We start from the raw sequence: 45,835 nt of genomic DNA, 5'->3' as shown, positions 1-45,835 counted from the left end.
CACTAACAAACTCGCCCCCCCCTTCTTTTCGCCACCCCCCGACTCCGTCTAGCGCCCCTGTTTCTCCTCCGTGTTCCTTTCCCCTCCCCCCCTCCCCCTCCCCCCCCCCCCCCCCCCCCAGGCCAGGATGATCCCCATGCCACGTCCCACCCGAAGAACCCTCAACCCAACGAAACCTCTGGTCAGAACACCGAATCGGATCGGTCACCTCGATGCTGCGGCACTTGTCGGCCGACTGCGCCAGCTGCACGAAGATGCCGAGGACAAAGACGTTGAGCGGATGCCGGACGATGACGAACTGTTTCAGGCCTTGCTCTATCTCGAGTCGCATACAGGTGCCCTCAAGGACACCAAGGCCCGGAAGGCCGCGGCGATCGAACGCGTGCGGCTATGGGAGTACCTCCGGGAACAGGTCGATCTACATCAATCGCGGGCCATCGCTGACGCTCGGGCGGCCGACGTCCAATGGAGGGAGCTGGCACCGGCTCTCGCGGTCATCACCTCCAGCGCGGCGTACAACAAGGCATCGCGACTGAAGGCCGCTTCCCTCACCGACGCCTCGCTCGGCGAGCGACCGGTGCGACGAACTCCGGAGGCTGTCGCCGAAGCTGAGCGGAAACTTGCTGCCCGTGCTGCTGCCGAACGTCAGGCGCAGCATGAAGCCACCCGTCGGCATAGCCTGCTCGCCGCCGTAGCTCAACGCCTCCTCGACCACCGTGATGGCCTGAGCGACGACGAGGAGGTCACCTACTGGCTGGGCGAAGTCGCAGAGGTACTCCCCCACTGTGAGACCCCCACGCGGAAAGTTGCCCTCAGCACCTACCTGGGGGCTGCCGTCCGAGAGCTGAAGCGTGTGGAGGAGCGCACAGCAAAGCCCGCCGCGACCAACGCTGATGCCCGCCTCGCGTACGCAGCAGCCATGGAGCTGTTCCCCTGACAACCGTGGCCCGGCTTTCGGCCCGAAGTAACTGACCTGAGGCAGGGGCGGCCTACCGGGAACGCACCGTCAACCGTGGTGCCACCGTCCGGCTGCCGGCCATAGGCCCTCGTCGTGTTGGCCGGCCGCCTGGCTCCCCCGGCCTACCCGGACTTGATCCCACATTGCCGCTGACATCACCGCCATCGCCGTCCACTTCGGCCGCCTGGGTGACCGGCCAACCGTGCCGTCGACGCGGCTTCCTTCGCGTACCGGTACCTCATCAGGCAGGCGACGATCTGTTCAAAACGCTCGGCCTCCGCCCAGGCCCGGCATCTCCCCGGCCCCGCGGTGTCCTCTCCGAAGTTGAAGCACAAGCTGAGTTGGACGGCTCCCTGCCTCAACCACCTCCGCGGTAGGCAACTGGGCTGAGGCTTGACGCGCCCGGGCGGCCGCCTGCCTCATCCTCGACGCGAACAGCCTCGCCCACGAGTCCTTGGCCGTGGGAAGGCTGAGCCTCAGCGCCCGAGTTCCTCCACGCCACCCAGATCCTGGGCGTGGCCACAGAAGTCGGCACCGACACCGGCCCCTGGATGAAGCACCGCGAGACGGAACGCCTACGCCCGTGAGGACCATGAGCTTTCCCCGGGGGTTCGCCCCGAACACCGAGGCCCGCAGGCTCTGGGCGTCACGGTTCGAGCACTACCAGCCGACGCGGCTGCCCTGCCGACTACCTCAGTGAACCGCCATCCACCTGGCAGGACGACGTGTTCACTTCGACTCCCCCGTCGGCCGCGACTGGGGGCGCCGGCCGGCCGGATGGGAAGTCGACGGCCGCCCCGCGCGTCATGCGGTGACGGAGGTGCCGATGGTCGGCGGCTGCGGTCGGCGTGTGGCGGGACGGGGCGGCCTTCGGTGTCGTGGGGCGGGTGGACCCCCTGCAAGCAGGAGCACGCCTGCATCCGTTGCCCGGTCCTCCAGATGGATCCTCGCCAGCTGCCCCGCCTCCTGTACATCATCCAGAACCTCCGCGAGCGCATCCGAGAGGCCCGCGCAAACGGCTGGCTTGGCGAGGTCACTTCAAGTCAGCTTTGACGCCGCGATGGCCAAGCTCAACAGCCTTAAACGGGCTCCGACCGATGGCCGGCCCGCAGCTGGTCGTCCTTGGCATGCCGGTCTTCACCGACCACGCACCACCGCTTCAGCCAGGATCGGGAGAGTCCGGATACCGGCCCTGATCCTGTCACCGAGCGAGTTCGGCTTGGCGAAGACTGCGGAACACCTCCGCGGTCGTCCATCCGCGCAGCGTGGCGTGAATCGACGAGCGGAATGCGGCCTCGGCCGTGGTGGCGTCGAGGGCCCCGGCCAGTTCGAGGGTCACAAGCCCATGCAGGGTTGCCCAGATCGACAGGGCGATCACCGTTGCGTCGCCAGCGAGGACGGACGCCGTCAAGGCGCGATCGATTGCCGCGAGGAGCGGACGGATCGGGTCACTGGCACCGACCTCTCCCGACGGGTCGAAGGACTGCACACCACCGAAGAGCACCGTGTACAGGTGGCTGTGTCCGCACCCCCAACGACGGTAGGCGACGGCCAGCGCGTAGAGGTCGGCGAGAGGATCCGCGGACGTCTGCACCGCCGACACGTCCCGGAACAGGCCGGCGACGGCTCTGTCGCGCACCGCACCGATCAGCCCGTCCTTGCCACCGAACAACGAGTACACCGCCGTCGTCGACGCCTCGGCAGCAGCGGCCACGGCGCGGACCGTGACCGACTCCCGCGGACGGGTGGCGAGCATCTCGGTCGCGCACTCCACAAGCCGCTCTTTGACGGCCTCGTCGTTCGTTCTGGGCCTACCCACGGTCAGCAGCCTACCTCCTTTGATAACGTCGTTTTGAAACGATGTTCTGAAACTGTTGGAGGTCCGCTGTGCCCACGTCCGCCATACGTCTCGTCCGCTTCACCGGACGCCTACTGCTGGCCCTGGCCGCCGTCGCGACGCTGGTCGTCGTCTTTCTCGCACTGATCGCCTTCACCGGCGGGTCAGGTTCGGGGCTCGCCGCGTGGTTGACGACCCTCGGGACCGGGACTTTCCTCGCGCTGTGGTGGGGCCGGCACCGCACCTGGCCGACGAGGCTCGTGCCGTTCCTGCCGGTGATCGTCGCGGCGGCGTTGACGGCGACGGTCTGCATCCCGACCGTGCCGACGGCCCGGCGGTACCCGCCCGCGCTGCCGTTCGTGTCCACTCAGCACTGGAACCTGGCCACGGGCAGCCGGGTCGCGGTGTATCACTACCCGCCCGCGAACCCCGGCCCCCGGCATCCCGTCCCGTTCGTGTACCTCCACGGAGGACCCGTCCGCGGCATCTCGATGCAAGACCACCGGTTTCTGCGACTCCTGGCACGCCAGGGCTACGACGTCTACGCCTACGAACAGGCCGGTGGCGGACGAAGCGACCTGCTCTCCATGGACCAGTACACGATCTCCAGGTCCGTCCGTGACCTCGCCGCCTTCGTCGACCGCCTGGACAAGGGCAAGGTCGACATCCTCGGATTCTCCAGCGGCGGAGTCGTGCTCACCTGAGCCTTGGCCGACCCTGGCGTCGCCGCACGTCTGCACCGGGCGATCATCGCCGAGCCCGGGCCCATGGACGGCCCCACCGCACACATCAACGGGCACAAGGGCCGGGCATCCGCACGGGGCCTCGCGCCGGCCCCGACCGGACCGCGATCGACGCACGTCCCCCGGTACGCCGTGGCATTCGGCCTCATGCGACTTGGACTCCTCACCCCGGACACCGGACTGATCGGACAGGCCGAAGGCGACAACGCCTTCACCGCCGCCGACCTCGGCAGCGACACCGCATCCGCCTACTGCGCGCGCGACGCGCACCGCATCCCCACCGAGGACACCGCACAGAACTTCTCCTTCAGCCCCGCCGCCAGCCTCCGCATCCAGCAGACGGTCAAGGACTCACCCTCCATCGCCCCGCAACTGAGGCGCTCCCGGACCCCCGCGATGCTGATGATCGCCGAGTGCTCCTCCCAGGTCCGCCAATGGGCGACCGCCGCGCTTGCCAATGACCCCGCCATCCAGCGCACGCAGTACATGCCTGGAGTCGGACACCACATGTGGAACGGCCTTGAGGACAACAACGACCGGGCTGTCGCCGTCATCACTGCGTTCCTTCAGGACAAGCCAGCCCCCCTGCCGAACTACCCGACCCGCGACGAGATCCCTACCTTCCTGCGCGACCACAAATAAAGACGTTGCCGCCCGGCACCGGCAAAGGAGGGCGAAACCTCGAAGCCGCCTGGACCCTGCGCGAACTACAGCCAAGGACGTGCTCTTAGTCCGGAAAAGTGCCTTTGGCCTCACCGAACTCCTGGCCCGCGCACTGCGCGATCGCAGCCGCCAGGTGGAAGTCCAGCACCGTCACCGCCACTTGCCACGCGTCCTCACCACCCACACCACCAACCCCGAGCAGGAGCCCACCCGATGAAGCACCGTCTCTTCCGCCGCTGCAGCAACGCCCCCGGCACCCTCTCCCCCGAGGACCAGGCCCCCGTCGACGCCTTTCGCGCACTGCTCGACGCCCGCAAGAATCCGCAGCTCTGGACACCGGGCTGCAACCGGGACGTCGCCGTCCAGGTCGGCCCGTTCCTCGAGCGCGCCCAGCCCCGCCCCGGCGACGACCGAGGCCCCGACCTGATCGCCATCTCTCTGGTCCACCCGGACACCCCGCACGCCGCGGCCTACCACCACGGCCACAAGCTCGGCTACAACCGCAAGGGCTGGCTCCGCTGCGAGACTGCCGCGATCGTCGGCATCTGGCTGTCGGCCTACGCGATACTTACCCACGCTGCGGCGAACCTGCCGCTTCCCGACGACGTCGGCATGGCCCCCGCCCACTACGGCGTCCACGTCGAGGCCCGCCGCGGCGATGACACCGGCTACACGCTGCTCCGCCTCGGCCCCTACACCCAGACCCGGCTCGCCTCCCTCGACGCCGACCGCCTCAACACCGAACTGCAGGACTGGGCGACCCCGGTCATCCCCGACTTCATCGTGACCGCGAAGGCCGCGCCCTTCCACGTCAGCGACCACGCCTCCTACCACGATCCGTACGAGTCCGACGTCGCCGCGCTCCTGGTAGACAGCATCGCGGGGGTGCTCACGTGATCACAGGCCGGTACGGGATACCGGCCAGCGAGGTCGAGGACGGCACCATGGTTTCCTCCGAAGGCATCTGGACGCCCGGAGGCGAGAGACACCAGCTGTGGGCCGACATCATCGAGGCCGCCGCGTAGTCCGTGTCCGCTGCTGGCGCATCCCGCCCGGTTGCTGTTCCGATGGCAGGCATGCGGCACCCGCACCGTGGGGGAGCCGCTGGCATCCCCGACCTCGATGACACGGAGGCACTCGCGACCAGGGTGCCCTGACTCACCAACCCGACTGCGAACCACACCAGGCCCGTGCACCGTGTGAAACGTGCGGAGAGCACGGGCCTGTCTGCCTTCATGCCCTTTCAGGCGACCGCGTCCTGGCTGTGGCATCACATGGTGCACTCGCTGGGATGTGACCCGCCCCAAGCCTCCAGTGCCGTACACGGCAGCCAGTACCGCCATGTGGCCACGGACAGCGCTGGCCTATTACGGCGTAATAGCTCGCCCTCTTCTCAGGCCCACCTGGAGGCAGCTATTACGGCGTAATAGCCCTGACGCCCCAACAGGTGATGCCGACCCGACCCGCTGAAGGTGAACCGCCTCGGGGGTGTGACCAGCGGTGGTTCAGATTGAGCGAGACGGAGGCGCGCCCGACGTCCCGCTCAATCTGAGTTCCGAGCGCCAGGACTTGCCTCGCGTTCGGCGGCGAACTCGTCGAGAAGCTGGAACAGGACCTTGATCGCGTGCCTCTCGTCTTCGGGCGGCAGGTCGGCGATGTTGTCCCAGCCCTCTGGGAGCGCGATGTGTAGGACCTGTCCGGGCCAGGCATGGTTGCAGCTGCGGCCGCGGCGGACGACGAGCCACTCGTGCCAGCCTGTGAGCCCCTGTCCGCCGTGGCGCATCGCGTGCTGGTCGTAGCCGGTGAGGAAGGCAGTCAGCTGGTGGAACGAGGCTGTGCCGACGAACATGCCGGGACGGCGGCCGACGCAGGCGAAGTACTCACGTTCGCTCATTTCCCTGACCTGTCTCATCGGTCTCCGTCGCAGGTCTGGCGCGGATCCGGCTCTGCACCGTGCGGATGTCGACGGTCGTTCCAGAGTCGTCTGAGGGCTTCGAGTTCGGTGCAGGGGAAGTGCTCGCCCCATTTGCTCCGGTAGCCGCTCTCGCCGTAGGTGCGCGCGACGTCGTCGAAGCAGCGGATCACGGCGCGGGCCAGCTCGTCGATGGCGTATTGGCTCGACCAGATTTCGGTGCCCTTGTTGTCGTGGTCGCTTCCGTCCCGGAGCTCCAGGATCCGGATCCAGACGCGCTCGTCTTCCCGATAAAAGATCCATCGATAGGCGGTCGGCTCGGCCTCGAACTGCGCTCGTGTTTCCCTCTCGCCGGCGATCAGCCGGGTCAGGGCGGTCAGGAAGTCTTCCGGCGCGCTCGTGATGTAGGAGGCGGTGAGCACGATGGCCGCCTGCCGGTCTGTGATCGTGCAGTCAGCCCAGCCGTGTCCGTCGAGGCGCCAGGCAAGGCGCAGGCCGATCGTCACGACGGATTCCCTTCCAGGAAATGCCGGATGTCCGATGCCGCGGCAGCGAGCTGTTCGCCGGCCTCGAGCCAGATGGTGACCGAAGCGTTCCAACTCCCGGGAAAGGTGCGCCAAGGACGGAGCGTCCAGGTCAGCCCGACGTGTCCGCCTGAGCGGAACATGGCCGATAGGGCCAGGTCCTGGTCGATGGTGTGCCAGGGCCGTGCACCGTCCCAATCATCGAAGTCCGCGACGAGGCGGTCCAGGAATGACGCGAGGTCGGCGTCCCGAGTCCAGGCCACGACCCCGTCGACGCGCGAGCTCAGGCCGGGCGCCCAGAGCTCGACGGCGTAGTGTGCGCAGTCGGCATCGACGAGAGATCGATCGCTGAACCGGATTCCGACAGCGCGGTTGTCCAGGCAGCGGAGAGTCACGCCGCTTTCTTCGGCGCCGTCCAGATAGGTCATGCGGGTCAAGCTAGGCCAAGGCCAAGATTGCCGTCACCGCGATTCCCAGGGGCTGCCGCGGCCTCGATGGTGTTCCCGATCATGCGGAGTTGATGGATGAACCACGGCGTGGTGGTGGTGCGGTCCGTGGCCGCGAACTTCACAGCGTCCTCGGGCTCGATCCGGTCATCAGGGCGCACATCCAGCACCACGGCGGTAGGCCGTCCCGACAGCGCGCGAAGTAGTCCGACGTATGTGACCCGACGGGCCTGGTCACCCGGCCGCCATGAGAGCCGGAACAGCTGTGACGCGCCGGCCACCACGTCCGGCTCCGAGTCCAGCTGCATCAGATGAGCGAGCTCCACCCACGACTCGAAGCCCACCAACTCGCCACTGGCAGCAGCCCACTACCAGCCGGGAAGTTGCGCTGCCCCCGGTACGACGGGAACGTCCGCACCTGCCCGGCAGCCTTGAAACGCGTCGACCACATCGCCTCAAACGCCCGCTGTGCAGCTCACCACGACCGTCGACGTACTCCAGCGAGGAGCCCTCAGCCTCCACCAGCCACCCTCACATGGCGCTGACCACGTACGACGAGCGTAGGGGGGCCGGGCACGGCAATGGTTCACAAGGAGCGAGACGGATGGGTGATGCCCAGGCCGACTGGGACGCAAGACGGGATCACTCAGATAGATCGCGACTGGGTCACCTTCAGCGAGACGGGCCAGCGGCATCTCGCGCCCGCCATGAGGCAGCTATTACGGCGTAATAGCTCTGACGGCCCAACAGGTGTTGGAAACTAACGTGTCGATGCAGCAAAGGATCATCGACGTTAGTAAGGTGTCCTGCATGAGTTCGCCAGCCACTTCCAGCGACCGCGAGAAGGTCGTCTCCAAACTGCCGGGATGGCTCCGGCAGAACCTCAAGATCAGAGCCGCCCAGCACGGCATCGAGATTCAGGCCGCCGTCGAACAGGGCATCCGCGACTGGTGCAGCCTCGCGTCCGCGACGGCAACCGTCGACACCGCGGGCGCCGACTCCTTCTCCACCTTCCTCCCGCCCGGCCAGTGGGAGCAATTCCGTCAAGTCGTCACAGACCGCGGTATCTCCCTCATCCAAGGCCTGGCCCAGTCCGTCCAGCTGTGGCTCGACGCCAACCCCGCACCCGACGTCGCCCGCCCCGAAGTCACCCGCCGCATCATCGTGTGCAACCAGAAGGGCGGCGTCGGCAAGACCGCGATCACCGCCGGCCTCGGTGAGGCACTCGCCGAAGACCCCAACGCCCTGCACGCTGTTCGAGTTGCCAAGGCCCTCGCCAAGGCCCTGCGCGCCAGCTACGTCCACTCCGATGACGCACCCACGAACGACCCACTCGACATCGAGAATCTGCCAGGCCTCGGCTTGCGCGTCCTGCTCGTCGACTTCGACCCGCAGTGCCACCTCACCAACCAACTCGGCGCCACACCGCTGCCGATGAACGGCGACAGCCTCACCAACCACATGGCCGGGGACCCGAAGGGCGACCTCCGGGACCTCATCGTCTCTATCGGCGACGCCCCCTTCGGCGGTCGCCTCCACCTGCTGCCCGCCTGCAACGACGCCTTCCTCCTCGACGTGCGCCTGTCCGCTGTGCGAGCCCGTGAAGCCGCCCTGGAACGCGCACTCGCCCCGCTCGAAGCCGACTACGACGTCATCCTCGTGGACTGCCCACCCAGCCTCGGCCTCAGCATGGACGCCGCCGCCTACTACGGCCGCCGCCGCGACGGCGAAAAGCCGGGACAGTCCGGCGCCCTGATCGTCGTGCAGGCAGAGGACAGCTCCGCCGACGCCTACGAACTGCTCACCACACAGATCGACGACCTGCGCGGAGACCTGCAGATCGACATCGACTACCTCGGCATCGTCGTCAACCTCTACGACTCCCGCCGCGGCTTCATCGCCACCTCCTCACTACAAGGGTGGGTCGACATAAAGGATCCACGGGTCGTCGGCCTCATCGGCGATCTCAAGGAACAGAAGGAAGCAGTACGGATGAAGCAACCCCTGCTGTCATACGCCCCCAAGTCACAGCAGGCGATCGGCATGCGCGCACTGGCCCGGGAGATCGCATGAGCAAGGCCGACCAACTGGGAGCCGGCCGATTCGGCGGGGGAGTACGCCCCATCAGCGCGCGCCGGCAGGCGGTCGCTGCCGCCACCGGGGTCCCCACCGACGGCGCCGCCGCCCCTACCGAACTCCCCCCACACCGCATCAGCCTCAACCCCGACAACCCCCGCTCCGCCCTCGGCGATCTCACCGACCTCGCAGGCAGCCTGAAGACACACGGCCAGAAGCAGGCGATCACGGTCATGAACCGCGACACCTACATCAAGGCCAACCCCGAGCGCGAAGCCGACCTCGAACCCGACACCACCCACGTCGTCATCGACGGCAGCAGCCGCCTCGCAGCTGCCCGCGAAGCACACCTCACGACCATCAAAATCATGGTCAGCGACGACCAGGGCACCACCTCCGAGGAAATCCTCGAATCCGCCCTCGTCGCCAACATCCACCGCCAGGACCTCGAAGAACTCGATGAAGCCCGAGCCCTTCAGCGTCTCCTCGCCATCCACGGCAGCCAGACCGCCCTCGCCAAGCGGCTCCACCGCTCGCAGGGCTGGGTCTCACAACGCCTGGCCCTCCTCAACCTCACCCCTGAACTCCAGGCACGCATCGGCACAGAGCCCATCGACCTGCTCCGCGCCGTCGGCAACAAGCCCGCCACGGAACAGGAAGCCGCACTCACAGAGCTGAAGCAGGAACGGGCCCGTAAGGAAGAGGCCAAGCGAGACCGTTCCAAGAAGCGACAGACAGCCGAGACGCCTGCCGCGCACGACACCAAGACAACCGACGGCTATTACGGCGTAATAGACGAGGACGTCGTGAACGGATCGTCCGCCGGAGTCCAGAGCGAATACCCTGCAGACGACGCAGACAATGAAGGGCCTCGCCGTGAAGCTCCTTCGACAGCGCATGATGCGCAGAGCGCCCCAGAACAGGGAGCCACAAACGGGCAGTCCGTCCCAGAACCACGCCCTCACAACGAAGCTCCCTCCGGCGAGTCCCAGCCTGCTGGGAAGCAGCTGAAGCGATTCCCGTATGAAGACGGCCAGTCGGCAGCGATGTACCTGATCCGCAGGATGCCGCAGGAGGAGTTCGACAAGATGCTGCAGCTGCTACTCCAGCACAGAGACAGCCAGGGCGCGGCCGCCACGTGATCCTGCGCCGCTAGTCCGCCAAGTAGCGGCATACACCGTCGGGGCTCGTCACCAAAGGTGACGAGCCCCAACGGGTGCCAAGGCGCAACTCGCAGGACCTTTTCCAGGCGTGGCGGCCCAGGACCCGCACCGCCTCCTTCGCTGCCGTCCAGGCCGCCGAGGCAGCAGTTGTGGACGCCTGCTCAGCCATGGGGGAGGAGCCGGTGCCCCAACGGATGCCGATGGCTACCGGAACCGGTCGCGCTTGGCCGCCTGCAAGATCGCCAGTACCTCTGAAGGCATCTCGCATCTCCTATCTGAACGATCAGCACCTGGTCCGAAGACCTCTGATGGGGGAAGCACAAAATCTGCCGACTCGCCGCCATGGCCCGCGAGGAGTCTGATCCGTCGCGGCGGGCGTTTTTGGAGGAGTTCCCGGACGGCTTCGGACTGGCGGAGGAAGCGGTCTGACGGCAGCCTCAGGAGAGCAGGACCCGCTTGCGCAGGAGGCCGAAGCCGGCGCGGCCGAACATCTGCCGTTTCAGCGTCTTGATCCGGTTAACTGCTCCTTCACAGTCCGGAGTTCCAGTCGGTGGTCAGACCGGCGGTCACTGCAGTGAAGTCGCTATTCAGGCCGGTGGCGAAGCTGCTGATGCCGGGTGTCTTGGCGTCGGCGGCCTCGTTGATCCACTCGGGCAGTCGGTCGCTGCTGAAGGTGGTGAGTTCTCGGCGAAAGAGCTGGTCAGCTCTGCGGCGGACGCGACTTCCGGACAGCGGTCGAGCACGGCCTTGCGGTGCCGTTTTTCTTCTCGGTCCGGGTGGCGGGATGTCGGGTGAACCCGGTTCCTCGTCACTCTCACATTCCCCCTCAACGCCCCCTGGAATGCGGGGACATCATGCGCACGACGGCACGCCGCTGCGGTCCGGCCGTACGCGAGAGACCTGATCTACCCGGGGCCGGCTGGCGTCAATCCACACGGCCCTACGGTGACGAGGACTGCGTGCCGCTGCCCCGGGGCAGCACCCGTCGTCTCTGAGCAGGCCCGCGCCAAGCTGAACCGGATCGCGGCGAAGATGACCCGCCCGCCCAAGCAGCAGACCCGGCCGCTCGCGCAACTGCGCGCATGGTGGAAGACGAGCGCGATCCTGACCTCCGGGGTAGCCGTCGACGTCATCGACTGAGCGCGCCCGTGCCGCAGCAGGGCACGAAGCGGGGGCGGAGCTACGCGGATACGGGTTTCGCTACATGCCTCGCATCTCGGCATGTGCATGCCAGACAGGCTGGGCTGGGGGATGATCAGTACCACGAACGAGTGATCATGAAACGGGAGAGAAGGGACGCAACGCCCTCTCGTGCGGCGGTCATTCAGCGAGCGTCTATTGACATGATCCGACCATTGGCGGATACGGTGCCCCGGCTTTGATCTTTTTGTGACTCGCGGGTGACGGCCTCGTGGAGTAGCGGGGGAAGGCGGGGTAATGGGCGTGCCCAGGCTGCGTGACGGCATCGGCAGAGCAACGATGACAGGGCTTGTTGTCGCGGTCGTCGGCGGTCTGCTGCCACTGGGAAGCGGTGGTGCGGCACATGCCTCCACCGGGGCGGTCACCGCAACAACATCTCAAGCCGCGGACGCGACTCCGCCGGCCGCGCTGTCCGCCGAGGCCCGCGCTGCGGAGACCGGCGAGCCGGTCGAGGTACTGGCGGAACGCACCGAGTACTCCCAGGTGTTCGCCCAACCCGATGGCGGATTCACACTGACTCAGTCGACCACCCCCCAACACGTCAGGGATGCCGACGGCTCGTGGAAGCCGGTCGATGTGACGCTGGTGAAGCGGGCGGACGGTCGCATCGCGCCCAAGGGCGCCGTGGTGGACCTTTCTTTCTCCGGTAAGGGCTCCGGTTCCGACATGATCCGGATCGGTGACCGCGATGGCCACGCACTCACCTTGGGATGGGGCAACGAGCTGCCGGAGCCGGTGCTGGAAGGAGACACGGCCACCTATCGGGAGGTGCTTCCCGGAGTCGATCTGCTGCTGACCGCGACGCCCGAGTCTTACCGTGAGGTGCTCGTCGTCAAGACGCGGGAAGCGGCGGCGAGTCCCGCGCTGGACAAGGTGGTCCTCGAGATTGAGGGTGACGGGCTGGAGGTGAGGCCCACTGCCAACGGCGGCCTGGTGGCGGAGAACAGTGACGGTGTGGAGGTGTTCACGGGCCCACCGGGACGGATGTGGGACTCCGCGGGTGAAACCCAGGCCGAGGCCGGGGGAGTCAGCACCATGATGGGCGTAGCCGCGGCCGAGGGCGCAGAGGACGATCTGGCCGACCCGGCTGCCGGGCCGGGAGACGGCAGTGCCTCCGCCGTCATGCCTGTGCAGGTCGGAGACGACACGATTGCCGTGGTGCCCGACGACGAGGTGCTGAAGGGCGAGCAGACCGTCTATCCCGTCTACATCGACCCTGCGGTTGGCGTGGGGCACACGTACCGCACGGTCCTGTCGTCCGACGGTGACGACTTCTGGATGTTCGATGGGGCGGGCCATGGCATCGGCCGGTGCGGTTACAACTCCGAGGGCGCGTGCACAACCGGCGCCTGGTACACGAACCGGATGTACTTCCAGTTCAACTCGGCGAGCGCGCTGCGCGGCAAGTACGTGGTCGATGCCACCTTCCGGGCGTATGAGACGTGGTCGTTCGACTGCAACCCGGCCTGGGTGGACCTGGAGCGCACGGACGGCATCTCCTCCGGCAGCAGCTGGCCTGGGCCGGGCGGGCCCAAATCGGACAACAGCTGGGACCAGGTGGGTGACAAGTACGTCTCGGCCGGCCGCGGGACTGCTTGCTCTCCGGAGCAGCCGAACAAGTGGATCGAGTTCAACGACAACCCGCAGGAGCCCGACGAGAACCTGAAGTCCACGGTGCGGAACTTCGCCGACGGCAAGATCGACAATCTGACGCTCATGCTGAAGGCGAAGGACGAGTCGGACGTCACCGCATGGAAGCGGTTCGACGACAACGCGGAACTGGAGGTGGAGTTCGCCTACCAGCCGGGTGTGCCCACCCGGTACGGAGTGTGGCCGGGCAACCCCGGTGGCGATCCGGATGACGTGCAGTGCTCCACCACCTCGAGCAATCCGGTGATCGTGACTCGGGCCACTCCCTACGTGCAGGCAGCGGTTCAGACGAAGGTCGAACACAACGCGGGCAGCTCGGAGGGTGATCTGCAGGCCGAGTGGGTGATGGAACGCAAGCAGGCCGACGGTACGTGGGTGAAGAACTGGAGTGCCTACAGGCCTTCTTCCGGCTGGGACTCCGACGGCACAGTCGAAACGGCGCAGGTCTCGTCGTTGAGCGGGGCGCTGTACCGGCTCAAGGCGCGTACTCAGTCGCACTGGTACTACTCCGCGACGGGCGCGTCCGGGGACCTGTTCTCCTCGTACACACCCTGGTGTTACTTCAAGGTCGACCCGGACAGACCGAAGACGCCCGTGGTGTCCGCGGTGCAGAACGGTGTCTACACCCTGTGCTCGACGGAGGACTGCGCCGCACAGGGCGGCCCGGGCGTCCGGGGCAAGCTGCACTTCGCTCAGAACTCCGCGGACACCGACGTTGTGAAGTTCGAGTGGCGACTGCCCGGTATGACCAAGACCGACTTCATCACCGGTGCCAGCGTGGACGAAGAGATCGTTCCCTTGCTGGCAGGCAGACAGACTCTTCAGGTGCGCGGCTGGGATGCCGGAGGCTCGGGGGAATGGGCCTACGTCAAGATCAAGGTGGCGGCCGGCCAGAGTGCGGTCGGGCGCTGGCACTTCGACGACTACCCGCCCGGTTCTCCTGAGAAGCTCGCCAAGGACACGGCCACCGAAGGCAGCGTCCGGCACAACGCGACGATGTATACCGACGGGACGGGATTCTCGTCGCTGGCCCGCCGCGGGGACGCCGACCAGTCGCTCTGGCTGGACAGCGCAGACCCCGCTAAGCAGCAGGGTTATGCCGCAACGTCCACGCCAGCGATCAACACCACCGACTCCTTCACGGTTTCGACCTGGGCGTACCTCACCGACGCCTCGGTGAACAGAGTGGTGCTCGCTCAGCCCGGCAGCGCGGCGAACGCGTTCGCGCTGTACTACTCGTCGGCTTACAAGGCATGGGTGTTCAACCGCGCCGACCAGGACAAGACGAGTCCGGTGTTCATCCGTTCCCTCGCGGAGAAGCAGAACCCCCAGCTGAAGGTGTGGACGCACCTCGCCGGCGTGTTCAAGACCGAGGGCGACGACGGCCTGCCCGACACCGATCCGACGAACGACACCATTCAGCTCTTCGTCAACGGTGAGCCGCAGGGCGAGCCGGTCAAGTTGGCCGCTGCGGCATCCACCTACCAGCCCTGGTCGGCGACCGGCGGACTGCAGTGGGCACGCTCGGTCAAGTCCGGTGTCGGTGGCGAGTTCTTCCGTGGCCGTCTGGATGAGACCGCCGTGTGGCAGCGCGCACTGACCGAGGCCGAAGTACGCGGGGAGGGCCAGCTGCGTGAGAACGAGGCTGCGGCGACCGAGCTGATGGCCAACTGGGACGCCTCCGCCTCCACCGGAACGACGCTGGCGGAGCAGTCGGGCTACCCGTTCGCGGGAATGACGCTCGCCGGCAACGCCCAACTCGCCGGGGCCCCGCAGTTGCTGACCTTGGACGGCACCAACAGCTACGCCTCCACGACCGGGCCGGTGGTCGACGAAACGGGTGCGTTCACCGTCAGTGCGCTCGCCCGGGTGGACTCGGCGAAGTTGGTCGGCAAGGCGGACGGTTACACCGTCACTGTCGCCAAACAGAAGATCGGCCACGAGGCCTCCTGGGCACTGAAGCTGGTCAAGCTGGCCGACGACATCGACGGCGACGGCAAGCCGGAATGCGTATGGCGCTTCGAACGGGCCACCGTGGACGCCACCGGAGCGAAGGCATCCTCGACTCAAGTGTCGTCCACCGCCCTGGCCGTGCTGGACGAACTGGTGCACATCACCGGGGTGTACAACGCGGCCGAGGAATTCCCCGACGGCGATGCGACCCGTTTCGGCAAGCTGCACCTGTTCGTCGGCGCCGACGAACAGGTCGACGAGGCCACCCTGGCGAACTTCCCCCAGCCCCAGCAGGGCACCGGAGAGCTCGCGATCGGCCGCGGCCACACCAATAACGCACCCGGTGAGTACCTGCCCGGTGCGGTGCAGGAACTGCGGATCTGGGCCGGGGCCATGGAGAGCCGCCAGATTGCCGAGCGGGTGCTCGGTGAGCCGGCGCCAACCACCGGCTAGCCGCGCCATCGAGGCGGAACGCCTCAGGCGCTGACGCCCGAGGCACCACATGAGCAGGGACGCACATCCACGCACCCACACCGGTGCGGGTCGGACGACGACGACAGGGCTGGAGAAGGTCGTGAAGGCTGCACACCGGGCGGGGCGCCGGCGCTGGACAGGGCGCGCGGCAGCGATTCTGGCCTTGGCCATGCTGCCGAGCATGCTGGCACAGTCCCAGTTCCAGGCCGAGGCACAGGACAAGCCGCTCGGCCGTCCCAAACTGCCCGCCCCGCGCCAGGCCGACCTGCACACTGTCAAGCCCAAGCCGGACAAGAAGAGCGCCGCCGCCCTGAAGAAGGCGGAAGCCGCTGACAAGGCCGCGGCCAAGCGCGCACGCGAAGAACAGTCCGCGAGCCCGGTGTGGCCGAAACCCGGCACCGTGACGGTGAAAGTGCCGACCACCGGAGCCACCCGCGCCAAGGCAGGATCACTGCCGGTCAGCATCGCAGCCCCGAAAACCAAGCGTTCACCAGCCGCCGACGAGGTGACCGTCACGGTCCTGAGCCGCAAAGCAGCGAGAGCGGCCGGAATCAATGGGGTGCTGCTCACCGTCACGGGCAACGAAAAGGGCGCTGCCCGACTGGCCGTGAACTACGACAAGTTCGCGGTCGGAGGCGGCGACTTCGGCGGCCGACTCCGTCTGGTCCAGCTGCCCTCCTGTGCCCTGACCAAACCTGACAAGCGCGCCTGCCGCGTTCAGAAGGAACTGCCCTCCGTCAACAGCCGCCGGACGGCCCGGGTGGCCGGCGACGTCAGCCTTCCGCAGCCGACGGCCGACGCCTCGAAGACCGCCGCACCCGGAACGGCTTCACAGACGAGCCAGATGACCGTGCTGGCCGTCACCGCGGGCGCCGCCTCAGGTCTCGGCAGCTACAAGGCCACCCCGCTGTCGGCTTCCTCCACATGGGAAGCGGGCGGCTCCTCCGGCTCATTCACCTGGAGTTACCCGCTGGGCGTCCCCTCCCCGGCGGCCGGACCGAGACCTGATCTCGCCTTCTCCTACGACTCCAGCAGCGTCGACGGGCGCACCGCGAACACCAACAACCAGGGATCCCTGGTGGGAGAGGGGTTCGACCTCACCTCCTCCTACATCGAGCGCAAGTACGGCTCGTGCGACGACGACGGCCAGACCGACAAGTTCGACCTGTGCTGGAAGTACACCAACGCCTCCCTCGTGCTCAACGGCCGAGCCTCCGAGCTGGTCAAGGACGACACCAGCGGTGAGTGGCGGCTGAAGAACGACGACGCCTCCAAGGTCGAGCACCTGACCGACACCGCCCTCGGTAACGGCGACAGCAGCGGCGAGTACTGGCGCGTGACCACCGGCGACGGCACCCGGTACACCTTCGGCCTGCACAAGCTGCCCGGCGCACCGACCGGCGAGCGCACCAACTCCGTGTGGACCGTGCCGGTCTTCGGCGACGACGAGGGCGAGCCGGGTTACGCCGGCGGCACCAGCTTCGCCGGACGGTGGGACATCCAGGCCTGGCGGTGGAACCTCGACATGGTCGAGGACACCTACGGCAACGCCATGACCTACTGGTACGCCGCAGAGAAGAACTTCTACGCCAAGAACGGCGTCGACTCCCCGGGCACCGAATACGTGCGCGGCGGCTACCTCAAGGAGATCCGCTACGGACAGCGCGCCGACGCCCTCTTCAGCGCCGTGCCGGCCGCCTCCAACAAGGTGACCTTCTCCGTAGCCGAGCGCTGCCTAGCCGCCTCTCCCGGCTGCGACACCCTGGACGAGGCGCACCGCACCAACTGGCCCGACGTGCCCTACGACGCGATCTGCAAGGAGGGGGATGCCTGCACCGGCCTGAGCAGTCCCAGCTTCTTCACCCGCAAGCGGCTGACCGCTGTGGAGACGTACTTCTGGAACACGAAGCTCACCACACCGGCCTTCGACCAGGTCGACTCCTGGAAGCTCAAGCACCTCTACCTGGATCCCGGTGAGGTCGGCGACTCGTCGGACCAGTCGCTGTGGCTCGACGAACTCCAGCGCACCGGGACGTACGGCACCGACATCTCGCTCCCGGCCATCAAGTTCGGCCACCAGATGTTCAAGAACCGTGTCGACGGCACGGCCGACAACATCCTTGGACTGGGCAAGCCCCGTCTGTCCACGGTCGTCTCCGAGACCGGGCAGCAGACCACGGTCGACTACATGCCCGCCGAGTGCACAGCGGGCATGACCAAGCCGGCCGAGGACAACAACACCAAGCGCTGTTACCCGGTCTACTGGTCGCCCAACGGCGGTTCCGTCCCCCAGCTCGACTGGTTCCAGAAGTACCCCGTGTCCGACGTACGCCTCGCCTCCGCCTACGGAGGCACCCTGGCCGTCAACCACCACTACGACTACTCGGGCGGCGGCGCGTGGCACTACAACGACGACCCCATGACGCCCGAGAAGGAGCGCACGTGGTCGGTCTGGCGGGGCTTCGAGAAGGTCACGCACACCGTAGGTGACGACACCGGGCCGAAGTCCAAGGACGTCACCGTGTACCTGCGCGGTATGCACGGCGACAAACAGAAGGACGGCTCCACGCGCACCGTGAAGGTCACCGGTATCAAGGCCCCGGAGATCACCGACCTGGACCAGTACGCTGGCCAGACCCGTGAGCAGGTCACCTACGACGGCGCCGACGAGATCTCCGGGAAGATCAACGACCCCTGGTCGAAGAAGACCGCCACGCAGCACAAGTCGTACGCCGACATCGAGGCCTACTACGTACGCACGCAGGCCACACACTCCCGTACCAGAGTGACGTCCGGCGTCAGCGCCACGGACAAGACGCGCACCACGCAGACGACCTTCGACGACTACGGCATGCCGGTCACGGTTCAGGACTCCGGCAAGGAAGCCTCGGGCGACGAGGTCTGCACCCGGACCTGGTACGCCCGCAACACTTCCGCCGGGCTCACCGCGCTGGTCTCCCGTGAACAGACGGTCGCCAAGGCGTGCAGCGTGTCCACGCTCGACCTGCCGGTCGACGCCTCCCGTCCCGGCGATGTCATCGCCGACACCGCCACCTCGTACGACAGCACCACGTGGTCGGCAACACAGGTACCCACCAAGGGAGCGGTCCGCTGGATCGGTCGTGTCGACCGCTATGACGCGTCGGGCAATCCGGTCTGGGAGAAGGTGACCGAGACGGCGTACGACACTCTCGGGCGCGCGACCACGGTCACGAACAACCTCGGGAACCGGACCCTCACCACCTATACCCCGGCCACGACCGGCCCGCTGACCCAGACGGAGGTCCTCAACGCCAAGGACCACAAGACCGTCACGGTCATGGACGCCGCCCGCAGCCTCCCGTTGAAGACCACGGACCCCAACAGCCGAGTCACCGAGCAGGCCTACGACAGCCTGGGCCGGCTGACCGAGGTGTGGCTGCCCAACCGGTCCCGCGTCCTTGCCCAGGGCGGCAACTACAAGTTCGGCTACAGCATCTCCAGCACGGCTCCGTCGTGGCTGTCCACGTCGATTCTCGGCAGGACCCAGTACAACACCAGCTACGAGATCTTCGACGCGCTCCAGCGTCCGCGTCAGACCCAGGCCCCCTCACCCCGCGGCGGCAGGGTCGTCGGCGAGACCCTGTATGACGACCGCGGCCTGGCGGTCGAGACCAACGCCGACCTGTGGGACACCACCGCCCCCTCCGGCACGCTCGTCGGCACGGCGGGCGGCTCCGCTCCGCTGCACACCGAAACCAGCCACGACGGGACCGGCCGGCCGACCCAGGCGGTGACCAAGACCTACAACACCACCCGCTGGACCACGACGACCAGCTACACCGGAGACTCCGTCACCACCACCGCACCCGACGGCGGCAACGCCGTGACCGTGGTGAGCAACCTGCTCGGGCAGGTCACCGAGCGACGCGAGTACCCCAACCCCACAGCCACCGGCACACCGGCCACCACCACGTTCACCTACACTCCCGGCGGCCAGACCCAGACCATCACCGGCCCGGACCAGAAGCAGTGGTCCTACGGATACGACCTCAAGGGACGCCGCACCACGGCGACTGACCCGGACAGCGGCACCACGACGTCGACGTACACGAGCGTCGATCAGCTGGAGACCAGCAAGGACGCGGAGGACAAGAAGCTGGTCTACGGCTATGACGTACTCGGCCGCAAGACGGACCTGTGGCAGACCGACAAGACGGACGCCAACAAGCTCGCCACCTGGACCTTCGACACAGTCACGAACGGCAAGGGCTACCTGGCCGCCGCCACCCGCCACGTCGGCGGAGCCGGGGGCAAGGCCTACACCCAGAAGATCACCGCCTACAACAGCCTGTACCAGCCGCTGTCCTCGGAAGTACAGCTGCCCGCAGCAGCCGATGAGCCCCTCGTCGCTGCGGGAGTTCCGCAGACCCTGAAGTTCGCGACGGCGTACAACGTCGACGGCACCGCCCAGTACTCCCGCGAGCCCGTCGTGGCAGGTCTGCCCGCCACCGGCACACAGACCTACGAGCAGATCGACTTCACGTACAACACCCTCGGCATGCTCAACACCGCCAAGGGCGTCACCGGCTATCTGCTCGGTACGACCTACACGCCGCTCGGCATGCTGGAGCAGCAGACCCTGGGCAGCGACTCGGCGGGCAAGAAGGTCTACGTCGCCAACCAGTACGAGGACGGCACCCGCCGCCTGAAGGAGTCGGACGTCACCACCGACACCCACAGCTACATGGTGCAGGACCTCAAGTACTCCTACGACGACGCCGGCAACATCACCGCCATCTCCGACACCGCGACCTGGCAGGGGACCTCGCAGGCGGACCACCAGTGCTTCGCCTACGACGGCCACCGGCGTCTCACCGAGGCATGGACCCCGAAGACCGCGGACTGCGCCGCCTCGGGTCGCGCGACCTCGAACCTGGGCGGGGTCGCCCCGTACTGGTTCAGCTACACCTACAACGAAGCCGGTCAGCGCAAGACCGAGACCCAGCACGGCCTCTCGGGCAACACCACGGTCAACTACGGGTACGGCACCACCACCGGACAGCCGCACCCGATGACGACGACCGAGACCACGGTCCCGGGAAGCTCGACTCCCACCACGAAGACCTACACGTACGACAAGACCGGTAACACCACCACCAGGCCCGGCACCCAGGCGAAGCAGACCCTGCTGTGGAACAGCGAGGGCAAACTCACCGACGCCAGTGAGCCCGCTGCCGAAGGCAAGCCCGCCACCAACACCAAGTACGTCTACGACGCCGACGGAGAACTCCTCATCCGCCGCGCCGGCACCACGGACGGGGAAACCGTGCTCTACCTCGGCGGCACCGAGGTGAAGCTCACGGTCTCCAACAGCGGTGCAAACAAGGTCCTCTCCGGCACCCGCTACTACGCCGGAGGCGCCGTACGAACCGCCAGCCCCAGCAAGAGCGAACTCACCTTCCAGGCGGGCGACCACCACGGCACCATGAGCCTGAGCGTCAAGAACGACGCGACCCAGACCGCCACCCGCCGCTACCTCACCCCCTTCGGAACCCCCCGCGGCGACGAGCCCAGCACCTGGCCGGACGACAAGGCCTTCCTCGGCAAGCCCGCTGACGAGACAACCGGGCTGACCCATGTCGGAGCCCGCCAATACGACCCGTCCCTTGGCCAGTTCATCAGCGTCGACCCCGTGCTCGACACCAACAACCCCTGGTCCCTCAACGGCTACGGCTACGCGAACAACAGCCCCGTCACGCACTCGGACCCGACCGGCCTCTTCTGTGACGGTTGCAGTACGGACAACCCGGACACGGTGTGGACACCGGAGCACGGCCCTGGCTGCACGCACAGCAACTGCTACGACAAGGACGGGAACGTCGAGTACGCGATCGACCACAGTGGGGGCACGGCGAGCAGCAACACCGGCAGCGGTCAGACAGCGAAACAGCCCGAGATCATCCCCGGCACGCCCGTCCCCACCGAGGAATACCTCCGCAACATCGGGTACGACCCCTTCAAAAACCAGACGTACAGCCAACTCCTCGTTCAATGGTCCGACAGCAAGTGCCAGTCGGATCCGGGAAGTGACCTCTGCGGTGCCCTCAACGCACTGGGATGGATCAGCCCGACGCAGGACTTCCTGGAAGTCATCGGCGTACGCGACGCAATCCGCTGCGCTCAGGGAAGCGTCAGTGCCTGTGTCTGGACGGCGGTCGGGCTGCTTCCGGTGGGGAAGCTCGCGAAGGCGGCGAAGCTCGTCAAGGCAGGCGACAACGCAGCCGCGGCGGCGCTGGCCTGCGTGAGGAAGAGCTTCCTCCCCGGCACCCAGGTGCTCATGGCCGACGGCACCACCAAGGCGATCGAGGACCTGCGGGTCGGTGACGAAGTCCTGGCGACAGACCCTGAGACGGGCAGAACCTCACCACAGAAGGTCACCGCCGAACTTTTGAGCGAGGGCGTTAAGAACCTCGTCAAACTCACGGTGGAGGATGAACAAGGAGCTCGCCAAACGGTAACCGCTACCGACAACCATCCATTCTGGGTACCCGCCCTGCTCCTGTGGGTGAAAGCCGGCGAACTTGAGCCCGGGCAGTGGCTCCGCACATCCGCCGGGACCCTGGTCCAGATCAAGGCGATCAAACGCTGGACCCAGACCGCCCGCGTACACAACCTGAGCGTCGCCGAACTGCACACGTACTATGTACTGGCGGGCGAGACTCCGGTGCTCGTACACAACTGCGGCGGATCCATCGACCGTCACAGGTCGATATGCAACTGCGCTAATGGCGATAAGCCTGCACTGATGCGTGGCCCCAAGCCAAAGGGTACGGGGCTGCACAATCTGAAGATTAGCGAAGTTGCCGACCAGGTAACGGACGGTCAGGTGATCGCGGGAGGTGGCATGTTTCCTGAACGAGAGTTTGCTACACCCGGAGGATTCAAGAGTTCTCGTAGACCCGACATTCTTGTGCAGAGGCCGGACGGTAGCCTGTATGGGATCAACGTGGGCAAGCGGACGATGCGATCTGGTGCCCCCATCAAGCGGGAAGCCGAGGCGTTGCAGGATCTTGAGGACATCGGGATCCCGATGCACTTCGTTCCCTACAACTAGCGAGTCACGATGAAAGTAACGCTTCAGTTCCACGGTGATCGCCAAGAAATCTGTGCGATGGCTTGGGAGTGGGCCCGAGAGTCGGGGATGCTCATGGTCTCGGAGCGCTTCCACCCCGCCTACCAGGTGCAACTGATAGGCGGGGTGGAGGGAGTGAGCGGTAAGGTGGGGTGTGGTGACGGCATTGACCGTATTTCTCTGAATCCCTCTCCCCCCGACCTGAGCGCCACTTCATCCCTTGATTACGCGAAGAGGAATCCGGATTCTCTGTTCATTAGTCTTGGTGAGCAATCCGACACCATTCTGAAAGAGTCGTTCCTGGCGGCTATGACCGATGACGCGTCACTTGCGGCAGTTTGGAAAAGGCTGCGAGAGCGTGCTAGGAGATCCATGCATAAGGGTGCTTGGGTGGAGAACACCATGTCGAGCGCACGGTCGAGGGTGGCCGGTCATTACTACACGGAAGAGGCCAAGCGACTTGCGCAAGCAGGCGTGGTTCCGATAGGTGGAACGGGCTGGATTAAGTATCAGTTCGAATAGCCCGTTCCGTCTGACCGGCAGAATATCTCTGATGCAAGCCAGAAGCCCCACCGGATTTCGTTTCGGTGGGGCTTCTGGGGTCGCCCGCGGCCGCCGCGATCCGAGCCCGGGTCATGGCCGTGGTCGACGTCGCTCATTGGACCAGCTTCGGCTGGAGGGGGCGTACACCCGCTGCCGTGCCCTCGTGGTCCGCTCGAGGACGCGGGTCCACCGACTGGCACGGCGGCCGCCTGCACTCCGGCCGCTCCGGATTCTAGGTGATGGGGCGGGCGAGCCGTCGCCAGCGTCGGCGAGGCGGCAGACTTCCGTCATGAGCAGCCCCCGACGCCGTCGACTGAGCACCGGCCCGAGCACGACCAGGACCACGCAGGCGCCGGGGCCAGCAGCCGTATGGGAGGGGCCGGCTGACGCGGCGCCGCGCGTCGGGGTGTGGGCACGGGCCATGGCCGATGCCGCTTTCGAGCTGCACGACATCGCGCGGCCCGGCGGCTGGGACCAGGACTCCGCCGAGGACGCCGTTGCCGCGTTCGAGATCCACGTGCAGACCCTCGCGACCCTCCACCCCGATGCGACGGACGTCCTCGACGTGGCGGTGCGGATCGCGGCGGAGCTCCGGCGTCTGTTCCGCCTTCCCGCCGACACCACACCAGGGGCAGAGCAGGCAAAGCCGTGAGACAGGCCCTGCTCGCTCCTGCGAGTGATCGCGGCCCCGGCCCTGTGCCCGCCCGACTCCTCGCGGGTTAGCCGCTTCCCGTGCCGAAACTTCCGGTTGACCTTTCGCGCGGTGGTGGTGTCGCACCCGATGCGCACCGACCGCCGCGCGCCGCGCGCTGCGCCGGTTCGGTGAGAGTGCGCGGTGGTGGTGGAGCCTGACCGGAGAGCGTTGACACTCGCGCGCCGGCCGGAGCCGCTTCCCGCCTGACGGGCACCTGAGAAGAAAGTTCGGCCGCTGCTCCCGCCTGGCGGGAGGGAACGCTGATCGGCCTTTTCTCGCAGGTCAGGGCCGTGTGGCGTGTCTGCATGACGATGGATATCACGCTGATCACCGCCGGGCAGATGTACCGCTACTTCCTGCGCCAGGTCCTCGTCGGCGACGGCCGCCGACGGGGCCGCACGCCGCTGAAGAAGGCGCAGCAGGACGCCGGAGTGCCGGTCGGCAGATGGATGGGCCGGGGCCTGCCCGCTCTCGGTCTCGTGCTCGGTGCGGAGGTGACCGAGGCGCAGCTGCGCTCCCTGTTCGGCGAGGGCCGGCACCCGGACGCCGACCGGCTCGTAGCCGAGCAGCTGGCGACGGGGAAGAAGCCCGCGGCCGCGCGCCGGGCCGGTGCGCTCGGACGCAAGGTGAAGGTCACCGGAGCCCATCTCGTCTTCCGCCCGCAGCCGACCCTGCAACTGCTGTGGGCGCTTGGGGATGAGGAGACGCGCAAGGCGATCGAGGCCGCACACGAGCGGGCCATCGCCCTCGTGCTCGCATGGATCGAGGACGACGTCGCCGTCATCCGCTACGGCCCGCAGGGCATCCACCGCACCCGTCCCGCGCACGGCCTGGTCGCCGCCCTCTTCCGCCACTACGAGGCCAGGTCGGGCATGCCGCTGCTCCACGACCACCTCCTTCTGTCCCTCAAGGGCCTGCGCCCGAAGGACGGTGTCTGGGGTGCGGTGCACTCCACGGCGTTGCTGGAGTCGGCAGTCGCCGCGTCCGCGCTCTACAACGAAGTCGTCATGGCTGAGGCGTGCGAGGCGCTGGGACTGGCCTCCGAGCCGCGCACCGTCACGCCGGGCCGCCGACCAGTCATGGAAGTCGCCGGCGTTCCGCACGAGCTGATCCGCTGGACTTCCCGCCGCAGCGCGCAGATCGCCGCCTGCCTCACCGACCTGGAGCGCGAGTACGTCACCGCCACCGACAACGACGGCAACCTCAAGTTCGGGCCCGAGGTCTCCGAGCGGACCCGGGCGAAGCTGAACCGGATCGCCGCCCTCAAGACCCGCCCCACGAAACCGCGGCCCCGCTCCCTGACGCAGCTGCGCCAGGACTGGCGAGACAGCGCGCGAGCCTTCCTCGCCGCTGGCGCCGACCTCATCGACTCCCTCCTCGAGCGCGCCCGCGCCGCGGCCGCCGCGATCCGGGCCCGGGTCGCCGTCGTCGTCGACGTCGGCCTGGCGGCCGTCGCCGTCACTGCCACCGTGTTCGTCATGAACACCGGCGGCTGCTTCCACCGCCGCCACCTGCTCGCCGAAGCCCGCCGCCACCTCGCCCTCGTCCAGCGCGGCCGCCGCCGCGAACCCGGCCTGGACGAGACGATCGTGAAGACCGCGCTCGCCGCCCACTGCACCGACATCACCGAGGCCCGCACCGAGCGCGGTGAGGAAGCCGACTACCGCCTCTACACCGCCCGATGGGCAGCCGCCGCCCCGCCGCGCTCCCGAACACAGGCAGCCGTCTCCGGCCGGGACCGGTGGCCGGCCGCCGACCCGGCCGCGCCCTTCCTGCCGCTTCAGCCGGGGGAGTGGGACATCCCGCGCGTGCCACTGCGCCACGACCGCGCCGTCATCGCCACCGCCGTGCTCACCGCCCGGCTGCGCACCGCACGCCGCACCGGCCGCCCCCAGTACGGCCCGGCCACGCACCAACCGTCCATGCCAGCCGAGCAGCTGCTCCTCTTCGCCCAGGAGCAGCCGCCTGTGGCGGGCCGCCCGGCGGTCGACGTCGCGGTCCTGCGCACCGACCTCGAGGCTCTGGGGCTGACCGCTGAACAGCTCGGCTACCTCAACCGCGCCGGGCAGCACCTCAGCAAGCTGCGCAAGGACGCCAACCGGCGTGCGCACCAGGCCGCCACCGGCAGCGCACCGGATGCGCAGAAGGCTGCCGATGCGCACCGCCAGGACGACCAGCGCGCGCACCAACCGCACCAGCCCGGCCCCGGCCAGAGTCCCGGTGCGCACCGGTAACCGCATCCGGTGCGGAGGACGATTCGCCGTATCGCGCCGGGGGCGATTCGCCGAATCCCCCTGGGATACGGCGTATCCACCACCATGCGCACCGCGCGCGTTTTCCCTTGACCACGAACCTGGTCAAGGGAAAACGCACCGCACCGATGCGCACCAGCCGCGCGCCGACCACCGCGCGATGCGCATCAGCTGCGCACCGAGGCGCGGTTACCGGCGCGTTCGATGCGCACCGGCTCAGGCGGCGGTGCGCACTACACGGTGGTGGTGCGCACCCGATGCGCACCGGCCGCCGCGCGGCGCGCATCAGCTGCGCACCGCGGCGCGCTACCGGTGCGCACCGCCCGAGGGACACGCCGCGTGGGCCCGTTCCAGGTGCTCGGTGCGCATCGTCTTCAGGGTGTCGACGATGTCCTCGCCCTCCTGCCTCAGGACGTTCTCGGTGAACCGGATGATGGTGTTGGCGACGCCCCAGATCGCACTGGGGACGCACTCTTGTGTCCACTCCTGGAGCGCGGCCAGCAGGACGCCGCCGACCTCGTCCAGAGCGAAGGAGTCCGCGCACGGATCGGCATCGGCCGCCAGGTCCGTGACGGGCAGGATGATGTCCTCAGCCAGCCGCAACAAGAGGTAGGACGGCGCCGGAACGGCCCTCGTCCGATCGACGACGGCGGCAAGGCCGTGCTCGCTCTGGTCCTGGATCGCCAGGACGTACTCGAAGGCGAGCTCCACCTCTTCGGGCGTCAGCGGCGTGCGGGACTGCTCCAGGTGCGGCATGCGGATCTCCTCAACAGGTTGCCGCCGTGCCGATCACGGCGACTGACCCGATGCTCACGCCGGGCCCCTGTGGATAAGGGCCGGAGATCTCTCCCCCTCTCCAAACCGGGGTGAACTGGTGCGTCAAGGGTCGAAGCGGGCCCTCTTGTCGAGTGTGGTCGGGCCGACCATGACCCCTTGTCGAGTCGTGGTCGGCCCGACCACGGACCCCTTGTCCGATGCGGCGCGGGCCGCCAGGAGCGCACGTTTCTCCTTGACAGACTCCGCTACCGGCCGCCGTCAGGTCGCGGACAAGGGGTGGGTGTTCACGATGGCCGCCACGCGCCCGCAGGAGGGGCATGCAGCGGCCACCGAGCCATCGGGGCGGCTTCTCCCTCGCGCGGGCGTGCCACCGGCCGTCACAGGGCCGGTGGAGGACGCCACGACGCAAGGAGAGACGGGGATGATGACCCAACACAGGTGCCCGCCGTACCCTGACCACGCCGCCGACCGGCGAGCCGCGCGCCCCGCACTGACAGGGCTGGTCGGCCGGACAGGCCGCCGCAGTCTCCTGCCGCCGGCGCTTGCGATCCCACTGCCGTTCCCACTTCCGTGCCCGGCGCGAGCGCGGACCGTATTTCCCCTGGCCACCACGGCTTTCCGGGGCTTTGGTGCGTCGTCACAACCCTCTTCTCTCCTCCTCTCACTGACCAAGCCCTGGGACATAGGTGGGGGTGGGGTGTCAGTGGTGGAGGCGATCATCGGGTTCAGGGCGCGCCTGGTGCCCTCTGCGGCCGGGGGCCGGCGCCCGGCCGGTGGCCGGACGCGACGCATGGGAGGGCGGGGCTGATGGCGAAGCGCAAGGAGAACGAGGCGGGATCGTCGACCGGGCTGCGCGCCGATGTGCTGCGCGTGCTCGGGGTGCTCAAGGCTGCGACGGCGGACCAGATCCAGCGCTTGTCCTCTCCGCACCTGACGTACCGGCACACCCTCAAGAAGACGGCAGCCGAGCGGAAGGAGGCGCGCACCGCCTCCCATCGCGGCGCGCTCAACGATCTGCGACGGCACGGTCTGTCCGTCGACGGCGGCCGCACCCGAGGCGGGAGGAGGTGCGGCTGCTCACGAAGGACGGGCTGGCCGCCGCCGGCCTCGAGTTGGACCGGGGGCCGGAGGAGATGGGCGGCATGCCCAAGAGCGCGGGCCGCTCGGGTGCCTCGCACGCGATGACGGTCAACGAGACGGTCATCGCGATGATCCGCCCGAAGCCCGACCTCGCCCTGGTGGCCGGTGAGCCGGCCGAAGCCATCGCGGCCGCCCAGGCATGGGTCGACGCGCCCGACGGGATCGGCACCCTCACCTCCTACGCCACCGAGGTCGCCCTCCCGGCGACCGGCACCTGGAGGAACCCCGGCGTCGGGTCCGCGTGGGCCGACATCGTCCTCACCGCCCCGGAGGTGGGACTGCCGCTGTTGTTCATCGAGGCCGACAACTGCACCGAGGAAGCCCCGATCATCGCTGCCAAGTTCGACAAGTACATGCGCCACTTCCACCGGAAGGTGAAGGACACCGACGGCAGGGACAAGCCGATGTGGCGCACCCGCTGGTCCGCTCCCGATCCTCAGTGGGGCGACGCGACGCACCCGCCGGTCCTGCTCGTGTTCCACCAGGTCGGCAAGCGGCCCGCGCTGCAGCAGATGAAGAACGTCGCCGAACTCACCCGCGAGCACTGGCAGGGCCAGTGGGCCGAAGGCGGCTTCCGCATCTACAACCAGAAGATGCCGATCGTGGCGACCACGCTGGAGCTGCTGCGCGAGCACGGCCCGGCCGGGCCCGCGTTCTGGCGTTTCGGCCGCGAGGACCGACAGAACCTGTGCGAGGCGATCGGCAACCCCCGCCGGGACGCCGCCCTCGCCCGCCGCGCCGAAGAAGGGCGGCGCCGTCTCGCGCAGCAAGCAGTAGAACGCGAGGCTCAGCGACCCGTGTGCGCCGACTGCGGGACCAAGTTCACCGACGATCGGTGGAAGGCCAGCGTCGCGGTCGACTGGGGCCGCGGGGACAGCCACCCGCACCTGTGCGACGACTGCAAGGCCCGGGCAGTCGAAGCGGAGCGGCAGGCGGAGCAGGCAGAACACGAGCGCCAGGAGCAGGAGCGCCAGGAGGTGGAGGAGGTGCAGGCCTCGAAGGCCAGCGGCTGGCTCGGACGCTGGCGCAGCTTATTCGAGCACGCCACCCCCGGCAGCGCGAGGGCTTGCCCAGGGTCGCCTGGGCAAGCCCTCGTTGTCGGTGGCGGCTGCGAGGCTGGAGGGCATGGACAGCGACGATGAGCAGCTGCTGCGCGGCCGGATCTACGGAGCCGATCACGACCATCCGGGCCCGAAGCCGGGCCGCAGCTATGCCGAACTGGTGGGCGGGCCGCTGGACGGACTGCTGCTCGACATCACCGGCTGGAGGCCGGAGGAAATCGACGACGGTGTCTCCCTCGCCACGGAGCTCGGGCAGTTCGGGCCCGGCGGGAGGGCGCTGTACGACCCACGACCCGGCCCGCTGGGACTGGGGCGGCGACAGCCCCTGATCACCCGCCACCGGGCGGTCATCACGGCACGAGAAGTGGCCACCGTGTTGCACTGATGCGGCCACTGTTCGGTGAAACGGCTCATGGGGTCCCGAGCCTCTGCCAGTTTCGAATGCGTGGATCAAGGATGGGCAGCGGTTATCGCAGGTGGCGTCGGTCTTGTTGGCGCGGTCGTTGGTGCTCTCGTCGGCGGGCTTGCCGCGGTCCGGGGCGCTCGGATCGGTGCGGAGATGAACGCGGCCGCCGTACGGGAACAGGTTCGAGACCAGGCTGCTCTGGAGCTGCAGCATTGGGTCCGCCAGGAACGGCAGAAGGCCTGTCTGGCTGGAGATGCTGGCTGAGGACGGGCAGGAGATGAAGCTCGCCTACCTGGAATTCATGCGCGTCAGTCAGGCCGCCCTGCTGCCTGGCTGATCGTCGTGGGGCTTGGCCAAGCTACTCGGTCGGGTGAAGACGCCGGATCGCCGGAACCCTCCGGAAGGCTCGGGCGTAGTGCCGTACATGAACCCGATCAACGAGGTGCACGTGAGCGAGCCCGGCCTCCTGGTCGTCGACGTCGCGGCCGCCGACGACGCCACCGCCCTGGCATTCCAGCAGCTGCTCGCCGACCGGTGGGCGACAGCGACAGCGGAGCACACGACCCGGGACGCGGGCGAGCCCGGCGTACGGCTGCGCTGCTACCTGGACCTGCGTCAGCCCACCGACCTGGTCACTGCGTCGGCCGACGCCGCGCCGGTCAGCGCAGCCGCATCACAGTGACGACCGCGTGCCGGGTCGTGCCCGCCACGACCTCTACCACGGCACCGCCCCCGGCGGGCGTGTAGGAGTCGCCGGCCTTCGTGAACGCCCGCCCGGCCTGGGGGACCAGCCGCGGGGCCACGCCCGAGGACAGGGCCGTGGTCAGCCTTTGGGACAGCGCCACCCGTCCGTCGGGCAGTCGTACGGCGAGCGCCTTCGGGTGCCGGGCGCTGCCGGTGAACCCGACCACGGCCGCGTCGACGGTGTCCGCGTGCCTGATCTTCGCCCAGACCCGGCCCGCTTTGTAGGCCCCTCGCAGCGGCTTCGCCACGATCCCCTCAACGCCGGTGCCTTCGAGCGCCGCGTACCAGAGCAGGGCCTCGTCCAGGTCGGTGGTCGACCACACCGGCACGATCGACGGACCGGCGTCGGCGAGCACGTCCAGGAGGACCTGGCGGCGCTCCACGTACGGACGCGGGCGCAGGTCAGGAAAGCCCGCCGCAGGATGGGCCAGGACGTCGAACGCCACGTACGTCGCGGGGTGCCGGTCGGCGAGTTCCCGTGCCCGGCGCGGCCTGGAGAGTGCGCGCGACTGCGCTGCCTCGAAGCTGATCCGCGCGTTGCCGTCCGCGTCGGAGAGGTACACCACTGCCTCGCCGTCCAGGATCACGCCGGGCGGCAGGCGCATGGCGGCCACGGCCAGATCCATCCAGAGCGCGGTGACGTCGCGGCCGGAACGCGACTGCAGCCGGACACTGTCCTCGGTCCGCCACAGCACGGTCCGGTGGCCGTCGACCTTGATCTCATAAGCCCACGGTCCCGTCGGAAGCTGCGTCACCGGGCGGGCCAGGGCGACGTCTACGGGCCACTCCACCCCCTCAGCCTGCGCCCCTGGGACACCGGCCGCCTGCTGGCTACTCCCGCGCTGCCAGCAGGCGGCCCGGGCGGCGAGGCCGCTGCGGTACAGCCGCGCCGCCGCACGGCGCGAGCCCGGCCGCGCTACGCGACCGGGCCCTGAAGTGGTCTGTGGTTTTCGAGCTTTCTGCTGAGCGTCTCGCCGAACCGCCCGCCTGTCATCACCCACACGGGTGGCGCCCGCTCACACCACGGCGGCCTCCTTCTCCTGCCGCCTGGCCTTCACCAGAGCGGCGAGCGGGGACCGCCGGCCCTTTCCGACGTTGCGCAGCTTAAGGGCTGTCCCGTAATCGATCTTCGGGTGGCGAGTGACCTGGCAGGAGCGCTGGTGCTTCGGTCGGTCAGCGCGTCGTGGGTAGCACCTACCATGCCCTCGTGACGCGACCGTGGACGGTACGAAGGATGGCCGAGCAGTTTGTTGAGCTGCTCGGGATGGCTCCTACCAGCATCGATGGCGGCGAGCTGAAGTTCGTCCGGGGAAGCCTGTGCACCACGCTTTCGATCTGGAAGGACCGTTACGACCGGTCGCTCTTCGGCTGGATGGTACACACGGACTACTGCGGTCTCGGTGACCGGATGGACGGCTTTGGTGGAGTGGGCATCCGGATCGACCACCACTCGCCGTCCGGCGACGCAGGTCCGACTGACATCCCTCCCGCTGCCTGCTACCCCTGGCCGGCGGGCAGTGCTCCGCTCGCCTCTGCAGTCTCCGCCGGCGTCACTTACTACGGGCCGCCGTCCCTGCGCTTCGTCCGCGACTCCCACGACCTGGGACTGCTGCTCCTGGCGGACACCCATGTTCACCGGGACGGGGTCTGGTCGTTCGCGTCGGCCAACAACGAGCCGGGACGACTTGCGAAGGCCATCCTTCTGGCTCGTCAGTGCGGTGATCAGGATCTGGAGCGGGCCGCTGTCGCTAAGTTGCGGAACCGCGGCGAGGAACCGGTGGCTCGTCGCCCCGACTACCTGATCCGGCAGGCCGTCGCCGACTGGTCCAGGCAGTATGCCAAGGCCACGGGCATCGATCTCAGTGACCTGGCCAAGCTCAAGCGGAAGCGCCCTCAGTACCCCGACATCCCGTAGCTCAGTACGGCTCCTCGGAGCCGGGAGATGATCTCGCCGTGATCACGGCATCGGAGCCCCGCTGGATAAGCCCGTTCACCGGGCTCAGCCCGCAGCAGTTCGGCACGCTCATCACCGCTCTGCGCAAGGAAGGCGCGGTCCCGGTACGCAGGGGACGGCCGTGGGGTCTCCCGCTGGAGGACCGCGTGCTACTGGTCATCGCGTACTGGCGGACCAACATGACACTGCGACAGCTCGCGCTCCTGTTCGGGATATCGAAGTCGGCCGCCGACCGCATCATCGACCACCTCGGGCCTGCCCTCGCTCTGCGCCAGCGCCGGCGGTTTCGCAAGGATGCCGTGCTGATCGTGGACGGCACCTTGGTCCCCACCCGCGACCACAGCATCGCCGAGCGTTCGAAGAACTACCGATACTCCACCAACCATCAGGTCGTCATCGACGCCGACACCCGGCGCGTCGTCGCCGTCGGTCGGCCCCTGCCGGGCAATTGCAACGACTGCAAGGCATGGGAACTGTCCGGCGCGAAGGCCGCCGTCGGCAGGACAACCGTGATCGCTGACGGCGGCTACCGCGGCACCGGCTTGGTCATCCCTCACCGCCGGGAACGCGACCAGGCCGAACTACCGACCTGGAAAGAAGAGCACAACGCCTCCCACCGCAAGGTCCGCGCCCGCGTCGAGCACGTCTTCGCACGCATGAAGACGTGGAAGATCCTCCGCGACTGCCGCCTCAAGGACGAGGGCGTCTACCACGCCATGCTCGGCATCGCCCGCCTCCACAACCTCACCCTCACAGCGTGAGGGGCAGCGTCGCTGGTCAGTCGGCATGCCATAGATCATTTACGGGACAGCCCTTAGGAACAGTTCATCTGTCTCAGCCGCCAATCTGTCTCATCAGCTCACTGGAGGCGATCAAAGGAAGGCTCCTGCGGTAAACGTCGGCCTGTCTCAAAGACTTTGCCGTTCCGTAACCGCCTTGCCGCTCATCAGGTGCCGCAAGCGCCTCCAGCGCGCAGATTGCCAACGAGGGCGCCGTTGCGAACGGCACACCAAGCGGCATGTGGCTCAGCGGATGAACCGTGTCATCCCTTGAGGAGCACTAGATAGCCCGGTTGAACGCCGTCGATCGTTTCGATGGCCGTACCAGCGGTGACCCAGACACTGGTGGGCTGTTGTCCGGCAGGGATCTGGAAGACCCCGTGCACCGGTCCGTGGCTGCCGGGGTTCAGCCCAAAGGCCGGGGCGACTTGTCCCTTGCTGTTGAAGTACTGCTCGTAATCCGAGGCGTAGTCGGCGTCCTTCTGCGACTGGGTGTAACGAGTGTCACCAACGTTCAGGCTCACCCTGTTGTCGGAGTTCCAGACCGCCATGCTCTTGCCGACGTTGAGCGCGTCCATGGTCAGGACGCAGAACTGTTTGCCAGCCTCGGGGGTAGGGGTCGGGGTTGGTTCACCGACCGACTCGGCTGCAAATGCCATGACGGCGCTGTCCAGCGGCTTGCCGCAGGACACGCTGCGTACGGTGAACTGCCAACGGTGTGGATCGTCGGCGGTGTCCTTGGCCAAGACCGTGACGGTAAACGGCTCGCCCGTCCGCACTGTGCCGAGCACCTCCGCGCCCGGCGGCGCTCCATCCGTGGGGGCGCTGGGGGTGCTGGGGGGCGCGGTCCCTCCTATGGGAGCTTCTTCGGAGTTGTCGGAGCAGGCGGCCATGGCCACGAGCAATACAGCCGCAACGACGGTGTGGGACACCCTGAGGCGCGCGTCCATACTCCTCATGCTCACCCTGCTGCCACCAGTGCGCACACCCACAGCAGGATGGGGACGGCCAAGAGGCTGCCTGACCGGCGTGTGACCGGACGGGTCAGCCTGCGACCGGGCTGGCGGGGTGAGGAGGATCCAGTGCGGTGCCAGGAAAATCGGCGAGCCGCGAAGATGCGCAGATTCTGCAGCCGTGATGAGCTGGATGATGCTCATTTCTTCCTTCGGTGCCAAGTTGAAAAGGATGCGTTGATGATGGAGCTGTGGTGACCTGGAGGAGGCTGCACCGCCTCGCCCCTCAGAGGGCCTTAGCTAGGACGCAATCACTAGCCTTCAGGGATACGACGCCATGAACAGAACCTGGCCACTGATCCCATTGCTGGTTATCGGGACCTCATCCTTTGCTATGGCCTCGTGCGGTAGCGAAGATGGGACTGCGGAAGCGCCGTCTACCGTCACCAAAACCACGACTGCGACGAGTACGGCTACGGTAACGGAGACTCCGCCAGAAGAGACGACGTCATCACCGTCACCTTCGTTTTCAACCGTAGATGAGTTCACTACGGCAGTGCGGACCGATGTCGGAGAAGACTGGGATGACCAAGCCATCTTCGTTTGGTCGAACGATATATGCGACAAATACAACAATAAGGGTGCCGCCTGGCAGGAGCTGCTCGATGAATGGACGGATCCGGACACATATGGGTTGACACAGGCGCAAGCTGAAGTCTTCATAACGTATGCACTAGCCGCATGTTCTTTTCCGGAAGTATCTAATGCCTCCCCAGGTTCCTAAGCTGAACTCGGGAAGATTAATTGCAGGCACGCCGGTGGGTAAGTATCGCAGGCACCTGTGTCCAAAACCTAATCTTTCCACTTGTCGGAGTGTACCCAGAGCAACAAATGCTTGCGGGATCGTCACCGTAATAGGTGTCGGAGTCAACTGATGGTGGAGCGAACAGGCTATTTTCCTTGACTCGTCCGGGACCGGATTACGCCACGGGTGTCGTGAACCTCCTGGGAGGACGCATGACGATCTCAGCTCGCCGCCCCCGCTACTCGCTGCGCTGGAAGGCGTCACGCGACTGGCCTCTGGCCGCAGCCGCAGGCTCGGCGCTTCTAAGCTTCATCATGCTTTTCCCACCCTGGCTGACGGGTGGAGGCGACAGCGAGAACGCCTTCGGGGAGGACCTTCAGTCCGCAGGGCCGGCCCTAATAGTCGTCATGGCGCTCGCCACCATCGCCTTCCTAGCCATGGCCGTGGCAACGACCAACAGACGGTACCTAAAGGCGGCACTGGTGCCATCTTCAATCCTCCTAGCTATTTACGTGGTGAAGGTTGCGGATGTGTCCGACCTGGCAGACCTGTACAGCCGGCTGGCGGCGTCGTTCACTGGTGCGAGCGTCGGCACCGGCGCCGGACTGTGGCTGGGCTTTGTCTTCGCTCTCCTGACCATGTTGTTCGTCCTTTTCGCCCTGGCCTTTAAGTGGGGGACAGGAGACGCCCTTGTGTACCCCGAGTTCAGCGCGCCACAGCAACGTCGTCACGGCGCACCGCCGGATGACTCACCTGATCCCACTGATGAACCTCACAACAGAGGCGACCGATGAGGACGAGGCGACAGCCAGGGCGCTCGGCCACACGCTGGTTCCGGGCGGTGACCATGTGTGCTACGACCACTGCGGCGGTGGTGGGGAAGCCGGCCCCGCCCAGAGCACGCGCACTGTCACCACAACGCCGCCTACCGTGACCGTGACGGCAAGCGAGCCGTCGAGGCAGCCTGAGCCCGAGTCCACGAGCCCAGCCTCACAGACTCAATACCTGAGTGAGTTGGAGCCGCTTACCTCCACGCAAGGGGGTGGACACCAGCGCAGCCGAGGTAAACGGCAAAGGGTTCGCCCGAAGCGTGACGCTCACTGCCAATGCTGCAGGCCGCTGAATACAACCTTGGCCGTCATTGGGGCACCTTCACCGCCACGGTCGGACTGCGAGACGATTCACCCACTGGGGGAATTCTTACGTTCGAGGCAACGGTAGATGGAATGGAGAAATACGAGAAGAGGATCCGCCTCGGTGAATCACAGAAGGTCAAGCTTGACCTAAAAAATGCGCTGCGCCTCAAGCTGGCCATCACGTACACCGGCCAAGACGCTGGAAACTACTACTACGGAAGCTGGGGCGACGCGCAACTGGGACGATAGTCGATCCGAATGCGAGGGCTAACTCAGTTGCCACACGCGCAATGTTCCCCAGTGCCCAATACTGGCCAGCAGGGTTCCATGGGGGTTGTTTGTCGTCGCCCCCGCTGGCGAGCAGGGTGCCCTCGGGGTTGAATTCCAGTGGACCCACCGAGTCGGTGTGGCCGGTGAGAGTGGCGACGGTCTTGCGTTCGGTGACATCCCACAGGCGTCTGGTCTTGTCGCTGCTTCCGCTAGCGAGAAGGGAATCCTTGGGATCGAAAGTTACCCCATACACAAAGTCGGTGTGGCCGGTGAGAGTAGCGACGTTTTTTCGCTTGGCTACATCCCATACGGAGACCGTCCTAGAGCTGCCGCCTGCGCTGGCGAGTAGGGCACCATCAGGACTGAAAGCCACCTCGGAGTCGGCAGGGCCTGTGAGGGTGGCGGCAATGGCTTGATCGCCGATGTCCCAAATGCGTACGGCGTCTTCCTTTGCGCTTGCTAGCAGAGCGCCGTCAGGGCTGAAAGCGATGCACCAGACGGGTCTGTTGTCGGTGAGGGTGGCAGTGCCGCTCTCGTTTTCCACATCCCATAGGGTGATTGTTCCGTCGTGGTTTCCGCTGGCAAGCGTGGTGCCGTCGGGAGAGTATGCAAGTGACTCGACTGCATTATTCGTTGGGGCGCTATCAAGAAATGTGGGATTGGCGAATACTTCCTTGGTGGAAACGTTCCAAAGATCGATAGTGTCGCGCTCCCCTCCGGTAGCGATTGTTTTACCGTCAGGGCTAAACGCAACGGCATAATCCGGTCCGCTGTCAGGAGTCTCATGTTTCAGCGTCGCCCAGAGCTGTGCAGTCGGAATGCTGGGACTTTTTGGCGGTGGTGAGGTGGCCTGCCGTGAGCTATTGCTGCTACATGCAGTGTAAAGGGTCGTCAGCCCGCCCAGGATGAAGGCCCTGCGGCCAAGCTCCCAGTAGGCAGGGCGGGAGGTCCCGCTGTCGCGCAAACTGCGTTCTTTAGGTCCTCCAGGCATGTCCGCTTTACCCATGGAAATGAAGCTAGCAGCGCCCGATTGAGCCTGCATGCCTGCTCCGCCAATGGGGCTATGCTGCCCTTCCTTTATAGAGCCACCGGTGCATAAGGAGCGACCTAAGGTGGCCCTGATGCTTGTATCTGCTGTCGTATCGAGGGTGGGCCTGCCGCGGTGAGTCCGGCAGCGGGCCTGGCAGCTTCTGTCGAGCTGCGACGATGTCCCGCCGCCTGATGTACGGATGATGTGCTCAGTTGGCGGACGGCAGAGGTGCGAGTCTGCGGTCGCTGTCGCGCTTCCTCAATGCCTGGTTCTCGTGACCGTCGCGAGGGCGTCGAGCTTGCCGTTCAACAGGGTGATCTCGGCTCTCGCCTCACGAAGCTGTTTGCGGAGTTCGGTGATCGTCTCGTCCCGGGCGACCTCGCCGGGGGTGCGGAGGACGGGTCGGGTGACCTGGGCGTTCCACTCGGCGAGGATGTCGTTGGCGCGGTGTACGGTCGCGTGGCTGACCTGGGCTTCTCGGGCGAGGTTCTCCTTGGTGAGGGCGCCGTCGGTGTGCAGAGGTTCGCCGGCCAGCAGCCGGGCCATAGCCTCGCGGAGCTTGGTGGCGGTCTTGGCGGACACCGGCATCAGGGGGTGACTCCTTCGTGGCGAAGAGCGCGGGTGATGCGCTGGACGTCGGCGAGCCGGATCAGGACGGCTTCGCGGCTGGGTGGTGACAGGGTGGGGTCCTGGGCTCTGGCTGTGAGGTCGTTTTCCTCGGCGGTCCAGATGGGAGCATGTCGTGGGGTGATCACGGAATTGCGGCAGTGGTCGGGTTGGCAGGCGCCGATCAGAGGGGCTGTGCCGCGCTGATCGGCGGGCAGTTCGTTCTGGCACTCGGCCTGCGGGGCGTCGAACATGCAGTGGTTGATAGTCCCCAGGTGGAGGTTGGTGAACTGGGTGGCCAGCAGTGCTGCCTCGGCCTGTTCATCGGCGATCTGCGCCCGTAGGGCGGGGTCCTCGTTCATGGTTGCGATGACCTGGTCAAGGCCGGCGTGCAGCCGGTCGGCGCCGGGCCCGACTGCGACCTTCTCGCCTGTCCGGCGGGCCCTGAGCAGGTCGACCAACCGGAGTGCGGCGGCGTACTCGAGTTGCTGGTCGAACTCCTTGGCCCACGTGGTGTCACTCGTCGCAGTGACGAAGACGTAGCAGGCTGCCCTGAGCATGCGCAGCTCGACAGTCAGTTCCGCCTGGGTGATGTGCGTGCGCCAGGGACGTGTCGTGCTGTCCTTGCAGGTGATGAGGGCGGCGTCAGGGCAGGGCTGGGGGATTGACCAGTAGCGGTTGGCGGCCATCACCACGGTTCGCCCTGCGACGACGGCATCCGCGACACGTTGGCGCCGGGCCCGTCCCGACGCCGCATGCGAGGTGAAGCGATCGCCGGTCGGGATGCCCCAGATCAGGCGGGCGAGGGTGCTCCAGATCACCGTTCCCGCCTGGCCGACGCCGTCGTCGGCCGACCGGATGGGAACGCGGTTGTCCGGGTTGGCCAGCCACTGCCGGAGCTCCTCGTCGATCACGGCTGCGGACGGGCGGGCGCCGGCGGGGGCATGGCGGGGAGCATTCATGACGGCTGCGGCGACTTTTCCCCGGACCGAGTGCGTGCGGCCCAGGGCGACCACGGCGAGGACGGACGCCCGGCGGGCCAGGGCACGTGCACGTGGCGAACGGCTGTGAGTGGCAAAGATGCTGTCCCGCTGTCCTTCGGTGATCAGCTCACTGAGAACTGTCCAGATGGGGTCGCCTGCCTTGGTGCCGTGCCGGTTGACGGCGTGAACCGGCACGCAGTGGCCTGGGTCGGCCAGCCAGGCGGCGATCTGGGCATCGGTGTCGTCGGCGGTCCTGGCGACGTGCCGACGAGGTGGTGCCCCTTGGCCGAGCTCCACGGCCAGGTGCTCGAAGTGCTCTTTCCAGCGCAGGATGTCGGGGGCGAAGGTGTGGACGTACGTCCAGGCGGCGCGGATCAAGGGCCACCAGGTCTGCGGTGGGATGGTCGGGGTGGCCAGCGAAGCGTCGTCCGTGGTGGCGTTGAGCACTGCCTGCCGTCCGAGCTCGGCGGCGGAGCATTCGTCCCACGGGTCGTCGAACGGCGTGACGCCGGTGACCACCGCAGCGAGTTCCCGCAGCGTACGGACGGCGCCCACGTGGTTGGCCACCGTCGTGTCGCCGACCGTCGCGGCCAGCTCGTCCAGGAAGGACTGCCAGTCTGCCGCAGCCCAGCGGCCCGGGTCCGCCGGAAGGCCCTGCCGCCGTCCCCACCTCAAGATCACCCGCAGCTTCTGGCAGCACATCTTGACCGTCGGGAAGGCTGCTGGCTCGGCCGAACGGTAGATGGCCGCCTGCCGCAGGACTCGGTGAGTGGGGTTGAACTGGGCAAACGCGATCTCCCGCAGCTGCAGGGTGATCAGCGGGTCCTCCGGCGCGAAATGGATCTTGTACCGGGTGGGAGGCTGGTTGGCGGGGCGGCCGATGCAGTCGCCGGACCAGAAGCCGGTGTCGCCGAAGCGCGGGACGACAATGCCAGCGACGAGCCGGTAACCGGGGCCGAAGACCGGCTCGTCGTCGCGGAAGCGGGCCGAGACGGCGGCTCGGAGCGCCGGCTGAGGGGTCATCGGTCGAACTCCGTTCGCTGGCCCAGCGGCAGGTCAAGACGAAGGCCCAGGTCAAGGACCTGCTGACGGGCGGCGGGCAGCAGGTCGGCGCATTCGGTGAAGACTTCCTGCAGCGCGGCTGCCTGGCGTCCCCAGACGGCCTGCCACTGGGGCGGAGGTAGCGCGGCCCGCATCCGCTCGATGTGATCGGACAGCATCAGCAGCCGCGGCAGCTGAGACGTGAAGATCACCGCGTTGCGGCAGAGCATGCACATCGTCGGCGCAACATGGCATACCTTGCCGTCACTTCGGTGGGGAGAGTCGTAGGGGTCGCGGCAGTGCGTGAGCCCCATGTCCAGCTCGCCCGTGCGCATCGCCTTCGCTTCCGTCGAGCTCAGCCCCAGCGACTCGGCGACCTCGCGCTCCTCCAACTGGGGCTCGGCGGCGGCATCGACGAACACCGGCTTTTGCGCGACGCGTTGGAATACCCACTGCTGGGACCGGTTGATGGCCACTCCCGCTAGGACGTGCGCGGTCGTGCCGTGGGCGTAGTGGCCGCGGTAGATCTCGACGTGGTGGTCGTCGCCGGCCAGGTCACTGAGCGAGCCGCCCAGGACGACCGCGCGGACCACCTTGGCCGTCTTGCGCAGGCGCCGGACATCGTGCGGTCGCGAGATGATCAGCATCTCCAGAAAGAACGAGCACAACGGCTCGGCCGGACGCATTCCGAGATCAAGGAAGAAGGGCGTGCCCTCCTTCACCGCCCCCGGCCGCTGTACGTACGCCACCGCATCGAGATCGACGCCCGGCGGTGCCTCGTAGAACCGACGCACCTTGCCGTGAGACACAAAGAAGTGATCCACCCCAACTCCCTCTGAGACAACAAGAGGTCAGGAAACCTAACGGTCTCCCCGCTCTCCCGGTGTCGCCTCAGATGGCACATGAGACAGCCAGGGATCCTTGTCCTAACGCAGCTGCTCCCAGTCGACCTCGGGGTGCGCACCGGGCAGCGCGTCGACGGACGCCGTGGTGAACAGCGGGACCATCACCGCCCCGGCCCGCGACGTGCCGAAACGCACCTCACGCCGTTCCGCCGGCCGTACCCACAACAGGTCGCGCATGTAGTCGAAATCGACCCTCCTCACGCCCAGCCGGGCGGCGGCCTGGTCCGGCCCGAGCGGCGCTTCGTCGGCGAGCCGCTGCGCGAGGCCCTCGAGGCCGCAGACCTCCGTCACCTGGTCGGGGTTGATCAGCACGGCCTCCGGGTTCGCCGTCAGGTCGGTCAGCAGCCCGCAGGCGACGAGCCGGCGCACCGCGAAGGCGCTCACGACCGGCGGTTCGTCGGGCACGTTCGGCGTGCCCAGGGCCCGGGCGATCCGGTCCGCGGCCGCTGCGGCGGAGATCGGCTCGTGGGGGGAGCGAGGCCCGGATCGCGTCCGCGTCCATCGCCTCCACAGTGGCCCGCGACCACTGGTAGGAGGAGGCGTCCGGAGCCGGGACGAGGCCGGTGTGCCGCGCCCACCGGAAGGCGGCGATCGGCACCCGGAGACGTCCGGCGGCCTGGCTTTCGTCGTACTCGGTGCGTCGTGCCATGGGGGATCTCCCTCTCTCGTAGTCTGCCCGGAGCGGGCGAACAAGACCGTGACAGAACATCTGAAATCCTGTCAAGAGCCTTTAAATTTGGTCAAGTTGGACTCATTCGCTTAGATCCGCGCCCGCGTACGCGAGGGAAAAATTCACCCTGCGGCGTCAACTCGACAGCGGGTAGCGTCCCGGCCATGCACAGCGATCTCGACGCCGATGAGGCGTGGGAGCGGCTGCGGGCCAGCCGCTCCGATCCGCCGGCCAGAGCCAACACCGGCTCCCGCCGCAAGACGTACTCGGCATCCCTGGAGCAGGCTCAGCAGCTGTTCCGCGCCGCCGCCGTCGTGGGCCCGGCCACGAGCCCGGTCCTGGCCTTCTACGGCCTCAGCCAGGCCGGCCGCGCCATCACGGCCGCAGCCTGGTCCCTCAAGGGCGAGGACTGGCGCCTCGACACCCACGGGATCAAGACCACGGGGTTCCACCTGCCCTTCCCCGACATCGAGATCCGCACCGATCCGCCGGAACCCAGGGCAGCTTCGTGAAGGTCAGCGAGGTCCTCGACTCGCCGGTGTGGGAGACGGACCCGCTGCGTCTGGAAGACGTCTGGGACCTGCTGCCCCCCAACCTCCGCTACCCGCTCACCACCAGGGACCGGCTCACCCTGCTGTACACGGTCGGGGACGACGTCGGCGTCGGCACGCACGAGCACTCCCTGCTGAGCGTCCCCGTATGCGACATCCCCGACCGGGTCATCGACGCCGGCACCCGCGAGGCGCTGGCCGACTTCCTCACCTCCTACCCGTCCGTCGCCCAGCACGAGAGCTACGTGACCACCCGCGCCCTCACCCTCGGTCCAGAGGCGCCTCTGGAGTACACCCGCTACAACCACGGCGGCGGCGAACTGGTGATGAACTGGCTCATGCCCGAGGGCATGGGCACCGGATTCGACGGAATGGCGACCAGCACCGAACGGCTGGCCCACCTGCGGACCCTGACCCGCGGCTACGCCGGGCTCCGGTACTTCCTGCCCGTCCTGGGCTCGATGAAGCGGGAGCTACACCCTCTGATGGCCTGGTGGGCCGTGCTGTACGCGCTGTCCATGCTCGCCCGCTACCAACCCGCGGTCTGGGGCACGCTCATCAGCGTCGACACCAGTCGGCACGCGGTCCCGATCGAGCGGCTCCTGGAACGCGCCCTCAACCACCTGCCCGTCCTGATCTCGGACGCCATCACCGAGGTGAGCACCTGATCCAGAGCCAGCACAGCACGAAGCCCCGGGCTCACACCCGGGGCTTCGCTGCTCCTTCTGGGATTCACCGGCTGAGACGGATGCGCGGCCCCCACGCGAACTCGAGGTCGTTCTTCCCGCTCATCGTCAGGACCACCGCATCCCGATCGCGGACAGTTGCTCGCGCCGGTCCTCCGACAGCGTCGCCGCACGCGAGCGCTGGTTGCCGATCCATGCCCCCAGACGGAACTGCAGTTCCCATCCCTCGTCCGAGAGCATGGTCTCCACGTGCTTGCGGGGGACGTTCAGATGTCCCTCACGCTCGTAGAACTGCTTCGCGGCTGCCAGGTTGGCGGCCCACTTGTCGGCCTGCGTACGGCGCGGCTTGGGCTTCTCCTCCTCGGTGGCGGGCTCGATCCCGAGGACCTGCTCCAGCATCCACTGCTGCACTCCGGTGAGCTTGTCCCAGCCCAGCCGCTGGGCGCGCACCCACCGCCCGAGGTCCTCGCCCTGGCGCAGGACGTCACCCGGCTCGGTCGGCAGCGCCCCGCCTTCGTCCAGGTGCAGCCGGGTGAGGTGAAACGCCCGCTGCCACTCCACCGGCCACGTGGGGCACCACGAGGCATCGATCTCCTCCAGCTGCTCGCGCCGATCCTCCGACAGCGCACCAGCCACCGATCCCACTGGCAGGCCCTCGGCACGCCGCTGCTCGATGTCCATCGCCTTCCGCGCGGCGGCCCGGGCGTTCTTGAGCCAGATGCCCACCTTCGCGCCCTGGTAGGTGGCGTCCAGCGGCGCCAGGAGGTGCCCGTTCTCGGCAGCCCAACCGCGGGCGGCGGCCAGGCCCTCCTCCCATGCGACGTCGAAGTGCGACCAGATCATGCCGAGCTTCTCCAGCTGCTGGACGCGGTCCTCGTCCATGTCCCCGCGGGCGTAGAAGCGGCGGGCATCCGCGATCCACTGCCCCAGCGGGAAGTTGGCGAGCGAAGCCGGCCACCCAGCTTCCACCGCCTCGGGCTCCTTCGGCACGCGGTACGTGAACGGCACCTTCAAGTCGCCGACTTCGCGCGCGTACAGCACGGAGGCCTCGATGCCGCGCCGCCAGTGCTCGTGCTCGGGGTTGAGGACCCGCAGATTGATGAACGCGGCCAGCTGCGCCGGGTCACGCGGCGTGGAGAACTTCAGCAACGCCTTCGCCGACGCGGACGGCCCACCGTCCCCGCCCCCGCTCTTCTCCTTGCCCTTGGCGTCCTTCTGGACGGGCTTGTAGCGGCTCGGGGCCTGCTGTTGGGCCAGTTGTTCGACGATGCGGGTGTCGTGCGCCCTGAGCGCCTCCAGCAGCTTCGCCAGCCCGCCAAACGCTCGGCTGGTGAGCATGTTGTCCGCCGTCTCCCCGGGCGCCAGCAGCACCGGCACCACGAGAGAGGCCATCTTGCCCTCGCCGGGCTGCATCCGCAGCGCACGACCCACGGCCTGGACCAGGTCGGGCATCGAGCCGCGCACGTCCGCGAAGTACACGGAGTCGCAGTTGCGGGTGTCGACGCCCTCGCCCAACACCTTCACCGAGCTGAGGAACGCCTTCTCCACCACCGTGCCGTCCGTGGCGATGAGAGAGGAGAACTCCCCGAGCACGCGCCGGCGGTGGAGCGCCTTGTGATCGCCGCACAGCCAGTCCGCCCACACTGTCGCCGGGTACAGCTCGGGATCGGCGGCGTGCAGCTGCGCGGCGACATCCGGGACCCCGGCCGAGAAGGCTTCGGCTTCCTTGATGACGTGGTGGAACACGAGAGTGCGCTTGAAGGCTTCCTCCGCTGAGGCCTTCACCAGGGCCGTCTGGAGTGCGGCGAGCCGGGCCCCGCGCATCTCGTCCGACCGGCCCTTGGCACCCAGCAGCATGGCGGCCTGGAACTGCGTGTCGGTGATGTCCACGCACACCACCTGGTACGGCGCACAGATGCCCCGGTCGATCGCCTCTGACAGCGTCAGCGTGTAGCAGCGGCTGCCGAACGGCCCGTCCGGGTCGTCCTCCATGCTGGCCACCAGCTCACCCGGCGCACCCTGCTCCTGGTCCTCGTCCAGCTGCCACAGCCGGGGCGTGGCCGTCATGTACAGCCTGCGCAGGGATGGGATGCGGGTGTTGTCGTGAACGACCGCCCACGGCTTGCCGATCCGGCCCGAAGTCCGGTGCGCCTCATCGACCACGATCAGGTCCCACGCCGAAAGGCCGGCGGCGTGCGCCCGCTCCAGCGTGCCCAGACCCAGGCTGGCGTACGTGGCGTACACGGTGACCTTCTCCAGGCCCCTCGTCCACTCCACCAGCTCGTCCACGTCCGTGGTGTTGGGGAAGGATACCTCCTCACCCCGCAGGGAGGAGACCCCGATCATCGGCCCCCTGCGGCCGCCCTCGCGCCACGCAGACTCGGTCTGGGCGAGCAGATCCAGCGAGGGCACGAGGACCAGCACACGGCCCGCGTGGAGCTCTTCGGCGCTCCGGACCGCCACCCGGGTCTTCCCGGACCCGGTCGCCATGATCACCTGTGTCCGCAGACCCCTCTCCGGCACCAGAGATCTTGCAGGGAGTTCGAGGGCACGGAGGACCGCGTCAATGGCTTCTCGCTGGGCGGCCTCGCGCTGATCTGCGCGGTTCGTGGTCGACATTCCTGTCTGCTTTCTCCTGGGTGATGCCCGGTTGGTTCGAGTGAGGTGAAACGGGAAATCTGCACGTAGAAGCGCCACAAGGGCTACGGTGGGAGTGGCGCGGGCGGTTGGCTACTCTGCCTCACCGAAGCGCTCGCAAGGGTCCTAAGTGGATCTCGATAAGCCTCAGAGCGTTCCAAGGGTGGTGCGCTCTGAGTCCATAGTCTATCTCGTGCTTAAAAATGAAGCAGCAACAAGGGAGAAAATCCCTCGAACGTGGCGCGATTCGTTAGTCTGGCCCTATCGGAGCCGGAAAGCAGCCTGACGGGAGGTCACGTGATCGTGGTTTCAAGTCCACTCTCAGCCCAGCTTTTCCATGCCACCCTGACTCTCCGTCACCCCCTCCGATTCCCCCGATTCGCCCCGCGCCCGCATTCCCGGCCCCGCCTCCCCCTCTCACTGCTGCTGCTTTTCCGACCGGTTCCCCTGCGGGCGGGGAGTGTTGGGGCTGGAGCGGAGCGGAGGCCCCGGATCGGGC

35 protein-coding genes and 1 pseudogene are annotated in these 45,835 nt (G+C 67.4%); 22 read left to right on the top strand and 14 right to left on the bottom strand.

Features of this window, described 5'->3' with window-relative positions:
- Positions 1 to 136 precede the first annotated feature (136 nt).
- A complete protein-coding gene (locus ACZ43N_RS41125; RefSeq protein ID WP_468104751.1) occupies positions 137 to 937 on the top strand; it encodes a hypothetical protein in 801 nt (266 codons plus the stop codon).
- Positions 938 to 2,159: 1,222 nt separating this feature from the next.
- Here the strand turns inward: ACZ43N_RS41125 and ACZ43N_RS41120 are convergent.
- Positions 2,160 to 2,777, bottom strand: coding sequence for a TetR/AcrR family transcriptional regulator (locus ACZ43N_RS41120; RefSeq protein ID WP_468104749.1), 618 nt, complete (start codon positions 2,775 to 2,777; stop codon positions 2,160 to 2,162).
- Between the two features lie 68 nt (positions 2,778 to 2,845).
- On the opposite strand from ACZ43N_RS41120, the gene ACZ43N_RS41115 reads away from it, so the two are divergent.
- From ACZ43N_RS41115 to ACZ43N_RS41100, 4 genes are all read left to right on the top strand, one after another.
- On the top strand, positions 2,846 to 3,499 hold the full coding sequence (locus ACZ43N_RS41115) for an alpha/beta fold hydrolase (RefSeq protein ID WP_468104748.1): 654 nt from the start codon (positions 2,846 to 2,848) through the stop codon (positions 3,497 to 3,499).
- A gap of 186 nt (positions 3,500 to 3,685) precedes the next feature.
- Positions 3,686 to 4,180 carry a hypothetical protein gene (locus tag ACZ43N_RS41110; RefSeq protein ID WP_468104746.1) on the top strand — a complete coding sequence of 165 codons (495 nt, stop codon included), beginning with the start codon at positions 3,686 to 3,688 and terminating at the stop codon, positions 4,178 to 4,180.
- 234 nt (positions 4,181 to 4,414) lie between these two features.
- Positions 4,415 to 5,098 (top strand): hypothetical protein, encoded by a 684-nt coding sequence (locus tag ACZ43N_RS41105; RefSeq protein WP_468104744.1) that lies wholly within the window; start codon positions 4,415 to 4,417, stop codon positions 5,096 to 5,098.
- Positions 5,095 to 5,226 (top strand): hypothetical protein, encoded by a 132-nt coding sequence (locus tag ACZ43N_RS41100; RefSeq protein ID WP_468104742.1) that lies wholly within the window; start codon positions 5,095 to 5,097, stop codon positions 5,224 to 5,226. Before ACZ43N_RS41105 ends, ACZ43N_RS41100 begins: the two co-directional genes overlap by 4 nt.
- 518 nt (positions 5,227 to 5,744) lie before the next feature.
- Here the strand turns inward: ACZ43N_RS41100 and ACZ43N_RS41095 are convergent.
- The 4 genes from ACZ43N_RS41095 to ACZ43N_RS41080 are packed head-to-tail and all read right to left on the bottom strand — an operon-like array spanning position 5,745 to position 7,430.
- Positions 5,745 to 6,095 carry a hypothetical protein gene (locus tag ACZ43N_RS41095; RefSeq protein ID WP_468104741.1) on the bottom strand — a complete coding sequence of 117 codons (351 nt, stop codon included), beginning with the start codon at positions 6,093 to 6,095 and terminating at the stop codon, positions 5,745 to 5,747.
- Positions 6,096 to 6,109: 14 nt separating this feature from the next.
- Positions 6,110 to 6,619, bottom strand: a complete 510-nt coding sequence (locus ACZ43N_RS41090) for a hypothetical protein (RefSeq protein ID WP_468104739.1) — start codon at positions 6,617 to 6,619, stop codon at positions 6,110 to 6,112.
- Positions 6,616 to 7,065 (bottom strand): DUF6228 family protein, encoded by a 450-nt coding sequence (locus ACZ43N_RS41085; RefSeq protein ID WP_468104738.1) that lies wholly within the window; start codon positions 7,063 to 7,065, stop codon positions 6,616 to 6,618. Before ACZ43N_RS41085 ends, ACZ43N_RS41090 begins: the two co-directional genes overlap by 4 nt.
- 5 nt (positions 7,066 to 7,070) lie before the next feature.
- Entirely contained in the window at positions 7,071 to 7,430 is a 360-nt protein-coding gene (locus ACZ43N_RS41080; protein WP_468104736.1) for a hypothetical protein, read from the bottom strand.
- Between the two features lie 463 nt (positions 7,431 to 7,893).
- On the opposite strand from ACZ43N_RS41080, the gene ACZ43N_RS41075 reads away from it, so the two are divergent.
- From ACZ43N_RS41075 to mobF, 8 genes are all read left to right on the top strand, one after another.
- The gene (locus tag ACZ43N_RS41075; RefSeq protein ID WP_468104734.1) at positions 7,894 to 9,156 is read left to right on the top strand and encodes a ParA family protein; all 1,263 of its coding nucleotides are present in this window, start codon (positions 7,894 to 7,896) and stop codon (positions 9,154 to 9,156) included.
- Positions 9,153 to 10,301 carry a ParB/RepB/Spo0J family partition protein gene (locus ACZ43N_RS41070; protein ID WP_468104732.1) on the top strand — a complete coding sequence of 383 codons (1,149 nt, stop codon included), beginning with the start codon at positions 9,153 to 9,155 and terminating at the stop codon, positions 10,299 to 10,301. Before ACZ43N_RS41075 ends, ACZ43N_RS41070 begins: the two co-directional genes overlap by 4 nt.
- Before the next feature lie 966 nt (positions 10,302 to 11,267).
- The gene (locus tag ACZ43N_RS41065; RefSeq protein ID WP_468104730.1) at positions 11,268 to 11,462 is read left to right on the top strand and encodes a hypothetical protein; all 195 of its coding nucleotides are present in this window, start codon (positions 11,268 to 11,270) and stop codon (positions 11,460 to 11,462) included.
- A gap of 339 nt (positions 11,463 to 11,801) precedes the next feature.
- Complete coding sequence (locus tag ACZ43N_RS41060; protein ID WP_468104729.1) at positions 11,802 to 15,578, top strand: LamG-like jellyroll fold domain-containing protein; 3,777 nt, start codon at positions 11,802 to 11,804, stop codon at positions 15,576 to 15,578.
- A gap of 202 nt (positions 15,579 to 15,780) precedes the next feature.
- The gene (locus tag ACZ43N_RS41055) at positions 15,781 to 22,695 is read left to right on the top strand and encodes a polymorphic toxin-type HINT domain-containing protein (protein WP_468104727.1); all 6,915 of its coding nucleotides are present in this window, start codon (positions 15,781 to 15,783) and stop codon (positions 22,693 to 22,695) included.
- Positions 22,696 to 22,752: 57 nt separating this feature from the next.
- The gene (locus tag ACZ43N_RS41050) at positions 22,753 to 23,235 is read left to right on the top strand and encodes a hypothetical protein (RefSeq protein ID WP_468104726.1); all 483 of its coding nucleotides are present in this window, start codon (positions 22,753 to 22,755) and stop codon (positions 23,233 to 23,235) included.
- Between the two features lie 310 nt (positions 23,236 to 23,545).
- Positions 23,546 to 23,908, top strand: coding sequence for a hypothetical protein (locus ACZ43N_RS41045; RefSeq protein ID WP_468104724.1), 363 nt, complete (start codon positions 23,546 to 23,548; stop codon positions 23,906 to 23,908).
- Positions 23,909 to 24,255: 347 nt separating this feature from the next.
- A complete protein-coding gene (gene mobF, locus ACZ43N_RS41040) occupies positions 24,256 to 26,184 on the top strand; it encodes a MobF family relaxase (protein ID WP_468104722.1) in 1,929 nt (642 codons plus the stop codon).
- Between the two features lie 324 nt (positions 26,185 to 26,508).
- Here mobF and ACZ43N_RS41035 read toward each other — a convergent pair whose 3' ends face one another.
- The gene (locus ACZ43N_RS41035; RefSeq protein ID WP_468104720.1) at positions 26,509 to 26,958 is read right to left on the bottom strand and encodes a hypothetical protein; all 450 of its coding nucleotides are present in this window, start codon (positions 26,956 to 26,958) and stop codon (positions 26,509 to 26,511) included.
- A 1,088-nt stretch (positions 26,959 to 28,046) separates the two neighbouring features.
- On the opposite strand from ACZ43N_RS41035, the gene ACZ43N_RS41030 reads away from it, so the two are divergent.
- The 3 genes and pseudogenes from ACZ43N_RS41030 to ACZ43N_RS41020 all read left to right on the top strand — a co-directional run bounded on the left by ACZ43N_RS41030 (position 28,047) and on the right by ACZ43N_RS41020 (position 30,268).
- Positions 28,047 to 29,261, top strand: a complete 1,215-nt coding sequence (locus tag ACZ43N_RS41030; protein WP_468104718.1) for a replication-relaxation family protein — start codon at positions 28,047 to 28,049, stop codon at positions 29,259 to 29,261.
- Positions 29,245 to 29,509, top strand: a pseudogene (locus tag ACZ43N_RS41025) (hypothetical protein). Before ACZ43N_RS41030 ends, ACZ43N_RS41025 begins: the two are co-directional and overlap by 17 nt.
- Before the next feature lie 501 nt (positions 29,510 to 30,010).
- Complete coding sequence (locus tag ACZ43N_RS41020) at positions 30,011 to 30,268, top strand: DUF6207 family protein (protein ID WP_468104716.1); 258 nt, start codon at positions 30,011 to 30,013, stop codon at positions 30,266 to 30,268.
- Here ACZ43N_RS41020 and ACZ43N_RS41015 read toward each other — a convergent pair.
- Positions 30,246 to 31,121 (bottom strand): ATP-dependent DNA ligase, encoded by an 876-nt coding sequence (locus ACZ43N_RS41015; RefSeq protein WP_468104714.1) that lies wholly within the window; start codon positions 31,119 to 31,121, stop codon positions 30,246 to 30,248. The genes ACZ43N_RS41020 and ACZ43N_RS41015 overlap by 23 nt on opposite strands.
- A gap of 443 nt (positions 31,122 to 31,564) precedes the next feature.
- On the opposite strand from ACZ43N_RS41015, the gene ACZ43N_RS41010 reads away from it, so the two are divergent.
- Both ACZ43N_RS41010 and ACZ43N_RS41005 read left to right on the top strand, forming a co-directional pair.
- Positions 31,565 to 32,245, top strand: coding sequence for a hypothetical protein (locus ACZ43N_RS41010; protein WP_468104712.1), 681 nt, complete (start codon positions 31,565 to 31,567; stop codon positions 32,243 to 32,245).
- Between the two features lie 38 nt (positions 32,246 to 32,283).
- Positions 32,284 to 33,045 (top strand): transposase, encoded by a 762-nt coding sequence (locus tag ACZ43N_RS41005; RefSeq protein ID WP_468104711.1) that lies wholly within the window; start codon positions 32,284 to 32,286, stop codon positions 33,043 to 33,045.
- Between the two features lie 281 nt (positions 33,046 to 33,326).
- Here ACZ43N_RS41005 and ACZ43N_RS41000 read toward each other — a convergent pair whose 3' ends face one another.
- Positions 33,327 to 33,809, bottom strand: coding sequence for a hypothetical protein (locus tag ACZ43N_RS41000; RefSeq protein ID WP_468104709.1), 483 nt, complete (start codon positions 33,807 to 33,809; stop codon positions 33,327 to 33,329).
- Between the two features lie 1,224 nt (positions 33,810 to 35,033).
- Here ACZ43N_RS41000 and ACZ43N_RS40995 point away from each other — a divergent pair.
- Both ACZ43N_RS40995 and ACZ43N_RS40990 read left to right on the top strand, forming a co-directional pair.
- Positions 35,034 to 35,615 carry a hypothetical protein gene (locus tag ACZ43N_RS40995; RefSeq protein WP_468104707.1) on the top strand — a complete coding sequence of 194 codons (582 nt, stop codon included), beginning with the start codon at positions 35,034 to 35,036 and terminating at the stop codon, positions 35,613 to 35,615.
- 312 nt (positions 35,616 to 35,927) lie between these two features.
- Positions 35,928 to 36,206 carry an NPCBM/NEW2 domain-containing protein gene (locus tag ACZ43N_RS40990; RefSeq protein WP_468104706.1) on the top strand — a complete coding sequence of 93 codons (279 nt, stop codon included), beginning with the start codon at positions 35,928 to 35,930 and terminating at the stop codon, positions 36,204 to 36,206.
- Here the strand turns inward: ACZ43N_RS40990 and ACZ43N_RS40985 are convergent.
- From ACZ43N_RS40985 to ACZ43N_RS40965, 5 genes are all read right to left on the bottom strand, one after another.
- Complete coding sequence (locus ACZ43N_RS40985; protein ID WP_468104704.1) at positions 36,136 to 37,233, bottom strand: WD40 repeat domain-containing protein; 1,098 nt, start codon at positions 37,231 to 37,233, stop codon at positions 36,136 to 36,138. The two genes, ACZ43N_RS40990 and ACZ43N_RS40985, sit on opposite strands and share 71 nt — an antisense overlap.
- 282 nt (positions 37,234 to 37,515) lie before the next feature.
- Entirely contained in the window at positions 37,516 to 37,845 is a 330-nt protein-coding gene (locus ACZ43N_RS40980) for a hypothetical protein (RefSeq protein ID WP_468104702.1), read from the bottom strand.
- Entirely contained in the window at positions 37,845 to 39,869 is a 2,025-nt protein-coding gene (locus ACZ43N_RS40975; protein WP_468104700.1) for a hypothetical protein, read from the bottom strand. The genes ACZ43N_RS40980 and ACZ43N_RS40975 overlap by 1 nt, the downstream gene beginning before the upstream one ends.
- Positions 39,866 to 40,711 carry a hypothetical protein gene (locus tag ACZ43N_RS40970; protein ID WP_468104699.1) on the bottom strand — a complete coding sequence of 282 codons (846 nt, stop codon included), beginning with the start codon at positions 40,709 to 40,711 and terminating at the stop codon, positions 39,866 to 39,868. Before ACZ43N_RS40970 ends, ACZ43N_RS40975 begins: the two co-directional genes overlap by 4 nt.
- 102 nt (positions 40,712 to 40,813) lie before the next feature.
- Positions 40,814 to 41,176, bottom strand: a complete 363-nt coding sequence (locus tag ACZ43N_RS40965; RefSeq protein WP_468104697.1) for a hypothetical protein — start codon at positions 41,174 to 41,176, stop codon at positions 40,814 to 40,816.
- Between the two features lie 450 nt (positions 41,177 to 41,626).
- On the opposite strand from ACZ43N_RS40965, the gene ACZ43N_RS40960 reads away from it, so the two are divergent.
- Together ACZ43N_RS40960 and ACZ43N_RS40955 are read left to right on the top strand one after the other, a co-directional pair.
- Entirely contained in the window at positions 41,627 to 41,974 is a 348-nt protein-coding gene (locus tag ACZ43N_RS40960; RefSeq protein ID WP_468104695.1) for a YaaC family protein, read from the top strand.
- Entirely contained in the window at positions 41,971 to 42,681 is a 711-nt protein-coding gene (locus ACZ43N_RS40955) for a YaaC family protein (protein WP_468104693.1), read from the top strand. Before ACZ43N_RS40960 ends, ACZ43N_RS40955 begins: the two co-directional genes overlap by 4 nt.
- A gap of 126 nt (positions 42,682 to 42,807) precedes the next feature.
- Here the strand turns inward: ACZ43N_RS40955 and ACZ43N_RS40950 are convergent, their stop codons facing one another.
- Positions 42,808 to 45,318: a helicase associated domain-containing protein gene (locus ACZ43N_RS40950; RefSeq protein WP_468104691.1), complete on the bottom strand. Its 2,511-nt coding sequence runs from the start codon at positions 45,316 to 45,318 to the stop codon at positions 42,808 to 42,810.
- Positions 45,319 to 45,835: the final 517 nt, after the last annotated feature.

The organism is Streptomyces sp. NPDC030814, assembly GCF_055572155.1.
The sequence above is the reverse complement of the archived record's forward strand: the minus strand, read 5'-3'. Positions and strand labels throughout refer to the sequence as shown.

What these genes read in the sequence shown, in the direction of transcription:
- ACZ43N_RS41125 (WP_468104751.1), top strand. Translation starts at nt 137, where the DNA reads ATGCCACGTCCCACCCGAAGAACCCTCAACCCAACGAAACCTCTGGTC.
- ACZ43N_RS41110 (WP_468104746.1), top strand. Translation starts at nt 3,686, where the DNA reads ATGCGACTTGGACTCCTCACCCCGGACACCGGACTGATCGGACAGGCC.
- ACZ43N_RS41105 (WP_468104744.1), top strand. Translation starts at nt 4,415, where the DNA reads ATGAAGCACCGTCTCTTCCGCCGCTGCAGCAACGCCCCCGGCACCCTC.
- ACZ43N_RS41095 (WP_468104741.1), bottom strand. Translation starts at nt 6,095, where the DNA reads ATGAGCGAACGTGAGTACTTCGCCTGCGTCGGCCGCCGTCCCGGCATG.
- ACZ43N_RS41085 (WP_468104738.1), bottom strand. Translation starts at nt 7,065, where the DNA reads ATGACCTATCTGGACGGCGCCGAAGAAAGCGGCGTGACTCTCCGCTGC.
- ACZ43N_RS41075 (WP_468104734.1), top strand. Translation starts at nt 7,894, where the DNA reads ATGAGTTCGCCAGCCACTTCCAGCGACCGCGAGAAGGTCGTCTCCAAA.
- ACZ43N_RS41070 (WP_468104732.1), top strand. Translation starts at nt 9,153, where the DNA reads ATGAGCAAGGCCGACCAACTGGGAGCCGGCCGATTCGGCGGGGGAGTA.
- ACZ43N_RS41060 (WP_468104729.1), top strand. Translation starts at nt 11,802, where the DNA reads ATGACAGGGCTTGTTGTCGCGGTCGTCGGCGGTCTGCTGCCACTGGGA.
- ACZ43N_RS41055 (WP_468104727.1), top strand. Translation starts at nt 15,781, where the DNA reads ATGCTGGCACAGTCCCAGTTCCAGGCCGAGGCACAGGACAAGCCGCTC.
- ACZ43N_RS41050 (WP_468104726.1), top strand. Translation starts at nt 22,753, where the DNA reads ATGGCTTGGGAGTGGGCCCGAGAGTCGGGGATGCTCATGGTCTCGGAG.
- ACZ43N_RS41045 (WP_468104724.1), top strand. Translation starts at nt 23,546, where the DNA reads ATGAGCAGCCCCCGACGCCGTCGACTGAGCACCGGCCCGAGCACGACC.
- mobF (WP_468104722.1), top strand. Translation starts at nt 24,256, where the DNA reads ATGACGATGGATATCACGCTGATCACCGCCGGGCAGATGTACCGCTAC.
- ACZ43N_RS41035 (WP_468104720.1), bottom strand. Translation starts at nt 26,958, where the DNA reads ATGCCGCACCTGGAGCAGTCCCGCACGCCGCTGACGCCCGAAGAGGTG.
- ACZ43N_RS41020 (WP_468104716.1), top strand. Translation starts at nt 30,011, where the DNA reads ATGAACCCGATCAACGAGGTGCACGTGAGCGAGCCCGGCCTCCTGGTC.
- ACZ43N_RS41010 (WP_468104712.1), top strand. Translation starts at nt 31,565, where the DNA reads ATGGCCGAGCAGTTTGTTGAGCTGCTCGGGATGGCTCCTACCAGCATC.
- ACZ43N_RS40995 (WP_468104707.1), top strand. Translation starts at nt 35,034, where the DNA reads ATGACGATCTCAGCTCGCCGCCCCCGCTACTCGCTGCGCTGGAAGGCG.
- ACZ43N_RS40990 (WP_468104706.1), top strand. Translation starts at nt 35,928, where the DNA reads ATGCTGCAGGCCGCTGAATACAACCTTGGCCGTCATTGGGGCACCTTC.
- ACZ43N_RS40985 (WP_468104704.1), bottom strand. Translation starts at nt 37,233, where the DNA reads ATGGGTAAAGCGGACATGCCTGGAGGACCTAAAGAACGCAGTTTGCGC.
- ACZ43N_RS40980 (WP_468104702.1), bottom strand. Translation starts at nt 37,845, where the DNA reads ATGCCGGTGTCCGCCAAGACCGCCACCAAGCTCCGCGAGGCTATGGCC.
- ACZ43N_RS40975 (WP_468104700.1), bottom strand. Translation starts at nt 39,869, where the DNA reads ATGACCCCTCAGCCGGCGCTCCGAGCCGCCGTCTCGGCCCGCTTCCGC.
- ACZ43N_RS40960 (WP_468104695.1), top strand. Translation starts at nt 41,627, where the DNA reads ATGCACAGCGATCTCGACGCCGATGAGGCGTGGGAGCGGCTGCGGGCC.
- ACZ43N_RS40950 (WP_468104691.1), bottom strand. Translation starts at nt 45,318, where the DNA reads ATGTCGACCACGAACCGCGCAGATCAGCGCGAGGCCGCCCAGCGAGAA.